The organism is Bacillus sp. NPDC093026, from assembly GCF_044754665.1.
GTDB lineage: Bacteria > Bacillota > Bacilli > Bacillales > Bacillaceae > Bacillus > Bacillus maqinnsis.
Genome location: NZ_JBIVPN010000001.1, coordinates 1 through 56,825, shown reverse-complemented (window position 1 = coordinate 56,825; position 56,825 = coordinate 1). Strand labels below are relative to the sequence as shown.

Sequence of the window (56,825 nt, the reverse complement as noted above, 5' to 3'; positions counted from 1 at the left end):
TCAGGTCAATTAAGAAATCCTTCTTGAAGCGTTTGCGATATTCAACGGCTAGTTGAACTGCTGCTAAACATGCTTCTGGATCATCCGCATTGACGTGAACAATCGGAATTTCAAAGCCCTTTGCTAAATCACTTGCGTATTTCGTAGAACGAGATTCATTGCTTTCAGTTGTGAATCCAATCATATTATTTGCAATGATATGGATCGTTCCACCTACTTGGTAGCCGACCAATTGGCTTAAATTTAATGTTTCTGCAACAATTCCTTCTCCAGGGAATGCAGCATCCCCGTGAATTAAGATGGCTAATGCTTTTTCTTCATCCTGCACTGGATAGCCTTTTTGAGTACGCAACTCCTGAGCTGCACGCGTACTGCCTTCAATAATTGGGTCAATAAACTCCAAGTGACTTGGATTATTGGCAAGAGTTACTCTTGCACTTTTTGTATCTTCATCTTTAATTTGACGATCAGCCCCGAGATGGTACTTTACATCTCCTGTCCATCCGTAACTAATGCCAATTGAGCCCTCTGATGGGACAAGCTCTTTATTTGGTGCATGCTGGAATTCCGAGAAAATGATTTCATATGGTTTTCCTAGAACATGTGCTAATACATTTAAACGGCCTCGATGAGCCATTCCAATGTTAATATTTGAAGTTCCTTGTGTCACAGATTCTGATATAATCTCATCAAGTACTGGAACAAGCATATCTAAGCCTTCAATAGAAAAGCGCTTTTGCCCAACAAATGTTTTATGAAGAAACTGCTCAAAATGCTCAACTTCTGTTAGCCTTTTAAACACAGAAACTAGCTTTTCAGCCGGTTTTTTCGTAAATAATTCACCAGATTCAACAGACTTTAAGAGCCAGTTCCGTTCTTCGAAGTCATGGACGTGATCAAATTCAAATGAAATGGTGCGCTTATACGTATTTCTTAAATGGTTAATGGCTTCTATGCCGTTTGAAATGTGTTTTGGTGCGTTTGCACTAATAATAGATGCTGGGATTTTCTTGACATCTTCTTCTGTTAAGGCATAATCCTTTAAAGGAAACAGCTCTTGTACTTCCTTTTCTTTGCGAAGAGGATTGACGGAAGCATTTAAATGGCCATACGTTCTGATGTCTTCTGCCAGTTTAACGACTGATGCTATCTTTTGGATTTGTTCAGAAGTAACTATGCTATTTTCTTTTTTCCCAATTTCCTCCTTCGTTTCACTCGGTGGTGCACCAAGCTCCGCAAATATTCCTCTTAAATCTTCATCAACACTATTAGGATCTTGGACATATTGATCATAGAGCTCGAGCACATAGCCGAGGTTCGGACCATGAAATTCTTCCCAACTCAACGGTTGTTTCACATCATTTTGAAACATTTTGAATACTACCCCCAACTTTGATCATCAAGTGATTGAACACTATCTCGATATAACTTTCAGGACACAATGACCAAATTTATGTAATAAAACGCTTCCAATAATATTTTACCACTGTTTCGGATTACTTTCTACATTCTTTGTTCAATTAAAGATAAAAAATTCAAAGAAAAACAAAAAATTTAAATCATTCCGAAAAATATTTTGAAAAAAGGGACAAAACTTTATGCCCCAATGCTTTTATGCAGTAATTTCTTCAATAACGGATACAAGACGTCTGGTAATGTATCGACATCTGGTACAAAAATGCTGAACTTGCCATACATATCTTGAATGGTTTTCATTTGTGCCTCTTCTATAGGGGAATTCGATAAAAAGACATTGATGACCTCAATTCCTTTTTTCCTCGCTTCTAGCACAGCTTCATGCGTATCGACAATCCCGTTTTGCTCATAGCTGAAGGCCGCTGGTTCTCCATCAGAGAACACAATAAGAAATTTTTGCTCTTCTCTTCTTTTTAATATCATTTTTGTCATTTGACGAATTGCATAGCCGTCACGGTTATCTTCTTCTGGTTCAAGTGCCATAATTGAAGGACCTGCATCAAATAAAGAGTCTTTAAACGACACCACTGTATTAAAATAGTTAGGCTGGCTTGTTTCCGTTGCGTCGTTTGTATCTTCCCAAAACCCGACAATTTGGTGCGGTACTTGAACGGATTTTAATGCTTCATGAAAAAGAACAATCCCTTTTTTTGTTTCATCCATTTTGTCAAACATACTCGCAGAACAGTCAACTAATAAAGTGAAAACGGCATCAATCTGGGATGATGGTGCTTGCTTCTGATAGAAAAGACGTGGATTTGATTCTGTAAAATACCGAATGAGCTTTTTACTAAGCCGCCCCGCATGAAGATCTGTTTTTGGCCATGTTTTTTTATGTTCAAGTGTTTTTTGGATCATGTGTTTTAAGCGTTTTTGGTAAGGCTCTATTGCTTTGGCATGCTGTTTGTATAGATCTATATGCTCTGGTGCGGGAGGCCCGGGTGTGATCATCACCGGAAAAGCATATTTATTCTCTTTTCCATTTTCCAGTGCATCCCCTTGGGCTTCTTGTCCTTGTGCCTCTTCTAATGCTTCAAGCTTTGAATAGTCTTTTCGCTCTGTTTGTTTCGCCGATCCCTGAACGGTGCCAAGCGCCTGATCACCATCATCTCCTTCTCTTGCCGCATCTTTGCCAAGGTCTCTTTTGCCGCCATGTTCTAGATCGAATTGAAGAAAACTTTTGGACGGTGCTTCGGTTTCTCTATGCCACACTTCCATATACTCTTGGTGGATGTCTTCATCTCCCTCTTTTTCCCGATCTACTTTTAGGTCATCACTTAATTTAGGCTTTCTTTTTAAGTCATGAAACAGCGGTTCTTTTGCCGCTTTTTCATAGTCCAATTCTGGGAAGAAGAAATACGTATTCAGCATGTCTTTTTCAAGAAGCTCATCAAAGCCCTCTGTCAATTGTTTCACGATTGAGGCGATGTCAGATGTTGAACTTGCTTCATACACACGTTCAAGACTTGACTCAATAAAAGGAATCATCGGATTAATGCGCTCATGAAGAGCTGGAATTTCTTCTAACGGGGAATGAGCTGTCAGCTTGACATAAATGGCACAAAACAATGCGTCCGTTATGATGCTCCGTTCTTGATTAATGGTTAATTGTGTCTTAAAGTGACGACGATAGAGCTCTCTTCTTCGTTTGAATACCTTTTTTGTTCCTGGGCGATCACGTTTAATCCGTTCTTCAATACGGATATCTTCAAACAGCATAAACAACTGTTTACATAAATCAGGAATAGATAATTTGTGAGCATACTGAACCATTTCCTTAAACACAGGCAGATCACTATAAACTGTACCAATTGCACGTAGGAAAACATCACTTTTTAATCCTGCTGTCATGTCTTCTTGATTACGATCATCCCAAAAATGGCTAATGAAAATTTTCTTTTCAAAAGGTTCATAATAGGACTGCACGCCGTATTCAAGCTCAACATCATTACTTTTGGCTAACGTTTTGGCTAGGTCGGTTAATTCCATAAATAGAAATGAATCGATTCTGCTGTCATTAAATTTGATAAATTTCAAAAGTCAGAACCTCACTCGAATAATGTTTGTGCGATATTTCTTACCGCTGCTTTTTCCCGGTCATCTTCTAGTTTTTCAACGATTCCACGTTCAACTGCGCGAAGCGGTGGAATGAACTGCGCGAGATCACAAGTATCTAACAGCGCTCGGATAGATGCCGCCTCTTCACTGACTTGACCATGATGAGCCTGTGTCATCAGATCGGATGATAGCTGAACAAATTGATCTATTAAACGCTCATCAGTTAAAACGGACTGTGATTGTAAAACGTCTTTTAATATGCCACCGCTAATGTAAGGAACATCTATGACGACAAAACGATTTTTCAACGCTTCATTGAGAGGCACAGTGCCAACATATCCTTCATTAATTGCCGCAATGACACCGAAGCCTTCTTCTGCTCTCACTACTTCACCTGTGAAAGGATTTGTCATCATTTTTCGGTAATCGAGTACACCATTTAAAATCGGTAATGTTTCTGGCTTTGCCATGTTGATTTCATCAATATATAGAAGGTGACCTTTTTTCATCGCCTTTGTGACGGGTCCTTCGATAAACTCGATAGAAGCGATATTACCATCATTGTGAATGGTTTTATATCCAACTAAGCTTTCTGCATCAAGATCAACTGAACAGTTTATACTATGCATCGGCTGTTTAAAGAAAGCGGATAAGGTTTCAGCTAGTTTTGTTTTACCTGATCCAGTCGGTCCTTTTAAAAGGACGTTTTTACCAAGTGCCAGGGCAATGATGGCATCATTAATAATAGAAGTATCCTGCGATTCATATCCGCTTGAGCCTATTAACGGACGAAATTCTTCTTCTAGATCTTTTGTTTTCTTTTCGATCATTGCTTGTATTTCTTCTGGGAGTGATTGTTGGTTGAACATATACGATTAATTCCTCTCTTCGATCAATTTCCTCAACAAGTATACTAAAAAAACCTTTATGCACTCAATACATAAAGGTTCGTCTGTTGTTATTTTACCATTTCTTTTGTGATTGCTCCGCAAGCGATACGTTTTCCTGAATTTCCAGAAGGGTTGCTTAAGTAATCATCTGCTTCTGCATGAATGATAAAGCTTCGCCCATTTTGACTGAATAATTGATGCGAACCTCCCTTTAATGTCACATCTGGCACATTGACAACGACATCAATTTTACCATCTGCCCCAACCTCTAAATTCGGCATATCTCCAGCATGATACCCCTTTGGATTATCAAAACCGTGCTCCCTGTGCGCTGGATTAAAATGAGCACCTGCCGTTTCAAAGTCCGGAGCTTCACATATCCCTGTCTCATGAATGTGGAAACCATGCGAACCTGGAGGAAGTCCTGTGGCTTTCACATGAAGATCCAGCCCGGATTTTGACGATTCCCTCACGTCAATGCTTCCTATTTTTTGACCATTTTCATTGATTAATGTCGTGATGATAGGCGGTGGTTTAGGTGCTGCGACTTCATGGCTCTCTTCTGTCGTTTCTTTTTTCGGCGGTGCATGACATGCTGATACCACAAAGGTTAAACAAATCATGATCGCCCATATTGATATTCTCATATGACTGCCCCCTTTTGTTACCAGTATGGACAATCTCCTCGAAAAGCAAACAAAAAAAGCCGAAAATCGGCTTTTTAGAAGAAACGTTTCGCACCTAAATAGGCTTTTTTCCAATAAGGATTACTCAAGTTAGAAATGCCTACCCCGTTGTCACTTGCATGAAGGAAGTTTCCTCCACCAAGGTATAATCCCATGTGAGAAGGACCCGCTTTGTATGTTGTGAAAAAGACAAAGTCTCCAACTTGCGGCGTGCTGACAGGCGTCATCATATTCCAGTAGCCTGCTGTGCTTAGTCTAGATACAGATGATACTTTATTAATCAGATAGTAAACAAAACCACTGCAGTCAAACCCCGCAGGTGTATTGCCGCCCCATCTGTAAGGAATTCCTGTTAATTTTTTGCCTTCTTGAATCATAGTTGTAATTTTCGCATTCATTGGTGCCTCGGTTTTGTGATTGTTTGACGGGCTTGTTGCACCCTTAGATGTTGAACCAGAAGCAGCACCCTTGATCTTTAAAACTTGTCCAATTCTAAGTACATCACTTTTCAGGCTGTTTGCTGTGCGAATGGACTGAACTTGAACTTTAAATTGATTGGCAATCTTCCATAATGAATCTCCTGATTTGACTGTATAAGATGTTGTTTGACCGCTTGACGAATGATTGTTGTTAGAAGATTGATGATTTGGCTTAGTAGGTGCCTTCGGCTTTGGTTTTGAAGGGGCAGCTCCTTTTACTTTCAGTACTTGGTTTGGATAAATCATATCAGACTTTAACTGATTCAATGTTTTGATTTCGGCAATCGACATATTTAACGAATTGGCAATTTTCCATAATGAGTCACCTAATTTGACTTTATATGTACTAGATGCTGAGGACGAACTATTGGAGCTGTTGGTCTTTTTGTTTGAGCTGGAATTTGAGTTTGATGATTGATTGCCGCTTGTCTTCGTACTTCCAGACACTTTCAGCTTTTGTCCAGGACGAATGAGATCACTGTTTAGGCTGTTTATACTTTTTAGGCGTGCTACTGACATTTGATGATTTTTCGCAATGAGCCATAATGAATCGCCAAGCTTCACGGTATAGCTAGATGTTGTTGAAGCACTTGATTTCGCTGCTTTTGAACTCGCTGATGAGTTTGATTTCTTACTTTTTGTTGCAGGAATTTTCAAACTTTGCCCTTTAAAGATCATTGTCGTTTTTAGTTGATTAAGCGATTGAAGTTCGGAAATACTCGTATTGTACTGCTCGGCAATCTTCCAAAGTGAGTCACCGCTTTTCACTTTAATCGTTTGTGCTTCTGCCGGTGCAGCAATCACAGCTGAGCCAGCAATCGCTGAAACTGCGAGGCCGGTTACTACCTTTTTCTTCATATAATAAATCTCCGCCTTTCTTCATTTCGTTCAGTAAAGACTTATGCACTATTTTAGAGTTGCATTTCATAGTCCTGCTTCTCTTACATTATTTATTCTTTATTTCTATTATCTTACTGGACACCAAGACATTGGGCAATATTCAATAGGCTAGAGTAGCAAACTCAACACGCTAAAATGAAGCCATATCGTTTCTATCGGCTTTTTGCTTGATTTATAAACACTTTTTTAAGGAGTTTTTAAGTTAATGTATACAAATTTGTCAAAACAAGCACTTTGCTAGTTTCATAGTTCTATTCTACATGACAAATTTTTCTGTATCAAATGACTTTTTACTTAATTAGCTGTTTTTTCTCCTCATTACAAAAAAGCATTCTCTCATTATGAAGAATGCTTTGGACTTTACTGTTTGTCGGCTCTTTCACTGTTAAAGGACATAATACCTCTCCCTATTTCCTCTGATACCGTTCATATCTGATTTAAAAATGGTTTCTTCGTTGGTCCAATTCATTATCTTATGATTTTCCTCCTTCTTTGGACCAATCGTCATAAAATAACAAAATTTGCACATTCTATTGGTATGGAGGTGAGCTGGAAATGACGATTCAGAAAGTGATTCAATATGCTTGTAGCATATTAGGTGTTGTCAGTCTTTCTTTTATTTATGCCCAAATGTTTAAAAAAACGAAGCAGCCAAAGAAACATAATCCATCAGAGAATTGATTTTTTTACATAGCGTGATATAATTCCTCTCGTTATTTCTGTTAAGAGAGGGATACTTGTTATGAGAGAAACGAACAGTATTCGTGCAAAGCTGGATGGCAGTCACCCCTTATATTAAGAGGGCTTGGACTTAAGCAGTCCGTACAAGGCGTTACGCAGCATTTTCTGAGTTTCCTTGCTTTTGGGATTATCCCTCTTTTCGAATATTCTGTCATGAGGTCGTTCATGGATGCATTAGGGAAAACACGGGTGACGATGCTCATCACGTTGACTGCACTTCCTATTAACTTTGTTTTAAATTATGTATTGATTTTTGGGAAATGTGGGTTTCCAAGGCTCTGACGGAGCTGGTGCTGTCGTACTCTATGTTCGGTCTCAGATTGATTGACAAATGTTTTGTTCATCTTGGGGAATCGGTGATATGACGCACCATAAAAGGCAACTGACATGAGCCAGTTGCCTTTTCATTTAATCATTCCATTGATATGTCCAGAAAATTTCTTCATCGAACCATTTTTGAACAACTGGTTCTTTATTTTTCAGCTTTTGCTCAAGCTCTCTCAGTATGCCTTCTGTTTGAGTTCGATGAGCTCTGAGTGCATTTAATTTAATATCTGCTACATCGGTAATATCAATCACTATATCTGGATCACCTAAGATTTCTTCTCTATTTCTCGTAATGGCCATGCAGTATGTCACAGGACGGTCTTCTTTTTTCTTTCGATAAAGTGCTCGAATGACAGCTTCCCCTGTTGCATCATGGTCTGGATGTACCCCGTGGCCAGGATAAAACGTGACAATGAGAGTTGGTTTGACTTCATCGATGATCTGTTCCATTACATCAGCCAAATATTCCTCATCTTCAAATTCGAGCGTCTTATCCCGTAGTCCAAGCATTCGTAAATCAGTGATATCCATCTCTTTGCAAGCATGAATCAGTTCTTGTTTTCTCAATTCAGGAAGTGTTTCACGATTGGCATACGTTGGACTGCCCATATTTCTTCCCATTTCACCGAGTGTTGCGCATGCATACGTGACAGGAATTCCGCGCTTTCTGCTTTGTGCAATGAGACCTGCGACCCCAAAGGATTCATCATCGGGATGAGGCAGTATCACTAGTACATGTTCTTTCAAGTCTTGTCACCCTTTCTCCTTCACCGTAAATGGTGTTTCACTAATTTGTAATGAAATCGCAAGTTTCCCATCTGGCAGATGTCCTGCCATAAGCAGACGGCCCTCTTCATCGACCACATAGTCAGTCAAACCTTCTGCGTAAACCCAGCCATCTTCTGTTTTCATACCGACACGATACGGTCCTTGTCCTTTTATTTTCGCCTGTGAGAAGACGATTTTTGCATTGCGAATATACGCCACAACGGTCATATTTTGTTCATTCACATGCGCTGAATAAGAACCCGTTGTCGTTTCAAGATGCACGAAAACTGGACGATTTAAAAACGATTGAAGATGTGCTGTGACATCTTCCGTTTGAATTGGTTTCATAAGTTGTTCCTTCCTTCTTTTTGTAATAATTCTCTTAGTTTTTCTGTATGTAAACTGATCAGCTTTAATTGATGATCCCGTTGAATGGAGGCTTGCAATATCCTCTCCACAGATATCACATACTTTTCATAGAATGACTTTCTTGCTCGCGGATGCGTGTGTGCATCCTCCAAATCCTCGCATATTGCCTTTTGTAAGGACGGCATATCTCTTACATTAAGCGGACGATTTTTCCATAAAGATAGATAAGCTGATACAAGCTCATTTGCTTGTGTCATGTGATCACCTCAAATGGATTAGTTAACAACTTATTATGACATGATCCGCCATCAAAAAAAAGTAAACTGCTTTTGATTTTAATGAGCATTTGATGTTTTTTTCATGCGAAGTTGTGATGCTGAAAACAATAAAATCGCAACCCAAATACATAGAAACGTCAGGACTTTTGCTGCTGATAAGTGTTCGTGATACATAAACAACCCTAAGAATAAAGTAATTGTCGGTGCAATATATTGGAGAATCCCGACCTGATAAAGAGGAATTCTTTTCGCACCTTCGGAAAACAAAAGAAGTGGAACTGCTGTAAAGACTCCAGCAAAGAACAATAACCCAAGAGAACCGATGCTGCTTGTCTGCATTGTGACCGCTGGTTCCTTTAAAAAGAAGATTAAATAAACAAGGGCGGCAGGAGCAAGGAGTAGCGTTTCAATGGTCAGCCCAATGGCACTCGTGAATGCCATCCTTTTTTTGATCAATCCATAAAAACCAAAGCTAAAAGCTAATAAGAAGGCAACCACAGGAAATGATCCGTACTGAACTGTGGAAATCATAACACCGCCTGCGGCTATGAAAATGGCAATGGTTTGGATTTTATTCAGTCGCTCTTTCAAAAAGATAATCCCAAGTAAAACTGATACAAGTGGATTAATATAATAACCCAAACTTGCTTCAAGCATTAAATGATGATTGACTGCCCAAATGTACACATACCAGTTGATCGAAATTAAAATAGCAGATAAAAGTAAAGAGTATAAAGCTTTGCCATCTAACATAAGCCTTTTTATTGTTTGCATGGCTCGGCGGACTTGCTTTAAATATAGAAGAATACCGCACATAAAGACAAACGACCATAAAATTCTGTGAGCTAAAATTTCGCCTGACGAAATATGATCCATAAGTTTCCAATATAATGGGAACAGCCCCCACAATGTAAAAGATGTTGCAGTATACAGCACACCTTTTGTTTGCTCTTGATGCTCCAAGTACACCATCCCTTTCTAAACTTAACGTCTATTATAGCACGCGTACATTCAATTGGGCATATACTAATTCAGGGCATTTAGAAAGGATGATGTGCATGTTTGACTGGAACCGATTATTCCCTTTTCAAAAGCAATTTTCGAAAGAAATATTAAAGAACTCGGACCCTAAAGATGTTGAGCAATATGTCAATCAAGTCATGGAAAGTGTATTCGGCTCCAATTATCCTGCTCAGTTCCCCTTTCAGGATCCACTTAGTCAAAACAAAAAAACGAGTCAAATAGAAAAAGAGCCGAATGTCGAAGTGTTTGAAACAACTGACCATGTGTTTGTCAAAATTGAACTTGATCGTCCAAACACAGAAAAAGTCAAAATCAAGCATACAGCCAACCTGCTATTTATCGATCATTTCCCTGAAGAAAATGCACAAAAGAAAATCGTCCTTCCTGCAACTGTGAAAAGAAAAGGAACGAAGGCGTCCTATCAGGATGGTATTTTGGAGATTATGTTTTTAAAGCATGATGATCCAGGCATTTCTGAAATAGATATTCCATTATAAAAAGCCTGCTTTTATCTTAAGCAGGCTTACTCTTTTCTTAATAATATGGTGGATATCCGCCGCCATAAGGTGGTGGAACAGGCGGTGGTGGTGGATAATAAGGACGGGGATAGTTAAAAATCGCACTTCCTAAAAAACCGCCAAGCAGTCCGCCGACTAAAGGAGCTCCAAAACCAAAAAACAAAGGGACTCTGGATTCATACGGCGGAATGCCAGGAGCGCCGCCTCGAAAATGCGGAGTATGAGGGTACATGCTTTTTCTCCTCCTTTGTCATGTGCCTAACATCAGCATATTCATTAGAAGACAAAACGATTGGGCAAACCTTAAACTAGGCTTGCTCTTTTATATCGTGAGACCCTGCATACTCTCCTGCCCAGCGTGATACTTCTCTAAAGACATCGCTTAATGAGTTCCCTTTTTCAGTTAAGCAATAGATGACTTTAACAGGTGTCTCAGGCAAAACAGTTCGCTCTATGATCCCCTCTTGTTCCAGCTCTTTTAAGCGTTCTGCGAGCATTTTGTGGCTGATGGATGGAATAATGTCAGTCATGTCTTTGAAGCGTTTTGGACCATCAAGCAATACATGGATGATGAGACCATTCCACCTTTTGCCGAGAAGAAAAAATGCTTGCCTGAATGTGAGGACATAATTCAAATGCCATATATTTCAGCCTTTCTTTTCACGATTGTTTGACAAACTATCGGTTAACAATTTAAAATGTCTCTAGTTACAATAAGTAAGTTTCTCACTTTTTTATTTATTGTACCATCCTATTAGCAGAAACGGGAGGAAATAACCAAATGGCGATCGATCACAAAACGATTGAAATTTTGAAAGAAAGAGCTTCAGTGAAAGAGTATGATACATCCCATGAAATGACAAAAGAAGAGTTAACAGAGCTTCTTGAAATAACAACGAAAGCACCATCTGCATGGAATCTTCAGCATTGGCATTTCACTGTATTCCATAGTGCTGAATCAAAAGCAAAGTTGTTGCCAATTGCTTATAACCAAAAGCAAGTGTCGCAAGCATCAGCCGTTATTGCTGTGTTAGGAGATTTTGAAGCTCACAAAAATGGTGAAAAAATCTATAGCGAACTAGCTGAACAAGGGGTTATTACAGAAGACATCAAAAACACATTGATGACCCAAATTAATGGAGCTTATCAAAGCGAGCAATATGCACGTGAAGCTGCCTATTCAAATGCTTCACTAGCTGCTATGCAATTAATGATTGCTGCCAAAGCAATGGGGTATGATACATGTGCAATGGGCGGTTTCAGTAAAGAAGCTTACATCAAAGAATTCAATGTAAGCGGGCGTTACGAACCAATTATGCTGATTTCAGTCGGTAAAGCAGCAAAAGAAGCTCACAAAAGCAATCGTTTTGACATCAATGAAGTCTCTGATTTCCTTTAAACGTGTCTCGGTCACTTACCGGGGCTTTTTTATTTACTTTAAATATTATTACTCCAAACTTTCCACTTATCCAACGCGAAAATCCCCTTTTAAACGCCGCTCATTGTTTAAATTCCATCTTTTAAGAATGAAAGCGTTATAGTAATATGCTCTGAAAGAAAATGATTGTTTTTTCTGAAAATGGTCTTGTGATCTAATCTGACAACTGCTATTATGATGAAATTACAAAATATTCAGGAGGAAATAATGAATAAAAAATTGATCATGATTCTACTCATAACCATTCCATTTATCGGACAGCTCGTATTGCTTCCCTTTGTCAATCGCATTCATCCATTTTTGATTGGGTTGCCATTTTTCCACTTTTGGCTCCTATTGTGGATTGTTCTCACACCGATTTGTACATTTATTATTTACAGGATGCAACATTCAAATGGAGGAACTGACTGATGCAAGGAAATTTAACAGCTTTATTGATTACTGCATGTATTATTTTTATCGTCGTGGTCATCGGATTTGTAGCTGGTCGTGACAAATCTTCAAGACAGACAGTCGAAGAATGGTCTGTCGGCGGGAGAAAATTCGGCGGTCTTCTCGTCTGGTTTCTCGTTGGGGCAGACTTATATACGGCCTATACATTTTTAGGCTTAACCAGTACAGCCTATACGGCAGGAAGTGTCGCTTTTTTCGCTATACCCTATTCTGTGCTTGCCTATTTCATTGCTTATTTCTTCTTACCAAAACTATGGACCGTCGCAAAAAGTCATAAGCTGACAACACTGGCTGATTATGCACGCGTACGATTTGACAGCAAGCTTCTGTCAAGTTTGATTGCTATTGTAGGTGTACTGATGCTCATTCCTTATATTTGTCTTCAGCTCAGCGGCATTCAAGATACATTAACTGTCGCAGGTACAAATTATATTAACGTCAATGCAGTTGTTATGATTTCATTTACCTTAGTAGCACTATATACTTTTTTCAGCGGGATTAAAGGTCCTACATATACTGCCATTATAAAAGATATTCTCGTTTGGGTGATCATGCTCTTTATGGTTGTTTCACTGCCGATCATTCATTTTAATGGCTGGTCACCTATGATGAATACGTTAGCCAAGGAAGCTCCTCAGCTTCTAACAATCCCTGAAAGCGGTCCTAAAGGCATTTTGTGGTTCATTACAGCTTCAGGCGTTTCAGCACTTGCTTTATTTATGTGGGCTCATGCGGCTACTGGTGTATTCACCGCAAAAAGTGCAGATGCCATTCGTAAAAACAGCATATTTTTACCCCTTTATAACATTGTATTGATTTTGGTCATCTTCCTTGGGTTGATTGCATTTTTAGTCTTACCAGAGGAGACAAATCCAAGATTTGCTCTTCTTCATTTAATTCAAACATCTTATGGAGGCGTGATGCAGGGGCTTGCTTACTCAACGATTGCACTGGCTTCTCTCATTCCATGTTCTATTATGGCCATTGGCGCGTCGAATTTATTTGCAAATAATTTATATCGGGACTTGATTCATCCAAATGTGTCACCGAAAAGATTAACGATCATTACACGTTCGATGGTGTTTATTGTCATTGGCCTTGCTCTTTTATTTGGTATGCTATTCCCTACGGCACTTGTGACGCTTCAATTGATCGGTGTATCAGGAATGGTTCAGATTTTCCCAGCGATTGCAATGAGCCTGTTTTGGAAGAAGCAATCAAGAGAAGCGACCATTGCAGGACTTGTGGTTGGGATCATTGTGACCTTTACCGCCAACATTTCACAAGTCACATTTGGCCTTTTTGAAGGTTTCCTCGGTTTATTAGCAAACGTTGTTGTCATCCTGATCCTTAATCCGTTTTTTCAAAAGAACAGCATATCAAATTCCGTCACGAACGAACTGTTTGAAGAAGGAAAAGCAGCAAATATCGCAAAAGACGCATAAACACAAGAAAAGCAGTCCTCAAAAAAGGGACTGCTTTCTTTATTTTATTTCTTGTTTCAATAATTCTATGGCTTTTTTCATTTGCGTATCATTCTTTTTAAGCTTTTCTTGTATTTTTGTCATGAGCACAGTCGTTGTATCCCCTGTTAAGATTCCATCTGCCTTCAAATCATGATCTGCTTGGAAGCTTTTCACAACAGTTTGGAACGCCTGATCATACTCTCCATTTGCCTTTGCCTTGTAGCCGAGTGCTTGGAACATTTTTTGAGCCGCTTTTACTTCGTCTCCATTATCATTCAGTTGATAAGTCTTTTTCGGATTTAAATATGGCAGCTTTGCATAACTTGGGAGAGATGCTTTCACCTGTGGTTCAATTCCTTTTTTGTGAATCCAAGATCCATTCGGTGTCAGCCACTTTGCAATGGTTAACTTGACACTAGAGCCGTCTTGGTAGCTTTGGGCATTTTGTACGGTTCCTTTACCAAATGTTTTCTCACCAACGATTTGAATTCCTGATGATTGATGCAGGGCCGCCGCCATAATTTCAGCAGCACTTGCCGATCCGCCATTTACAAGGACTACGGCTGGTTTATGGACCTTCCGTTCTTTTTCTGCCTTGTACACTTGTATCTTCCCTTTTTCCTCGACCTGCATAATGACTTTTCCTTTATCAATAAAGTCATTACTCATTTGTATGGCTTCTGTCATAATGCCCCCAGGGTTGTCTCTTAGGTCAATGACATATCCTTTGGCCCCTTGTTTCTCTAACTTATTAATAGCTTTATCCAATTCTTTAGATGTGGTTTCTGCAAATGATGTAATTTGGATTTCTCCTATTTTATCTTTCGTTAGCTTTGTATAAACTGTTTCAAGCGGAATCGTATCTCTTGTGATATTCACATCCACATTTCCAACACCTTGTCGATTCAGATGTAGCTTAACATCCGTTCCTTTTTTACCTCTAATAAGAGATACTGCTTTGTTCACCGACATCCCCTTTGTGCTTTTCCCATCCACCTCTAAAATTCGATCATGAGGTTTCAAACCAGCTTTTTCAGCAGGAGAGCCTTTAATTGGGGCGACAATTAATATTTGTCCATCCTTTTCTTCCACTTGTGCACCAATTCCTTCAAATGACGAAGATATGGTATTGTTAAAACCTTTTGCTTCCTCCTGATCCATATATGTAGAGTATGGATCATCTAGTGATGCAATCATTCCTTGAATCGCACCGTCTATTAGTTTTTGATCATCCGTTTTTTCGTAATACTCATCTTTCACCTTCGTATAAGCAGCCATGAGTTTACTGAACTTTTCATCTCCTGCGACACTGACAACACCTTGTTTTGTGATCACAAAAGTAATCGCTGAGGAAAGTGCTGCTGTCACGAGAATGGCTATTACGATTTTGATTTGTTTTTTCAAAAAAACACCACCTTATCTCCTTTCATTATTATCAAGGACGATTGTTCATCCGTCAACTAGATGATAAAACTTCTACTTGAAAAGATAAGCCATTTGACCTTGCATTGCATATATCTTTATAGAGAAACACGATATGGAAAGAAGGGGTTTTATGAGTGACTATGTAGAAATGCTCGCCTATTTTGGCGTATCAGGTGCACACCCTGGTGGAATTGAGTTAACAAAAACAATGATTGAGCATTCAAAGCTACTTTTTGATCAGCGCATACTTGATATTGGTTGCGGGACAGGGCAAACAGCAGCGTATTTAGGAAATCTAGGCTTTCATGTAGATGCCATTGATACACATCCATTGATGGTGGAAAAGGCCAACCTCAGATTTAAACGAGAAGAATTGCCGGTCAACGCCATACAGGCGTCAGTCGAAAATCTTCCATTTGCAGATGCGTCATTTTCTCTATTGATCAGTGAATCTGTCTTAAGCTTTACACACTTATCAGCAGCTCTTAATGAAATGAAACGTGTTCTTTTACCTGGGGGTAAATTGTTAGCCAATGAAGCTGTGTTAAAAGCACCACTATCAACAAAAGAACTTACAGCCATTCAAGAATTTTATGGCTTTCGCTCACTCTTTTCTACTTCTGAATGGGAGGAGCAGTTAAAAGAAGCAGGCTTCCATGATTTACGTATTCTCTCCTTCGACGAGCACATGGTACAGGAGGAGCCAACAGAAATGGAATTATCTCCTCATATACCGTCTAAGCTTTATGACACTTTACAAACACACTATGACCTCATCCAAGCACATCACCAGCATCTCAGTCATATTCTATTCGAATGTACTGTGTAAAATGAGCGAATCTCCTATATGTTTTGTCCAAACTCTATCATTTATCTTGCATAAGATAAGAGTGAAAAGAGTTTGTCAAAAGGAGGAAAAACATGGAGCGCTACTACAAACTTTGTCAACAGCACTTGGGGAAAGTAGCTAGAATCACCGATCGAAACGGCAGAGTGCATGTCGGACGTATTGAACGGGTGACAAATCGCAAAGTCTATATTCGTCCAGTCGGCGGTTTCCGCCAAGGCTTTGGGTTCGGCTATTATGGCGGTTATTATGGCTGGGGCGCCGCTTATGGAATTGGTCTTGGCTTCATTACTGGCTTCGCATTAGCAGGATTATTCTTTTTTTAAAAAAAGAAGGCCTCCCAATGGCTGGGAGGCCTTTTATTTGCTTATATTTTCTTGACTTTGTTCATATACTCTTCAAATGTTAAGTCGTGATCATGCATTGCTTTTGCTGCTTCTTTGCCAACATAGCGCAGGTGCCATGGCTCGTATTCGTATTTCGTAATGTCTTCTTTCCCTTTTGGATAACGGATGATAAAGCCATATTTATAAGCGTTTTTCGCCACCCACTTGCCATCAGGTGTTTCACCAAACTTTTCAGAGATCTCAAAGCCAGCACTTTTTGAGGAAATATCAATCGCAAGTCCTGTTTGATGTTCACTTTCACCTGGTAGAGCAACTGCTTCTTGAGCTTTTTCTTTCCCTTTTATTTTGACTTCACTGTCAAAAATGGTTTTTTGACGATCATAAGAACGATAGCCAGATACAGCAACAAGCTCGTAGTTTTCTTTTTTCGCTCTATTAAATAACTTGGCAAGGGCTTCTGCTGCTTCTTTCCGAATATATCGTTTTTCGATATCCTCCGAAAAGGAGAATTCAACTTTTGGTACAACGAGATCAGAAGGTTTATAGGTACCCGGCAATGCATATTCTTTGTTAACAAGTGCAAGAATATTTTCAGGGTTTTGTATGGTTTTCAGCCCACTGACAACCTTGATGTCATTGAAATATTCACTCTTTAACGTCAGCTCTTGATTAGATGGATCTGCCGTATCATTTGAGTTTTGCTGGGATGATTGATTTGCTGATTTTTGTTCGTTTGTTTTGTTTACATCTGATGTGTCGCTCTTTTGATCGAGCAACTGGCAGCCCGATAATGCGGCCGTCAAACCAAGAATCGATGCGATTGAGAGTAGTTTATAGCTTTTCTTCATGACATACCTTCCTTTTGCTCTACTAAAAAAATAAAGATGCGCTACATCGTAGCACACCCTTTATACTATTATAAAACAGAATCTAGTGCAATTAAGATCATTTCGTCAAAAGTCGTTTGACGCTCTTTTGCAGTTGTCTCTTCTCCTGTTAAAACATGATCACTTACTGTTAGAATCGATAACGCTTTTCTACCGAATTTTGCAGCGAGCGTGTAAAGAGCTGTTGTTTCCATCTCAATTGCGAGAATGCCGTATTGATCCATGAGCTCAAGTGGTTTTTCATTGTAAAATTGGTCTGCTGTAAATACATTTCCGACACGCACAGCTACGTTTTTTGCTACTGCTGTGTCATAGGCTTTCTTGAGTAGACCAAAATCAGCACAAGGCGCGTAATCAATCGGTCCAAATGCGACACGATTCATTTGGGAGTCGGTTGATGACGTCTGTGCTAAAATAACATCACGTACATTCACATCTTTTTTAATCGCTCCGCAAGAACCGACGCGGATTAAGTTTTGAACATCATAGCTTTGAATGAGTTCATTGACATAAATCGAAATAGACGGTACACCCATCCCAGTTCCTTGTACGGAAATACGTTTTCCTTTATATGTGCCTGTAAAGCCATACATGCCGCGCACTTCGTTATAGCACTCGACATCCTCTAAATATGTATCTGCAATATATTTCGCACGAAGCGGATCGCCAGGAAGCAATACCGTTTCTGCAATTTGTCCTTTATCTGCTCCAATATGTACACTCATTTTTTAGCCTCCACTTACGTTTAACGTGTGTTTTATCTTATTTATTATAAACGATTGAGGGAAAAAAAGAAAATAGCCAGCTGGCAAGAGAGCTGGCATCTGTGGTCCTTTGGTTAACTCATCAACTTTATTCTTTCACTACGTTTCCATCCTGTCGGAAAGAGCTGATAATAGCACTTACCCTTTTTCCTATCATCAATCTCAACAATATCACCTGTCGTGATAAACCGCGCATTGTAATCATTAGGGACTGTATCATGTACATTAAATGTTGAGAATGCTTTTTCCAGTACATCTTGATGTGTTTTGCCGCCAATCATTGTCCGGTACACAGGCTGATGCCCGTTAGTATCACCATAACTAGGTGTTTGGTAAATGGTTAAGCGATAGGCTGAAGGTTTCTTTTGAAAAAATCTCAACGTCAATTGCATCAAAATCCCTCCCTTTTTATATAAAATTGGCTAGGATTTGATAATCTCCTTCTTCTATTTTTGTCGAATGACGGACATTTTTTCGTCAATCTTTTTAAATAAGAGAAATAAAGCCAGTCCTATCGCAAAGCCTCCTACCACATCTGTCAAATAATGAACACCAATATACATTCGGCTGACACCGATGACGATAACAAATAATCCAGTGATGAAGTAGACTCTTTTTTGTCTTTCTTTTAGCCAAGGGATCAGTTCAATTAATAGATATGCAATGAAGGGATAGATGGTTGCTGCATTCATGGAGTGTCCGCTCGGAAAGCTATAATATGTTTCATTGACAAGGTGCTCAAAGGCTGGACGCTCCCTACCAAACAGACCCTTTAACTCATGATTCATCGTTTTTTCACTTATATACAAGAAAAAAAGCAATATGATCGAGTGATAGCGCCTATACATCAGCAGCACCACACTAAAGATGAGCATGATTGGGACAAGGGTGGCACTCATACCTAAATCCGTCACAATCAGCATCATATCGTTTAATAAAGGGAGTCTAATGTGTTCAAACCATAAAATAATATGGTTGTCCGTTTCTTGAAATACATTGGAAACCATAAGTACACTGATAGCTCCAAAAACAATGAAAAGAAAAATAACATTCACGTTGAAGGATTCGCCTCCCTTTCTCCTCAGGAATCTCTTCAAAGTATAGCGGCTACCACGCTTCTTCTTCAACTATCATTGCTTTCCTCAACATATATTCAAATGTAATGTCTGCAAGCTCAAAGGTTTCCAGTTCAGTTGGTATGTACCCTCTTTTGACCAGCTCCATATAGAAGAATTCTGCAATTTCCTCTGTATCGATCACCAAATCCGCTTCTTTCATTGCTTTCCGCCTCCTTTTTTATGATGTATGAACCTCGCCTGTTTTTTATTACAGTTTGTCATAATGGCTCATTCCATACATATAAATGCAGTAAACAAAAAGAAAAGGGGCATGCTCGCAAATGAAATGGTTAAGCATGTTAGATGGAGACGCATTTGATCAAGTGATGGGCCGTATCTTGAGGGGATGGTTTTATGTGATTGCTTTTTTCTGTGTACCTTACTTTTTATTCGTGTTAGGACAAGTCTTTCTTTAACCAAAATGCTCTGTTAAACTTTCCAAAATAAAATCCATCATATCCTTGTATTCTGGATCTTTAAAAAATTCATAGAGAATTTTATAATCATTATAAATATCCAGAAGCTCATCCACTATAGATACAGCAAGGAACTCTAGTGATGCTTCGCTTTCTTGTTTCTCTTCTAAATGTAAAAGAGCTGTCTGAACCATATCGTCTTCTTTTTCTTTGGCGGTTTCTCCTACGTAATGTACAAAAAGAAGCTGATGAACAAATTGGTCCATTTCGTATTTCCTTAGCACAAGAGTTAAATCTTCTTCCTCTGTCTCCAGCCATTCTCCGTCTTTTAGCCTCGTTAATTCGTAAATCACATCTTCCCAGCCATCATCAAGGTAACGCCAAATTTCAGTGCGGTGGCCAATGATTTTAAAGAGTTCTTTTCCGTAATCTTTCACGTATACAACATCGCCAATGAGGAACTCATATTCAATGTCCAGCTTCTCAGTATCCACAATCACCCCATCATATTCATCGTAAAGCTGAAGTGATGTTTCAAAATAAAGCACCTCATTATGATTGACCTCATACAAATAATGCTGGTCAATTTGATGGACTTTTGTAATCGTTCCAACTGTGCCATACATGACAACGACGACAATATCCCCTATTTTATATTTTGGTGCTTTCGCCTTCATTTTGTCTCCTCCTTGCCCGACTTTTGGTCTTAACGTATCGTATGCCGGCGCAAGGAATTCTGCATGGGCAACCATACCATACTAAACGCCATTTTATTTCTTCATAAAAAAACCGCTTCCCCATTTACGGAACAAGCGGTGAAAAATTTATTTTTTTTTGACTTCCACTTCGTATTGCTCAAAGGCTTCGTCGAATGTAGTCATTGAGGTTAAATAATCTCCATTTAATTCTAAATATGCACATAACTCATGATAATCTGTCGAAGTTTTAGGAAAACTGTGATCTTCATAAGCTGCATTAGCAAAATGACTGGTATCATCCTGCGGTTTTGGATGCCTGAACTTCATTAAATAATGGTAAAACGACTTCACCTGTTTATTCCCTCCGCGACACTCTATTTTGATGTTATATTATACAGGATTTTGATGACTTGTATAGGCGGAGGTATAAATTATGAAGAAAAATCAAAGTAGTTTCGTTTTAATAAACGCTTCATGCTCATTAATTCTTCATATGAGATTTTTTCTGGAAGTTTTGTTTGGTCCACCAATATTAACTGATCTTCTATCTCCTTCACCGTTTCATCCTTCTGATACGTCATCCCGCAATGTTCGCACGAAAACGAGGGTGTTTTTATAATTTCGATTGATTGTGTCCCAGTGATCAGCTCCCAATAAACTGTTGTTTGTTCTTTCTTAGCTTTCTTTTCCAAACACCAATCACATGTGAACAAGGTCAATTCTCCTCCTTGACAATTTGATCTTTCTTGAGTTGTGCTTGATATTTCTTCTCTTTTAGTTCATCCCGTTTTTCTCGTTTGTTTTTGAGCGTATCATGCGCCGGATTTGTCTCGTACGACTCTCTTCGTTTCATCCGTCTTAGATTTTCTGGTGTAAAGGACGTTGCTTCATCTTGGAATATTGCCGTCATCCCAACAGCTGGTTCCTTTATCTCTTCATAAATTTCGTGAAAATAAGCATCTGCTTGCCCTGCCACATATTGTTCTGGTTCAGGATAGGATGTAATGACGCCTTCAAAGTTACGAAGGACCACTTTATCAGGACTTTGAGAGAGTAAATAATTTGGCTGCAAAGCGATCTTTCCTCCACCTCCTGGCGCATCTACGACAAAGGTAGGCACTGCATAACCGCTCGTATGTCCTCTTAACCCTTCTATGATTTCAAGCCCTTTTGAGACAGGTGTTCTAAAGTGACCAATCCCCTCAGATAAATCACATTGGTAAATATAATAAGGTCTGACACGAATCTTCACAAGATCATGCATCAGTTTCTTCATAATTGGCACACTGTCGTTAATACCGGCAAGGATGACGGCCTGATTGCCTACCGGAACGCCAGCATTGACGAGACGCTCACAAGCTTCTTTTGATTCTTTGGTGATTTCGATACTTGTATTAAAATGAGTATTGAGCCAAACTGGATGATATTTCTTCAAAATCTCACATAATTCATCTGTGATTCTTTGCGGAAAGACAACTGGTGCACGGGTCCCAATCCGAATGATCTCGACATGCGGGATCTCTCGTAAATTTTTCAAAATGTATTCTAAGACTTGATCATTGATTAAAAGTCCGTCACCGCCTGAGATGAGCACATCACGAACCTCAGGTGTTTCTCTAATGTAGCCAATCGCCGCATCTAACTGTTTTTTAGGAACCCCCATTCCGATCTGACCAGAAAAACGTCTTCTCGTACAATATCGGCAATACATAGAGCATTGATTTGTGACAAGAAACAGTACTCGATCTGGATATCGATGCGTTAATCCTGGAACAGGTGAATCCTCATCTTCATGAAGCGGGTCTTCTAGGTCGTATTTTGTTTTGTGGAGCTCTTCTGCAATCGGAACAGATTGCATACGTATTGGACACCTTGGATCGTCTGGATTCATCAGTGAGGCATAATAGGGTGTGATGTTAAGCGGAATGGTTTTGGTTGAGATCTTCACCCCTTCTTTTTCTTCTTCTGTTAAATTGACAACTTTTTCTAAATCATCAAGCGTTTTGACCGTATGCGTCAGTTGCCAAATCCAGTCGTTCCATTTTTCCTCAGGTACATCCTTCCAAAGCTCAATGTCCTTCCAATGGCGCATTGGTTCATACAGTTTCTGATTCATATCCATTCCCCCTATCAGCATTCACTTTATACTACGCAAGTTATGTGCCAACATGGGAAAATACCCCTATTGTTTACAAAAGGTGCATTTTGCCTGCTTTCTCACTCTGTAAGATGCCTATTTTTCGGCATCTGCATATTTTTAAGTTTATACTGCAAGGTTTGTCGAGGAATGTTTAAGGCAGTGGCGGTTTGCTTAATATTGCCGCCATGCTTTGCTAAAGCCTCCTGAATCAATGTCTGTTCATACCATGCGACTTGGCTTTTTAACGAAGAAAGCTGTTGACATTGTTCCATTTTCTGCTGGCGTAAGTGAGAAGGAAGATACACAGGGGTCATCTCTTTTGCTTCGTTTGGCATCATGAGAACGGCATGCTCAATCGTATGCTTTAATTCTCTCACATTCCCAGGCCAATGATGGGCCATAAACAGTTGTTTTGTTTCGTCAGAAAGGCAGGTGACCTGTTTGGAAAACTGATGGTGATAAGTTTCAATAAAATGGCGGGATAGTAACTCTATATCTTGTTTTCTCTCTCTAAGTGGCGGGATATGAAAAGATGAAACATGCAGTCTATAGAATAAATCTTCTCTTAGGAGTTGCTTTTTCATAGCTTCAAACGGATTTACATTCAAAGCAGTAATGACTCTGACATCTACCTTTACTGCTTCCGCATCACCAATACGGCGAACAACTCCATCCTCTAAAACACGCAATAATTTCGCCTGAAGTGTTAGCGGCATCGCTTGCAGTTCGTCAAGAAAAAGGGTGCCACCATCAGCTAATTCAAAGAGACCTTTGCGATCAACTGCCCCTGTATAGCTTCCTTTGACAGACCCGAACAACAGGCTCTCAAGTAACGATTCCGGAAATGCTGCACAGTTTTGCGGGATAAACACTTGATCTTTACGGTCAGATTCATTGACTATCGCCTGAACCAGCACTTCTTTTCCTGTACCTGTTTCCCCGTACACGACAACAGACGATGAATAGATAGCTGCTTTTTTTGCTTCTTTGAGCATTTGCTTTAATGCTGGGTCATTTGTTAAAAAAGAAGAAAAATCGTGCATTCGATCTATCTCAGTCATCCTTCGTTTCTTTTGGTCGAAACGACTGGAGAGTGCCGACAGCTTGGATACATCTTTTGCCACTTCTACTGCTCCTATTAACTTTGTGTCTTCTATGATTGGCAATGTCGTGTTGACGGTTTCAATTTTTTCACCATTTTTATTCAAATACGTTTGTAAAGAATGATAAACCGGCTTCCCAGTCCTTAGCACATGCATAAACGTACTTGTTTTTTCAGTTAATGATGGATACACATCAAGAATGTATTTGCCGATTACCTCTTCCTTGTCTAAACAGTCAAACTTAGCTGCATTATGGTTGTAGAAAATCGTCACTCCGTGATCATCAACGACGTGAATCGCTTCATCGATGGCTTCTAAAATCAATTCAAACCAATCCGCTCTTTTGACATCTCTCCCCATCTCTCCCCCTCACTTTCATTGCCCAAAAATCAGCATCTATTGCCCAATTTTTTGCTGCTTGATCATGCTTATGCGGTTCATCTATGCTTTTCACGTTTCGCTTCTTCCTTTGAATCTCCTGCTTTTTTTCAAATCTTGATCTAAAAAAGCACCCCCCTCTTATAAGGAGTGCTTCCGCCCTGACAATTGATAAAGAGACATATTAAATTCGTGAAGCGATTCCATATATAACGGGACAATTGGTTTCCCTTCTTGGAATAAAGCAAATTGAGCAGGGTATAGCTTAATCGGCTGATGATAAAATGCAAATAATTTGACTACCTCTAGGACAATACGGCAAAAGGTATGATGCACAAATAAATAGATATCCTGTTTCCACTTAAAAAGACGGCGATTTGGTGGGCTGAATTCTGGGGATGCTTGAATGATTTTGCCATCATCAAACGCCTGCAATAGATCATCGGATATGCGATAAATTTCCTTTTGATGAAATTGAAAATATTGAACATCTCGTTTTGAATAAAATCGTCTTTTTTTCTGATCTTCAATATAATAAAATGTTCTTCCATTATCTGCAGTGACTACTGTATAATTTGGCACTGGTAGCGCGCCTTTTACCTCATATTTCATCACACATAACAAAGGAACACGAATCGCACGCCCATGCTTTTCATTGATCCATCGCCGATCAATCGAATGAAGCTTCCCACGAGCCAGTTGAAAATAAGCACCATCTTTTTCAATCACGGTCCCATCAATTACATCATACGGCATACTTGAAAACATGTGATGAAAGGAGCGAGGTGTTTTGTACGTTGTATCGAGAACATCTTTTAATGGATAAAATGCAACAAACTGATTTAACCGCATCCAAAAAACAGCATCTGCATGATGCCAATGCTTCGGCTCATCATCCCAATATTGCCCGAATTTCTCATATACGAAAGGAAGCAAACGCCTTCTGTGCATGACCGAACAGTGATCAACTTGAAATGACGCATGCTCTAGAATTTGTTCCGCTTCACGGACAAAAGTCATAGTTTCCACTAGATGCTTATCAACATGGACCACACGCTGTGAGGAATAGACGATATCTATATGAGGCTTTGAACGAAAAACATCCACCATTTTCTGCAAACGATCTTTGTGATATAGTGTGTCATCGGTTAAATAACAAATAAGCTCACCTGTTATACGTGTTAAAGCTTCATTAATAAGCGTCGCATAACGTACGGTGACAAGTCGCTTTGCAGGTGGAACGCTGTGAAGATACAGTTGAATGCGTTCATCGGCTAAAAATGGTTCGATCTTTTTCATTGTTTCTGGCTCGGAACCATCATCCATAATCAAAAGCTCCCACTGTTGATACGTTTGTTCCATCATACTTTTCAGCACACGATCAATGAAATCAGGTTTATTGTAGCTTGTTAAAATCACCGATACCTTCATAATCATTTCCCTTTAAATTAGATTAAAAAGCACCCCAGCTGACAATGTTCGCAAAAGGAACGCTCACTCTTTGCTGATTTGTTGCATTCTTAAAAACAGCCACTGTATCAAACAATTGCACAACTATCACATTTTGAAGCACATCTCCATTTACTAAATGTACACGCGGCAGCGGAATACCAAGCTCCAACCAAGGACGCAGCAATTCTTTGATCTCCGATGTGCTTTCTTCTCCATTTTCTTCTAAAAGACATAGAAGAAGCAAAATGAATAAAACTTCAAACACTCCTTCAGCTTCTAGTAATTCTTCGTTCCAGTTATTTAATAATTGTTCAAATTCCATTCAAAATCCCTCTCTCTTCTCATTTAATCTTTACTAGAGTATGAGGATTACATCATTTAGTCTCAGCATTTGAAAACATTTTTGAAAATGTGTGAAATGATTAAATAAAAAACAAGGAATAAGCATTCTGCTTATACCAAAAAAAAGTGAACAGCATATACATAGTGGTGTGTTTGAATTGATGAAAGAAGGAGGGGGAGGAATGAGCATGAATCGTGCCGAGTTAAAAAAAGAACTATTAAAAATAATCTTCAAACCACTTGGTCATGCTTTAACAGTCAATCTCGAAGAAGGAGGAGTAATTGTGGAAAATAAATTAAACGATTTATTAAGCGAAGTAGCATCTGAAGCATTATTTTCAAATGATGCTTCAACACGCGATGTCTCTCGACCAGCAAGATGGATTTTCGCAAGACTTGCACCAGGCACAGTCATTAGTATTGTGACAGACTCTGGAGACTTAATTGGACCAGTTCAATTTGTATCATTCAATGCTTCAGTTGGGATCGTTTTTGTCACACAGGAAAGTTCTGTTACGCCTACAGGCTCTGCAACAACTCTTATAGATGTTGATAAAGTTGAAAGTGTAACATTCACATCTTAACGTGAGAGGGCTATTATGAAGCTTCTATATATCAGTTCTGGCTATGGCGGGATTTATCAAACATTTGATCGTTGGATAGAAGAAAGCTTCATTGATTCACCTTTTTCATTTTTACAGATTGAAAGAGAATCTCTACTGGCGCAAATTCACAAAGTCCGGACATTTTCTCCGGATTTTGTTTTCATGATGATCGGTGATTATGTTCCAAAAGAAGCGCTCCATCAATTCAAACAAGAAAAGATACCTGTCGTACTGTGGATGACAGAAGACCCTTTTTATACAGATGTGTCAGCCATATGTGCACATGATGCACAAATGATTTTAACGATTGACGAAGGCGCATTACCTTTTTACAAACAAATAGGTGCTAAATCTACGCATTACTTTCCCATTCCGACAAATACACGAGTATTTCAGAAGAAAGTGGCGCAAGCTGAGACGTTTACCTATGACATTGCACTCGTTGGTTATCCTTATCCAAATCGCATAAAGGCAGTAGATGCGTTGTTAAGTCAACGCAAATGGCGTATTCTAGTTGCAGGAAATAAATGGCACATCCATTTAAATAAATCACGGAGAATATATCGTGACCTGACACTTGAGACCAATTGGTTGAGTCCTCATCAAATGGCCGAACTTTATCATAGGTCAGCCATTGTTCTTAATCCGCACAGACCCGCTCAATTTGCCTATAACCGAAACAAAGCAATGATTCAAAACAAGAGTCTGAACAACAGAGCTTTTGATATTGCTGCTAGTGGAAGTTTTCAGTTGACAGATTTAGAGCCCCCAGATGCTTTTTCAAGCTTCGTATTTTACAAACAAGAAGATGACTTGATCGAACAAGTCGAATATTATGTATCAAATGATGAGATAAGAAGGTCTATATCCTCGAAAAATTATGAGCAAGTGGTCAGTTGGAATACATTTGATACACTACCTTACAGATTATATGAAATGGTAAAAAGCGCCCTATGATCAGGCGCTTTTCTTGTACATTTGGATTTTAAACCATATCTTCTAAATTGCGTCTTGCCAATAACACTTTTTCCGCTTGATTCAAGTCTGTCTCATTATTTACGACTAACGAATTTGTTTGATCCATCATATATGCTCCAACAAATCCTTCTAACAAGGAGTGAACACATTCCTTTGCATAATGAGCATGAAAAGCATACACAGCACCATTTAAGCGACCATACGTGTAAGGATGCTCATGATTTGGAAGGAAAAAGTAATGATTGTCCTTATACAAAGTCGCTTCATTGTTGTCATGCAGTATCCATGTTTCATTCGGATTTTCTAGCGCCTCTGTAAAAGATGCCGTACAATCATACCCTCCCTCTACAAGAAGCTTCAAGCATCTCTCAATATCTGATGGCTGCCTGAGAGGAGTCTTTGGGTGTAGATACAATACAATGTCAAATGTCTTCCCCTCTCTTTCTAAGTAAGCAAGTGCATGCTTGACTGCCAGTAACGAAGGTGTTTGTTCAGTCAAATGCGAATCTGGCAGTTCTATAACGTTTGCTCCATAGTAGGACGAAATGATTTGAATATTCATATCCTCTGAGGAAACGATGATCTCATCTAACTCGACCATTTGGAGTAATGGCTGAATCGTCCAATAGATGAGCGGCCGACGCACCAATAAACGGATATGTTCATAATGTTGATCTTGCTTCTCTCTAAAAGCTGGTATCAAGGCTAAAATACGCTTTCCCCTATACATGTATTCTCTTCTCCCCTCGCTCATAACTCAATGTTTCACAAAAAAACTCCCTCAACTTTTTCAATTGTCACCGAGCTGATAAAGCTTTGCTGACTCCCGTTCTTTCTACTTTTTCTTCTGTCTCTCCATATTCTATTAAGAATACAAACGGAAAGTTATAATCTGTTTACCTAATTTATGTATAAAGTGGTTCTTTTCCTCAAACGTCAGACATTGTTTCACATATGATGCAAAGTAGAGAAATGAGAGTTGGGGGATTAGATATGTCCAAACAGATAAAAACGAGTATGAAGACCTTTTTTCGTGACAAAACCATTTTAGTCACAGGAGGCACGGGATCAATCGGCCGGCAAATCGTCAAAAAACTAACGACATGTTCTCCAAAAAAAATGATTGTATTCAGCAAAGATGACAGCAAACAGTACATGATGAAAAATGAATATGCAGAGCATCCAGAGGTCGTATTTGCTCTTGGGGATATTCGAGATGCCAGCCGCGTCAGACAGCTAGTGAAAGGTGTTGACATCATCTTTCATGCAGCCGCCTTAAAACAAGTCCCAACATGTGAAGATAACCCGTTTGAAGCGGTCCAAACCAATATTATCGGTGGGCAGCATGTCATAGAAGCAGCGATTGAACATGAAGTAAGTCATGTTGTCAACATTTCAACAGACAAAGCAGTGGCTCCAACTAATGCAATGGGTGCAACAAAATTGATTTCAGAGAAACTTTTTTTCCAAGCAAACGAAAGTATTCCAAATCAAAAAACAAAGTTTTGCTCCGTGCGCTTTGGCAACGTACTTGGATCAAGAGGTTCTGTCATTCCCATCATGCTCGAGCAACTGTTAAAAGGAAAACCTCTAACCGTGACAGATCCAGTCATGACACGTTTTTTCATGTCGATTGAAGAAGCTGTCTCTCTCACGATCGAAGCAGCGATGATGATGAAAGGCGGAGAAACATTTATTCTCAAAATGGAGTCATTACAGCTTGCAGATTTATTGAAAGCTTTTCACAAGTATGCTGAACAAATCAAGGTCGCAGTCCCAGACATTCTTGTCGTCGGGAAAAGGCCAGGAGAAAAACTTCACGAGGAGCTAACATTTCCACACGAGGCAGAGACACTATACGAATATGAACAGTTTTATGCCATATTACCAAAACCAGACTTGCATCCAACTTTCCAAAAAGTGGAACTGACCAATTACACGTCAAAAGAAGCGCCACTCATCACAAAAGCAAAGCTATTTCATATTATTGAGCAATTACATCACACCCATCATAAAAAATAAAAAATCGTCACACGAAAGCATCTGCTTTCCATGTGACGATTCTTTGTTTATAGATCATTCAAACATATGTTTCAAATGGCCATAGCCCTCTTTTTCAAGATCTTCCTTTCGTATAAATCTAAGAGCGGCAGAATTAATACAGTACCGAAGACCGTTTGGTCCTGGGCCATCAGGGAATACATGACCAAGATGAGAATCAGCCGTTTTACTACGAACCTCCGTCCGAACCATGCCATGACTCGTATCTACTTTCTCTTCTATTTCTTGCTCTTCAATCGGCTTAGTAAAACTTGGCCAACCACAATGTGCATCAAACTTATCTAAAGAAGAAAATAACGGCTTTCCTGAAATGATATCTACATAAATGCCTTCTTCTTTGTGATCCCAATATTCATTTTGAAACGGCGGTTCTGTGCCATTATTTTGTGTCACCTCGTATTGCATACGATTTAATTCTTGGATACGCTGCTTTTTTTCATTTTCCATTATTTATCACTCCAATGTGATTGAATAAAACCTGCTCTTCCTGAACCGACATGATATCGTTCGTAGTGAAGTTTGTTCTTTTTATAATAATGCTGATGATATTCCTCAGCAGGATAAAAAGGTCCAGCGTCTAAAATTTCTGTCACGATTGGTTTTTGAAAAATTCCGCTTTGACTCAGCTTTTCTTTAGACTTCTCTGCAAGCTCTCGTTGTTTCTCATTATGAACATAAATCGCTGTACGGTAAGATTCCCCTCTATCACCGAATTGACCTCCATCATCCGTTGGATCAATTTGCTGCCAATACAGTTCTAATAGCTTCTCATATGGAAAAACTCCAGGGTCAAATGTAATTTGAACCGCTTCTCTATGACCAGTTGTATTTGTACATACTTCCTCGTAGGTCGGATTCACTGTATGTCCGCCAGTATACCCTGATTCCACTTTGATAATGCCTGGCTGCTCATCAAAAGGCTTCACCATACACCAGAAACAGCCTCCGGCAAATGTGGCTAATTCTTGTTTTTCAGACATATTAGTGCCCCCTTCATTTAAAAAATGGTATCATCATATTATAACATGATAAAAAATAATGAAAATGATACGACTTGTTTGACTAAAATCAGAAGAACACAGTTAAAGTTCGTATCTTACTATATAATGGGGGTTTAATGAGTTGGAACAAAGAAAACAAATGATGTATGAAATGGATAATTTACTGAGAACCGTATTTAAGCAGATTCGTTATGAAATTAACAGCCTGCTCGAAAACGAATTATCTCGGAATGAATTTCTCATATTAAATCTTCTTCGTGAACAAGGTGCGAAAAAAGTGACGGAATTCGCTTCGATTCTTGGGGTGTCAGCAAGCCATATTACAGCAGTGACCGACACACTTGTTGAAAAAGGCTGGATCACGCGAATTCGTTCTAAAGAGGATCGCCGCATCATCAAAATCCATTTAACTGATAAGGGAAAGGAAATTACTGAGCATTTTGAGAAAAAGAAAACTGAATACTTTATGGAGCGCTTTGAATCATTTGATGATGAAGAACTCAAAACAATGATCAAATTATTCAAAAAGCTTGATAAAAGTCAAAAGGATAAAGCATAAATTCTAGTGCTTAGGACAAGCTAGGGGAAAAAAAGAGGTGTTTAAGACATGACAAGCCCATACCTTTGTCCAAACTGTAAAACAAACAGAACGCGCTTTAATCTCATTCAACAGCTTTCGGAACCTGTGAAGCTTGATCCTGCAACTGGAGCAGTAGTAGAAACGTATGAAAATGATCAGCTCTCCCCTTTTCATATGAGCTATCAAGGTCCTCACATGAAAGTACAATGTGGTGTGTGCGGTTTAATCGAGGATGAAAAAACGTTCATTAAGCTTGCTGAATATCATCAATATTCCTCTCCTTCTTAACATGCTGGTCTGACGGAAAACGTCAGGCTTTTTGTTTGTTTTTATTGCCTATACAGATCGTCCTTTTGATGCATATGCTACAAAAACACGTTTGAGAAAGAAGGGGATTTGATATGCAGCAGCTCTTTTATACGAACGATTTTCAGTACAATCAATCTTCCTCGATTCCTGGTGAGAAGACCAAGCTGCATGAGACTTCTCAGAAAGCCATCATCCGAATTTTTCACGCTGCACCTGATCTAAGTGAGCTCGCTGTATATGTTAACGCTCAGCCTGTAGCTAAAAAAATCCTTTATGGGAAGCTGACAACTTATATGGAGTGGGAAGAAGGACTATATGAAATAGAAGTTTTCCATCTTGTCACCAAAAAAAGAATTCTTTTTTCTCGCATGGCTTTAATGGGAAGCGAGGTTTACACATTATGTATAACAGGGGTTCATACAGGTCTTGCACTACTGACAGAGTCCAAAAGCAGTCTCATCAAACAGAATGAACTGGCAGCACTAACATTTGTCCAGCTTTCTCCAGACCTCCCTTACATTGATATATATGAGCGAGATCAAGGCTTATTATCAAAGGATCTTGGTTATGTGATCAGCAGTCAAGTTCATCATTTCTCACCGAATAAATATCATTTTGAACTAAAAGCATCCGGTACAAACAGTGTGTTGCTTGATATCCCTAAAGTCCATCTTCAAAAAAACCGGGCATACCTCATTTTTCTTCACGGCTTTGCTAATGGAGACCCAGAGCTAATGGCGAAGGTTGTCTTAGCTGGTCAAACGTAAAAAGAGCCTTTTCCTATTGGAAAAAGCTCTTTTTATGATGCGTCTTCTGCTTTTTCATGTTTCTGAAAATCAAAAGCAAGGATCATGAAACCTAAAAATAGTGCACAATAGGCAATATTTAAGTAGAACTGATCGATATTTCCCGCTTTTAATTCAATGGCAGCAGTGATGCCAAAGTATGCAGCAAATAAAAGCGACAGCAAACTAAAATATTGATAGACTCGCTTCATGATTTCACCCCTATCTAGCACGTTCTATTGTTGTGGATGATAATATGAGAATTCAATTTTATCATTCTCAAGATCAATTTTGTTCGCTTTGACATACATATCATTTGTAAGAGGCATCTCTGAAAGGCGAACCTCAATGGTTTTTTGATCTGGTTTCACATGAACAAATTCAGGCAGTTCATAAAACTGACCCATATAACTTAAAACAAAACTGATCGGAATGCTCAAATGACCAATTGAAAAGTCATCCACTTTCAGTAAGACGTCTCCATTATCTTCAACAGTTGGTGTAAATGACACGTTAGCATTAATAGTTGAAGAGAAGGCTTTAATCGCTCCTGTCACTTTCACATCTTGATCAATCTCCACATGAAAGTCAGGGGTATCACTTGATCCTTGATTTTTCAAGTAATCATTGACAAAGCTGGTCAGTGACTCCTTTGAGCTGGAAATGTTAAAAGAATACTCACTTTTTGCTGCTTGCTTTGAAGCTGATTGATCACCCGGCAGCAACACTAGAATACCACAGGCGAGAACAATGATTAAATTGATTGTTAGTAAAATAAAAAATAAGCTTTTCCATTTTTTCATATTTTCACCCTATTCCTTCGGCAGTCCTTCTTTTTTCACTTCTGAGAATAAACGATTTGCCATAAGAGAATATCCCTTTTGGTTTGGGTGGAAATCATCATCTGCCAGTAATTTATCACCAGATTTCTCTTCAAATAGATCAGCTACATTGATCATATCTGCATTGCCGTCTTTTTTTAATTCTTTCTTTGCAACTGCATTCCAATCTTTAACGACTTCATCAATATCTCTTAGCTCAGACAGACTGAACTTAAAAGGATTATACATGCTTACGTACATGATCTTGGCATGATCATTATACTCTCTCAATTGAGCAAGAATCGTTTTAAACCGTTCTTCAAAAGGACCTTGCTCTTTTTGAAAAGGAGCAAAAGTCAAATTAAGCACATTTTGACGAACAACGTGCATTAAGTCATTGCCACCTATTGTGAAGAAAATATAATCGGCGTCTTTCAGCCCATCTTGAACCTTTTTTTCTTTTAATCTTTTTAATAAATCTACGGTTCTACTACCTTTAATGGCATAGTTTTTTAATGTAACAGACTGCACGCCATCCACAGCTTCCATCTTATCTGCCGTGATGCCTGCATATCCTTTTTTATTCTGATCTCCAATCCCTTCTGTTAAGGAATCTCCGACCGCTGCAATAGTAATATGTTCTTTTACTTTTGGTGTGTCTTCTAGTTTATCCTTTATGCCAGCCTCTTTGGCAGAGCATGCAGAAAGAACAAAAGCTAGAGACATCACAATGAAAATCAAACGAGCCTTCAAACGATGATGTCCCTCCTTTTTCTGATTAAAAAAGTGTATCATGTTTTCGCTCATTTGAACATCAATATGCTAGCTGCGGCTTAATGTTTTTATGTCCTTGATGATCTCATCATAAGGGGGATTTTGCACACCATCATAATTTTTCATGACCTTGCCTTCTTGATTCACGAGGAAAAACAAAGATTGATGAATGACTTGGTCTTCATCTTCTGGTTTCTTCACGATGGTTTTAAAACTTTTCATGGCGAATTTTTCGATAGCTGACTGAGAATATCCGGTAAGGAAATCCCAATTTTCAAAGGTTAATGGATATGCTTTAGCAAATGTCTTTAACTTCTTCGGTGAGTCAACCTCAGGATCTACACTGAAAGATATGATATGTGCATCCAAACTTTCTGCTTTCAATCGCTTTTGCAGTTCTGTCATATGAGCGGTCATCGGCGGGCAGATGGTTTTACAGCTTGTGAAAATAAAATCTGCAACCCATACTTTTCCCTTTAAATCAGCGAGTGAAACCTTTTGACCATCCTGGTTTTGGTACTCAAACGGCTCTATTTGGTAATTTAACGCATCTTTGATTTGTCCATTCGAACATGAGACTAAAAGAAGCACGCTTATCATCATCAGCGTACTAAGGAAAGCCCTCCTTTTCCAATACATGACATGCACATCCCCTTTTTCAATCAATCGGTATAAAAAGTAAAGCCTATTGCTCCCTTCCCTGTATGGCAGGAAATAATTGGTGTTGTGTAGGCAATATCAATGAGTACATCAGGTGTATGATCAAGAATTGCTGTTTTGAGCTTTTCAGCTAGTTCTAATGCATCAGCATGAGCGATTCCAACTGCCTGAACAGTCTTTCCTTTCACTGCTTGGATATACTGTTTGGTTAAATAGCGGACGAGCGCTGAATAACTTCTGACATTCGCTTCAGGAGTGTACACCCCATCTGTCAGGCTTGCGATTGGTTTAATATGAAGAAGTGAACCAATAAGCGCCTTCCCCCTCCCAATTCTTCCTCCCTTTACTAGATTTTCTAATGTATCAATTGTGACATAAAGCTTTGTTTCATGACGAATTCTTTCTACTTCTCTTAGGATGTCCTCTCGGCTTGCCCCTCTTTTTGCAAGTTCCGCTGCCTTGGTCACTTGAAACCCTAGTCCCTGTGAAATAAAAGCAGAATCAATGACAGTGATGTTTCCATCCACCATTCTAGAAGCGCTTTCAGCAGTTTGAACGGTTCCACTCATCCCACCAGTCAAATGAATACTAATCACTTCGCTGCCATCTGCCGTCAGTTGTTCATATAATTCGACAAATTGACCGATTGCAGGTTGAGATGTTTTAGGTAATTCGTCAGCCGCCTCCATTTTTTTCAAAAATTCATCAGGCTGTAAATTCACTCTGTCGATATAATCTACTCCTGAAATTGATATATTAAGCGGAATCACGTGAATAGAAAGCTCATTTATTTTCTCTTTCTGAAGGTCCGCAGTTGAGTCTGTTACAATTTTTATTTGTTTCACTATCGTCTCATCCTTGTTGTCTTAGTCTTTACCTTTGATAATACCTTATTTCATGTATTCTTGAAAACAACTCTCAGAACGTTTTTGAAATTGTCACATTTTCCGCTCTTCATATAAAAAATCCTTGCCAAAATGTATAGCAGTCCTTTTACAAAGACTGTTAACTCTTTTTGACAAAGATTCCATCTTACGCATTGTGTTTTAATGTAGGCTGCTGGTAAATCTGTTCATAAGTGCTCCACTTGACGTTACGTTTCAAATCCTCTCTGAAAGAGTACACATTCGTCTTTCCTTTAGATATATAGATTTTTTTCAAGAAAGATTCAAGCCGAAAGGTGAGCATGAAACAATATGTCTCATCTCCCCTAAGAACAGGTACTTCTATTACCTTGATTTGAGCACCATCCATCCGTCTAAAACATATTGTTTTAAGCAGCACAAACGATCAATCCTCTTTTCCAATATATCTTTTAAGCCTAAATCAATAGGTGGAATAAATCTTGATCTTTATTTACTTCAACATAGTGGAAACCCTTTTTGTTCATTCTTTCAATCAGCGCCGCATAGTCATCTCTTTCTTTTAATTCGATGCCAACAAGCGCAGGACCTTTGCTTCGATTATTCTTTTTTGTATATTCAAAGCGTGAAATATCGTCATTTGGCCCTAACACTTCATCTAAAAATTCCCTGAGAGCTCCTGCTCTTTGCGGGAAATTGACAATGAAATAATGTTGAAGACCTTCATAAATCATTGAACGTTCTTTTATTTCTTGCATTCTGCCAATGTCATTATTTCCCCCACTGACAATACAGATAACATTTTTGCCTTTAATGTCCTCACGATGCGCATCTAAAGCCGCTATCGGCAGGGCTCCTGCTGGCTCAGCTACAATTGCACATTGATTATACAGCTCTAAAATGGTTGTACAAACTTTCCCTTCTGGTACAAGACTAATTTTATCTACAACGGACTCAAGTGTCGTAAACGTCTTCTCGCCAATCCGCTGAACCGCTGCTCCATCAACAAACTTATCAATTGAATCAAGTGTCACAACCTTACCCTTTTCATGGGAAGCATTGAGTGAAGCAGCACCAAGAGGTTCGACAGCGATGATCTCGGTTTCTGGTGCAATATTTTTGATATATGTACCGACACCTGATAAAAGACCTCCGCCCCCGACACTTGCAAATAAAAAGTGAGGCTCTACTTCAATATCATTTAATATTTCTACAGCCGTCGTTCCTTGTCCTGCCATGACGTCTAGATCATCAAAAGGATGAATAAATTCACGCTCCTCTTCATCCCCGCATTTCACTGCTTTATGATACGAATCATCAAAGGTATCTCCGGTTAAAATAATCTCAACATATTCTTTTCCGAAAAGCTCTACTTGAGATACTTTTTGTCTTGGTGTGGTGGCTGGCATGAAGATTTTCCCATGAATGCCTAAATACTTACAAGAATACGCAACTCCTTGTGCGTGGTTTCCCGCACTCGCACAAACAATGCCGTTTTCGAGTTTTTCTTTTGGGAGCTGGCTCATTTTATTAAAAGCGCCTCTTAATTTAAAGGAACGAACTACTTGAAGATCCTCTCTTTTTAAGTAGACATTACATTCATATCGTTCAGAAAGTCGCTCATTTTTTTGAAGCGGTGTATGAATGACGACATCCTTCAAATTTTGATGGGCTTTTAAAATGTCTTTCACTTGGATTAGTGTGTTTTCTTTGAGCAACGGTTTCATGTACAAGATCCTTTCTCTTTAACCTTATTTAATTTGTCATTATAACATGAATATTCAAAAAATAAACCGATAGATCACGGTTCTATCATCTATTTCATGAACTTTATCGTTTTTTTATGCAATCGTTCCATTTGGGTGTTATAATTATACCAATAAGAACCAAAAAGAAAGGAAACACCACATGGCAAATCGCCCGTTTACCCACATATATGGAGAACATCAAGATATAAAGCATGCAATCCATTTGGCAAAACAATTTACCAATAGCCGATTGCCCGTTTTGATTACAGGAGAAATCGGAACAGGAAAAACACTGTTTGCTCAAGAAATGGCGAAAGCCTCTCAAATTATACTTGAACACATTTATTGCCCAAACATCAATGAAGAAATTTTACAGAAAACATTACATGAAAAAGCGATCCAAGTCCTCTATTTAGATGAAATCAGCGCATTAAGTATCCCGATGCAACATCATGTCATTCGTTTTCTAGAGACTTCAAATGAAACAAAAATCATTGCTTCATCGTCTTTACCCTTAGAGGCACTTAGAGCCTCATCTACTTTTTTACCCAAACTGTTTTATCGACTCAATGTCCTTCACCTATCCATTCCATCTTTAGCAGATAGAAAAACCGATATTCCCGTTTTAACAACTGCTTTCTTCCAAGAGCTTGAATTACATCCTGACATTGATCCAAGTGTTTGGGATGCTTTTGAGCAATATCCATTCGAAGGCAATGTACAAGAACTTAAAAATATCATTCATTATACTGGAGCGATTCTCGAAGGAGATACTGTTTTCTTACATCACTTGCCTCCTTTTGTATTATTGCCTCATCACACCACTGTAAATAAGAAAACAGAAGAACATCAGCTAACACTTATGGAAAAACAAGAGTTTGTTTTTTTACTTGAAACCACTAGAGCGCTGAATGAAAAAGGGGAAGCAGCAAGTAGGCGAATTTTATCTGAATTAAGCAAGCAAGGTGATATCCCGCTGACTCCTCAGCAGGTCAGAAGCCGATTGGATGATCTTGAAAGAAAAACTTATGTGACAAAAGGGAAAGGCAGGGCTGGAACAAAAATCACACTTGAAGGTCTCTCATTCCTCAAGTCGCTCGATAGTTGTATACCGGTTTATTAAAGGAGGAAATTCATTGTTTACTGTAAAAGAAGAAATTGCAAACGCCATTACACATGGCATCGGGGTTATTTTATCTATCCCGGCCATATTCTTTCTCGTTTTATTCGCTGTTCAATACGGAACAGTCACGGATGTTATTAGCTTTTCAATTTTTGGGGGATCTATGCTTCTCCTTTATTTGAGCTCCACCCTTCTTCATAGCATTCAGCACAAAAAAACAAAAGATGTTTTTGAAATACTAGATCACTCTGCCATTTATGTATTGATTGCCGGTACATATACACCCTTTTTACTCGGTCCGTTAAAAGGTGCGCTTGGCTATACACTTCTTGTGATTGTGTGGGCTCTTGCTGCAGGTGGGATTGTCTTTAAGATCTTTTTTGTCAAACGTTTTATCATTGTGTCGACCATCGTTTATTTATTAATGGGCTGGATGATTATCATTGCTATCAAACCTCTCTATATTCAATTAACGGGAGCTGGGTTTGGTCTGTTACTGTTAGGCGGTATTTTATATTCTGTTGGCACCATCTTTTACGTTTGGCGTAAAATTCCGTATCATCATGCAATTTGGCATGGCTTTGTTCTTTGCGGAAGTGTCGCCATGTTTTTCTGTGTATTATTCTATTGTATCAACATCCCCGCTACTTAAAAATTAGCATCTATTGGGAACTTCCCCCATTTTTGATACAGGGGGTAAAACACCTTATGAAACAGCCAGTTGTCGGAACTCTTTCGATGACTGGTTTGTTTCATGTCAATTTTGATTACTATAGTCGGAATGACAGCTTATTTCATTCGAACGGCCTCTTTTTTACATTGATTGGTAGCTTATCTTCATAAAAAAACACCTCTAAATTGTTTTCAGGTATGCTATACCCGATTCTCAACTTAAAGGTGTTTTTTTGTGGGGTCAAACACGTTTTTTATGCTCGCTTTTGGATGTAATCACTGACCATAACAGGCGCTTTGATAAGAAGATCAACATTGACTGGACGCAGTCTTTTTATAATCTTACCCGTTAACAGACGTTCTGTGCCACTTGTTTCAATGGGGACAAGCGGACACGCTAGTTCCTCGGCAAGCGTAGCTGCAAAGGCTGAATATGTCTCTGAAAGCAATAGGCTTTGACCGGCCATGAGTCGTTCTTTTGCCTCTTCTAATATTTGCTCATCCGTCTGATGCTGATTGATAACCGCCATCTTCTGTAGCCATTGTTTTAAAATAGGATAACGAAAAAGATGCGGCTTAGCGAAAAAAGCGACCGGCTTCTCAAGATGTCCAATTAACAGTGTTGTCGTCACCAAATTAAGCTCACGATGCACATAAATGACTGGTCCGTCTGGCAACTTCTTTTGCTGGTGAATGGAAATGACTGATCCTGATTGATCGATACATCCCCGTGTGAATTTTTTGGCATGCTCATGAATGAGCTGCATTCGTTTCATATAGGAGATACGGGGATCTGTTAATTCATGATCGTACAAATACTTCATACTTTTCAAAAAGGATACAACAATATAAACCGTTAAAAACCAATAACGAAACAACCGTACTCCTCCTACTCATTTATCCTTCTTTTCTGTCATAAATGACAAATTCGTAATTGTAGGGGTTCTTTTCGTCACTGTGACCTTTTTCGCGTGACACAATCGTCCATTCGTCTTCATCGTAATGAGGGAAGTAGCGGTCACCTTCAAAAAAATGATGAATGTGCGTAATATAAAGACGATCCGCATATGGCATCATTTCTTCATATAGTTTTGACCCGCCAATGATAAATAATTCTTGTTCATTTTTCCCTATCGTTAAAATGTCCGCAATTGAATGGATAACTTCACATCCTTTGGCTTGAAAAGAAGGACTTTTGGTTAATACTATGTTTCGGCGGTTAGGCAGTGCTCGTCCAATGGATTCAAATGTTTTCCTGCCCATGACAATGGTATGCCCGTCTGTCACTTTTTTAAAATAGGCTAGATCAGCAGGTAAATGCCACGGCATTTGGTTATCTTGACCAATGACTCTATCTTTTCCTGTCGCCACAATCATGGAAATCATACACTGACTTCTCCTTTGATATGCGGATGTGGATCATAGTTCTCAAGCACAAAATCATCAAACGTAAAATCAAAAATGCTCTTTACATCCCTTGTGATGCGAAGCTTAGGAAGCGTGCGTTCCTTGCGCTCTAGCTGCATTTTCACCTGTGGAAGATGATTTTGATAAATATGAGCATCGCCAAGTGTATGGATGAACTCTCCCGGCTCAAGGTTGGTCACTTTGGCAATCATCATCGTTAGCAGTGCATATGAAGCGATATTAAATGGCACTCCTAAAAAGATGTCGGCCGATCTTTGATAAAGCTGACAAGATAATTTTCCGTCTGACACATAGAATTGAAACAGGCAATGACATGGTGGTAGAGCCATTTGATCAATTTCTCCCGGATTCCAAGCACTGACGATCAGTCTTCTTGAATTCGGGTTATGCTCAATATCATGGATAAGCTGACTGATCTGATCCACTGTCTTCCCGTCCGCACTGCGCCATGATCTCCACTGAGCACCATACACGCGCCCTAGTTCTCCATTTTCATCTGCCCATTCGTTCCAAATGCGAACGCCATTCTCTTGAAGATATTTGACATTTGTATCACCTTTTAAAAACCACAGCAACTCATGAATGATTGATTTCAGATGCAATTTCTTCGTTGTCAATAGAGGAAACCCTTCCTGTAAATCAAATCTCATTTGGTAACCGAACGTACTTATTGTACCTGTACCTGTTCTATCACCTTTTTTTTCCCCATGTTGTAATACATGACGACACAACTCTTTGTATTGTTTCATTTTTTTTCATCCTTTATTTATGTTCTTGTTGTAGTTTACCTTATTTCCGCTTTTCTTGAAACAAAAAAAACATGCCTGCTTCATGTGAAAAGCAGACATGTTTTTCGTTTACATTTGATTCACTCGATCCTGCTCTTCATCCTTAATATCTTGGTGAGAGTGAGCAATGCGGCTTGCTGCTGCTGCTGCAAGAGCAGCAACAAGGTCATCTAGGAAAGTATGCACTTCCCCAGGACGTCCTTCATCTAATTCTCGAATGATGCCGAATTTTTCTTTATCTAAATAGCCGAAGTTGGTCAAACCGATTGATCCATATACGTTCACAATGGAAAGTGGGATAATCTCGTCAATTCCATATAGCGGCTCATCTGTTTCAACTAAGTGCTGTAAAGGCTCTGGCAAAAGTTTTTTTTCTGCCAGTTGATCAAGAGCAAGCCCTGTCAAAACTGCGTGGACAATTTCTCGCTTGTTCAGCACTTTTTCAACATTTTCTATGCAGACACTAAGTGGAAGATTCGGATTATATTTTTCTTGAAGCTTTAGCACAATGTGTGCGATATCTTCAATCTTTACTCCTCGTTCGTTTAACATTTGTTTTGTAATGCGAACCATTTCGTTCATTGTATACTTTTTCAATTGGCATGACATCTCCTTCTAGTGGCTCATCCAGCTCGGCGGGGTGTTTTTGTCCCAGTAAATATTACCGAGTTCATGATGCGTCTGGAATCCATCTTCTGCTGTATGGTAATGAAAGTTAAACCAATATCCGCTATGAGGCGGCTGATCTCTTCTGACATGGAAGCGAAGCAAATCCTCTCCGGTCTTCTTGTTATAGATGTGAAAAATTTTTTCGCCTTTTCCGCTGGAAGGTTGATCTGTTAAAACAACATCTTGAAATTGTTCATCATCTTTGAAATTCGTTAAAAAGTCGGTTAACACTTGTTCAATCTTTGGTTGAATCTCTTCTCTATACTCGTCCTCAATGACAGGTGTAATTTTATGGCCGAATTTGAGAAAAGACTGGTTTTCTGCATTTGATAGAACCTCTTGCTTATATTGCTCAAAGGGATCTACCGGTTCAGTGTTGTCTTTTTGCTTCAGTTCCCAAGTACGTACCTCATCTGATTTTTCATAAACAGCCGTGTAGGGTGACTTTTCACCTGAAGAAAGTGCAGATGGCTTGTCTGTCATTAAAGCCGCTGGAGGAGAGACTAACCCAAATGTTGCAATCGTAAAGAGAGCAACAAGCGTTTTTCTCATCCACATTTTCATGATATCTAATTCCTTCCATAGGTTATCATACTGTTATTCTAGCATATATTAAATTTTCAGTCATTCAATTTGAGACTTTCTTTTTCAGAATAAAACGTTTACAATGACAGTAATGATGACTAAAATTGGGAGGAATGGATATGATTGAAATCTTTTTCATCACGGCTTCCTTGCTGACTTTATTTTATTTTGTCTATATGGAGATCACAGATTAAAAGCCCTTACTCTCAGGGCTATCAGCGTGTAGACAAACCCTCGCATTCGTTGTCAGGCCTGCGCGCTGGTGCTCACGAATCATTACATTCGCTCCGCACAAGGAGCTCATCCTTCCTAGACTTCAAGGGTTTTTCAAGATGACAAAGGGCTATTCTTTATCTTCGATCGTTATATATCCGTAATGAAATTGAGCTGTTTTTCTTTTGATCACTTGGAATTGATAGGATTTCGCTTTAAATCGCGTGCTTTTCCAGTGGTCTTTTAATACGACTCTTTTTCTCGCAACTCTCATCGCTTCTTTGATAGCTATTTCATGATGAAATCTGTGCTCTGCCACATGGCGAAGCCGTGCAATACTCGAAGATTCTTGAATCGTTTCCTCGAACATTGGATCAAAGTACACGACATCAAATGAACGATCAGGGAGCTTCTTTAATTGCTCTATGCTATCTCCGCTTATGACAGATATTCGTTTCAACGCTTCATCAGCTTCTATTACACCCGTCTCCCATGTTTTTAACCCTTCATGCACAAGTAATGCAGTGATTGGGTTTTTTTCAATTCCAACGACATTTCCATTAGGGCCTGTGGCACAGCTTGCAGTAATGGCGTCAGCCCCTAATCCTAACGTGCAATCTAAAAAAGAATCTCCAAGCTGTAAATCCGCCGCTTCTATTAATGGATCTTTTTCGCCACGCAAGATGCGTTTCACCCTAAACATAGCTGAACTAGGATGAAAGAAAAATTTTTCTCCATTTGGCTGATACCATTCAAATCTTTCTTTTCCTACAACCAATACTTCTCCGCGGATTTTTGCAAGCTGACGTACCGATTGTTTACGCCGTTCTACATACTCACCATGTAATTTGTCTGCCAATTTTTTTGCTGTTTTGATCGTTTCTTCATTTGCTCTAAAGCTTGTTGTAATGAGCATGCCGTTCCTCCATTATTTTCAAGAAAAACACCCTGATGACAGGGCATTTCAGCGACTAGACTAACCCTCGCATTCCTTGTCAGACCTGTGCGTCGGTGCTCACGAATCATACATTCGCTCCGCATAAATAGCTCGATCTTCCAAGACTTCAAGGTTTTTCAATTCACGCTGAAAAAATGACAAAGGGCAAAAATAAAAACCATTTTCGCCCTTCGTCAACAATCTGAAGCGCCCTGATGACAGGGCATTTCAAACTCAGATTAACAATGCTTTTCAAATGCAGATAATACATTCTTCATGATATCTTCCATTTCATGACCTTCAATTTCGTCACGCGGGATAAAGTGAACAAGTTCATTCCCTTTCAGAAGGGCCATAGACGGAGATGATGGCTCCTCACCTGTGAAGTATTCTCTCATTTTCGCCGTTGCTTCTCGGTCTTGACCGGCAAAAACGGTCACGATGCGATCTGGCTTTTTTTCCGCTTGCATCACAGCCTGAGTTGCGGCAGGTCGTGCTAAACCGGCCGCACATCCGCATACAGAATTAACAACTACAAATGTCGTCCCTTCCGCACCTTGCATTGCTTGTTCTACCTCTTCTTCTGTCGTTAATTCTTGAAACCCTGCATGTGTGAGCTCTTGACGCATTGGTACGACGAGCTGACGCATGTATTCTTCATATGCCATTGACATAAAAAAAGCCCCCTCTATCAACCTTATCTTGTGAATAAGGATACTATAGAGAGAACCATTTTTCAAATGTTCGGTTTTGTGTTAGATTTTCATAATTCCGCCTGTATTAGCTGATGTCACAAGTTTTGAGTATCTTGCAAGGTAACCAGTCTTCACTTTTGGCTCAAAGCCTTTCCAGTTCGCTTTTCGTCTTTCCCATTCTTCTTTTGGAACATCGACGCTTAAAATACGCTGTTCGATATCAACAACAACATGATCACCATTTTCAACAAAAGCTAGTGGACCACCCTCTGCCGCCTCTGGTGAAACATGTCCAATGGATAATCCTCTGGAAGCTCCAGAAAAACGACCGTCTGTAATTAAGGCAACCTTCGGACCAAGTCCCATCCCAACAATTTGGGAAGTAGGTGCAAGCATTTCAGGCATGCCTGGTCCGCCTTTAGGCCCTTCATAACGAATAATCACAACATGTCCTGCTTCTACTTTTCGGTTAATGATTCCCTCAAGGGCTTCTTCTTGAGATTCAAACACAATGGCAGGTCCTTCATGACGTGTGATTCCGTCCTGTACCCCGCCTGTTTTAATAATCGCGCCATCAGGCGCAAGATTTCCAAATAAAACGGCTAAACCCCCTTTTTCAGTAAAGGGCTTATCAATTGGATAAATGACGTTATAGTCCTTCACTTCATGGCCCGCAATGTTCTCACCTAACGTCTTCCCTGTGACTGTCATTGTATCTAAATGAAGCGCTCCCTCTTTTTTGGACAATTCATTTAATGCAGCGCTGACGCCTCCTGCTTCATGCAAGTCTTCAATATAAACATCTGATGCTGGTGCCAGTTTAGATAAATGCGGTACACGCTCCGCTACTTCATTAATACGCTCTAATGAGTATTCAACGCCCGCTTCATTTGCGATCGCCAGTGTATGAAGAACTGTGTTTGTGGAACCTCCTAATGCCATATCTAATGCAAATGCGTTATCAATGGCTTTTTCGGTGACAATATCACGTGGTTTAATATCTTTTTTAATCAGCTCCATTAGTTGTTTCGCTGACTTCTTAGCAAATTCTCTACGTTCTGGTGATGTAGCCAAAATCGTTCCATTACCAGGAAGGGCGATGCCAAGAGCTTCTGCTAAACAGTTCATTGAGTTTGCTGTAAACATACCAGAACAAGATCCACATGTCGGACAGCCAAATTGCTCTAATTCGTTTAATTCAGCTTCATTGATTTTACCCGATTGGTAAGCGCCAACTCCTTCAAATACGGAAGAAAGTGAAATTTTTCTTCCATCACTTGTTCTTCCCGCTTCCATCGGTCCACCGCTAACAAATATAGTCGGAATGTTGACGCGCATGGCAGCCATCATCATTCCCGGTGTGATTTTGTCACAGTTAGGGATACAAACCATTCCATCAAACCAGTGAGCAGATACAACGGTCTCTACAGAGTCAGCAATGATTTCACGACTTGGCAAAGAATATCTCATACCAATATGTCCCATTGCAATTCCATCATCAACACCAATCGTATTGAATTCAAATGGTACCCCGCCAGCTTCACGAATGGCTTCTTTTACAATTTTCCCAAATTCCTGAAGATGGACATGTCCTGGGACAATATCAATATAGGAATTACATACCGCAATAAACGGCTTACCGAAATCCTCATCCTTTACCCCAGCTGCTCTTAGTAAGCTTCGGTGAGGTGCTCTGTCAATCCCCTTTTTAATCATATTGCTGCGTAGTTCTGCCATCTGTTTAAAAAGCCTCCTATACTACAAGTCTCTCGTTGACCGTATTATTTTGAGTTGATTATATTTTATAAATTTTCTGTTTATTTGACCATCTGTTTATTACAGATGACCATGATTATTGCTGAAGCGACGATTCAGCAAGTATCGTGTCATAAAAACTGACCTCCAATATTCTATATTGGTACTACTATATAGAGTTTTTTTATATATTTCAACAATATTCAAAATATTTTTCTAAAAGAATGATCCTCTCAATTAAAAAACAAGCTGCCTCTCTCTGGCAGCCGGTCTTCATTTGATACTATTCTGTAGTATGTCTTCTACTTTCCGTCATTTGCTTCCAAACAGAGCCTTTTGCTTCTTCACCAAGCTCAATTCGTTCAATGGCCATTTTTACTTGAAGGCTGACTTCAAACTCAGGGTCCTGCTCTGCTTCTTTTAGCGCTTCAAGCGCTGTTTCGTCACCTTCTTCATAAAGAAACATCGCTGCACGCCAGCGAACAAGCTTACTTGGGTCCTTTAAGGCTGCCACCATAGCTTCAATTGCACTAGGATCGCCAAGATCAGAAATGCAATCTCCTGCTGTTCTGCGGACAGTCACCGTTTTGTCTTGCAATCCTTTATATAAAATGGGAAGGATTGCAGGATCTTCAATCATTCCTGCATTGACAACTGCTTGTCTGCGAATGGATGTTTTCGGATCGTCCATTGCTTTCATTAAAATAGGTAAATCCTCTTTTTTTGGCTGCATTTGTTCTAAATGGGCAAAACGCTTTTTCCAGTCTTCCTCATGAAGCATCTCTTCTGTTACTTCATATGCTTGACGCTTCATTTGTCTGTCGACAGCCGCTTTCCCTTCCTTGACCGCCTCTGTTAGACGAGCTAGACGTTCGTCATCATAAGCTGCTTGAAGCTCATCTGTGACTTCCTGTCCTATATCAGCAAATTCTCCAAAACGGACACCGTGTTCTTTCCACACACGTTCAAATACGACATTATCTGAACTGCTTCTCAATTTTAAGATAGCCGTTTGAAAGCGTTCAGGCATCCCGAACCGTTCTTCTTTATCACCGTCTGTTAGTTTGACTTGCATGGGGATACCGTTGAACATTTGGACAAAGACTTTGACTTCACCAAAAGTGTCATCCTCTGTGTGCTTACCTTCTTGAAGGCCTTCCGCTTCTTGACCAAAGGCTTCTCTTACCTGCTGTAAAATCCCCTTCCAGTCGTACTTTGCATTTCGTTCGACTGCTAAGAAGTCAGCAACGTGATAGACCCCCTTTACACCCTCAATGTCTAAAATGCGTTTGATCATCTCTGGCGCTGCGTCTTTTTGATCTTTTTTATAATTATTGCTTTTTCCGCCGGCAAGTGCTTCTGTCAAGATGACCTTCATTGTATTAGGACTTGGCGTCGGTTCTATTGCTGAGATTTTCATATCTACATCCTCCTTACACACATAAAGACCCTACTCATCTGTAAGGTCGCATTCTTTTTTCCACGTATGAATGACATGAATTCATGCCGCTCATCAGCAAGCTGCCTGCCCGTTTTTGTGTTTATCATGTCTTTTCATTTGAGCAGTTTATCTTCCATCTTGCAAGGCCCGCACGCTCCAATGGCATCCAGCCTATCCACATCTTGAACAATTGCGCCTTCTAATGTCCTCAGCAATGTATATAAGTACGCAAAAAGACATGATTGAAACAATGTCCTCTATATCAAGTATGTCTCGTTGGTCCACTTCCCACAAAAGCAACTGATCTAAAAGCTGTTTTTTTTTGAAAGCTTCAATACGTTTGAAAGCTTTTCATCAATCATGTCATGAACAATGGCTACCATTTCATTGATAAAAAGAGAGCTGCCTTGCTGTCTTGATATGTTGACATCAGCCTGCGCACCCGTTCTATACGAGCCGGCATCGTGTCCAGTCCGAACAAACATCAGCCTGTCTGAAACAAAGGAGGCAGCCGCCTCCAATTGTTCTTGTTACATGTTATTTGGCCAATAGTGCCATGATGGAGCTTTCCAATTCTTTTGGCGGTGTTTTTGGAGAGAAACGTTCGGTTACTTTTCCATTTTGGTCGACGATAAATTTTGTAAAATTCCATTTGACTGCTTTTGTGCCGAGTACACCTTTTGCATGACTGGTTAAGTACTTGAAAAGTGGATGGGCGTCATCCCCGTTTACATCAACTTTAGCAAACATTGGAAAGGTTACGCCGTAATGAAGTGAACAAAATTCTTGAATGGCTTCTTCACCTTCAGGCTCTTGGTTCATGAATTGGTTGCATGGAAATCCTAAAATTTCAAGGCCTCTTTCATGATATTGATCATATAACTCTTGTAATTGTTTAAATTGTGGCGTTAATCCACATTTACTAGCAGTATTGACAATGATGAGCACTTTTCCTTTGTAATCTGCCATTGATTTTTCCTGACCATTAATGGTCTTGACCTGAATATCATAAATTGACATCTCATAGCCTCCTAGGATTCACTTTTTATTATCGTATCATGCTTTATTTAGAAAATCGCTTATTATGCTTCCTAAAAGAGTCCTGTGACACTGCCGTCTTCCAATAAATCCATCTCAAGCGCCGCAGGTTTTTTAGGTAGACCAGGCATTGTTAGAATACTACCTGTTAGAGCCACAATAAATCCTGCACCTACAGATGGTTTTAATTCACGAATTGTAATTGTAAATCCTTTTGGTCTGCCAATTAAAGCGGGGTCATCTGAAAGAGAATATTGCGTTTTTGCCATACAAACAGGCAAATGAGACCAGCCGTTTTTCTCAATTTCTACAAGCTGTTTTCTCGCTTTTGCTGTAAGTTTGATACCATCTGCTCCATAGACCACCTCAGCCACTTTAGATAGTTTTTCTTCAATTGAATCTTTCTCTTTATACAAATAGGTAAAGTTATTCTTATCGTTTTCAATGAGTTTGGTGAGCTCCTCTGCAAGTGCTGTCCCGCCGGAACCGCCTTCTTCCCACACATTGACTGCTTTTACTGGATGACCATGCACCTTGCACCAATTCTCTATCGTTTGAATCTCTTCTTTTGAATCTGTGATAAAACGATTCACTGCAACGATATAGGGGAGACCAAATGCTTGGACCGTTTCAATGTGTTTCTCTAAATTATGTATACCATCTAATACTGCATTTGCATTCTTTTCTTGAAGTTGATTTTTTTGTATTCCCCCGTGCATTTTCAATGCTCTTACAGTCGCAACGATAACTACTGCACTCGGTTTGAAATCTGCTGCCCTTGTTTTAATGTGCAGAAATTTTTCCGCACCAAGGTCAGCACCAAACCCAGCTTCTGTCACAACATAATCTGCTAGTTTCGCCGCCATTTTTGTCGCAATTAAACTATTGCAGCCATGTGCAATATTGGCAAACGGACCGCCATGGACTAAAGCAGGAGTTCCTTCAATGGTTTGAACAAGGTTTGGTTTGAGTGCATCTTTTAATAGTAATGTCAGAACTCCTTCATAGCCAAGTGCGCCAACTGTTACTGGATCTCCCTTTTGATTATAGGCTACAACGATAGAGGCAAGACGTTTTTTTAGATCCTTTAAATTTTCAGCCAAGCAGAGGATCGCCATCATTTCAGAAGCAACGGTGATATCAAATCCATCTTCTCTAGGGTATCCATTTAGTTGTCCGCCAAGTCCTACAACAACCTGCCTTAAAGCACGGTCATTTAAATCGAGCACTCGTTTCCACACTATTCGGCGCGTGTCGATGCCAAGTTCATTTCCGTGATGGATATGGTTATCAATAAAAGCGGATAAGGCATTATGAGCTGATGAAATCGCATGAAAGTCACCAGTGAAATGCAAATTAATTTCTTCCATCGGTAGTACTTGAGAATATCCGCCCCCTGCAGCGCCGCCTTTAATGCCCATCGTAGGACCTAGTGACGGCTCTCTCATCGCAATGATGGCTTTTTTCCCAATTTTTTCGAAAGCCTGACCTAAACCGACAGTCACGGTTGATTTCCCTTCACCTGCTGGGGTAGGGTTAATAGAGGTGACAAGAATCACATTTCCTTCTTTTTGTTCTTTTAAACGATCAAAAATAGTCAAAGATATTTTCGCTTTGGTGAAACCATAGCATTCTAATTCTTCGTCATGTATTTGTAACTTTGCTGCGATGTCTTGAATGGGTTTTAGCTTTGCTTTTTGGGCAATGTCAATATCCGATAAATGCTTAGTGATCATTAATACAAGACCTCCTTTTTTACAGAAACAGGTGGGTTTTTGCTCTATTTTTCATTGTAACATAATTGAAACATTGAAATATCGCCAGAAAGTTCCTATAATGAAATGAAATTAGCTTTGGTTCAGGGGGTGGCGAGTTGCCTATTAATATTCCAATTCATCTGCCGGCAAAACAGATACTAGAGAGCGAAAATATTTTCGTCATGGATGAGACAAGGGCATTCAAGCAAGATATCCGTCCTTTGAATATCGTGATCTTAAATTTAATGCCAAAAAAAATACAAACTGAAACGCAACTGCTGAGAATGCTTGGTAATTCTCCGCTACAAGTGTACTTTACGTTTTTGATTCCAAATACACATACACCGAAGAACACATCAAGAGAGCATCTAGATGAATTTTATACGTCCTTTGAATCGATTCGCCATAAAAAGTTTGATGGAATGATTATCACCGGTGCACCAATTGAACATTTGCCTTTTGAAGAAGTCTCCTATTGGAAAGAGCTGCAGAACATATTAGACTGGAGTAAAACCAATGTGACATCTACCCTTCATATATGCTGGGGTGCACAGGCAGGTTTATATCACCATTATGGTATAGAAAAAATCAAGCTTCCCGAGAAAAAATTTGGCGTTTTTGAACATATTGTCAAAGAGAAAAAAGAAAGATTAGTCAGAGGTTTCGATGAAATATACTATGTCCCACATTCTAGGCATACAGATATTAATACAGAACAATTAAAAAATACACCGAACCTAAAAATATTGAGCATGTCCGAAGAGGCCGGTGTTTGTTTAATTGTTTCAGATGATGATAAACAAGTATTTTTAACTGGACACCCTGAATACGATACAGACACATTGAAGCAGGAATATGAAAGAGACTTGTTGAAACATGATAAAGTCAAGAAACCACTCCACTATTTTAGAGAAGATGGTGACAAGCTAGTACCAGTGAATCGATGGAAAGCCCATGCGACTTTACTCTTTATGAATTGGCTTAATTATTATGTTTATCAGGAAACACCATACGTTTGGGAATAAAGTAGACTGTAGTCTGATGATAAATGTTCAAAATGTGTTAAAATACAAATGGCTCTGTCTTCCATATCAATTAGCCTGTTTGTGTTTTTTAAAATTAGTTTAATTCTTTCGTAACGAATGATCTGCTCTGTCTGTTTATATGTTATCTTTATGTATATATAGACCGAAATTGCTAGTTTTTCGTACGAAGTTTTGTTGTTGTTGATTACATTTGAGGTGAATATTCTTGAATACCAATAAAAAAATATTAATCTTGACCGCAAATTATGGAAATGGACATATGCAAGTAGCCAAAACGCTGTATGATGAATGCAAATCACAAGGATTTGAACATGTAACAGTTTCTAATTTGTATCAAGAATCAAATCCCATTGTGTCAGAAGTGACTCAATATTTGTACTTGAAGAGCTTCTCCATTGGGAAACAATTTTATCGCTTGTTTTATTACGGTGTAGATAAAATTTATAATAAACGCAAATTTAACATTTACTTAAAGATGGGAAATAAGCGTCTCGACGAATTAATTCAATTACACAACCCTGACATCATCATTATTACATTCCCGATGATTGTTGTACCAGAATACCGAAACAAAACAGGCAAAGTCATTCCGACATTTAATGTCATGACAGACTTCTGTCTTCACAAGATTTGGGTACACGAAAACATTGACAGGTACTATGTTGCAACCGATTATGTGAAGCAAAAACTAGTGGAAATCGGCACACATCCAAGCGATGTCAAGGTGACAGGCATTCCTATTAGACCACAATTTGAAGAAGACGTGCCAAAATCGATGATTTATAAAAAATATGGATTATCATCAAGTAAAAAAGTCCTTCTGATTATGGCTGGTGCTCACGGTGTACTGAAAAATGTCAAGGAACTATGTGAAGCGTTACTTCTTAATAGTGAAGTGCAAATTGTTGTTGTATGCGGAAAAAATGCAGCGCTAAAACACTCGCTTAGCGATCTGGAACAAGCACACCCTGATCAGTTAAAGGCGTTTGGATATGTGGAACAAATTGATGAATTGTTCAGAGTAACAGACTGTATGATTACAAAACCAGGTGGTATAACACTAACAGAAGCGACAGCAATTGGTGTCCCAGTGATTCTTTATAAACCTGTTCCTGGACAAGAAAAAGAAAATGCCCTTTTCTTTGAAGATCATGGCGCTGCTATTGTCATTAACAGACATGAAGACATTTTAGAATCCGTATCACACTTGCTACAAGATGAAGAAACATTAGAAACAATGAAACAAAACATGAAAAAACTGCATTTAAAAAAATCTTCTCAAACCATTTTAAAAGATATCGTTGAACAATCAGATCTGATCACCAGCAATCAATCGTATGCTCGTGCATTATCTTAAAAAAGACGTCCGTATCATGCTATTATCCCCTCTAAATAGACAGTGTAAAAAGCCCAAGAACACATCTTGGCTGTTACACTATACTTGGAGGGGATTTTTTATGGCGAGAAAAGGACAACATTTTCAACACTATACGAAAGAATTTAAGATGAAAGCTGTCAAAATGTATGAAGAAGGAAATGGAAGCTATCGCTCATTATCTGAAGAATTAGGTCTCCGAAGTTCCACTCAGTTAAAAAGTTGGGTCAGAAAATATCGTGAGGAGCAATCTTTTGAAGATCAAAGAGGAAAACATACAAAGTCAGAAAATCCTTTTAGTGGACGTCCTAAGTTAATGTTTAAATTGTGGAAGAAGAAAGAGATTATTTAAAGGCACAGGTAGAGTACTTAAAAAAGCGTTATCCAAATCTACACGGAGAGGACGGATTTTAAAGAATGTGCGGTTTGAGGCTGTTCACGAATTAAAGAGCTTTTTTCCGTTAACATGGCTCGTCTGTATCGCCAAAGTATCAAGATCTGGGTACTATAAATGGCGGAAGAATCAAAGGATTCGAATGGAACGGCAACTGAAAGAACAAATCTTAAAAGAACACATCATGACCATTCATCATTCACGTCCCTTCTATGGCTATCCTCGGGTGACAATCGCTTTAAAGAAAGAAGGATTTCACATCAACCATAAGCGTGTCTACAGGTTGATGAAAGAGATGAACATCCAATCTATCATTCGAAAAAAACGGCGGTATTTCGCAAGACAAGCTTCAGTTGTCCATCCAAACAGATGAAACCGAAAATTTAAAACCAATCAATACAATCAGCTATATGTGACTGATATTATCTATATTGCTTGCCAGCCTCGCTTCTATTATCTTTCAGCTATACAAGACCTATATAACAATGAAATCGTCGCATGGAAACTGTCAAAACGAAATGATCTTGAACTGGTCATGAAGACATTATGACATCCCAGCGGGATGTCAAAGGAGCTGTCCTTCATTCAGATCAAGGATTCCAATACACAAAAAAAGCATATCAAAGGCGACTTGAAAACGTTGGTCTGAAAGGCAGTCATTCCCGAAGGGGAAACTGCCTGGATAATGCCTGTATCGAATCATTTTTCTCTCATCTCAAAACAGAGAACACTTACTTTTCTTCGTGTCAAACGGAAGAAGAGCTTCATAACAGCATAGAAGATTATATTCAATTCTATAATCACGATCGATTCAAGAAAAAATTAAACCAGTGTGCTCCAGTAGAATACCGTCACACACTGGCAGCTTATGATTCGGTTGAATAGCGTCTTGATAATATTGAGCAGCGTCTAGAGATGCTGACAACGAGGATGTAATCGTTCTCCTTAAGAAAATTGATCAACAAACAAGTGATAATTACAAAAGACATTGATTACCTTTCCAAGCAAGTTGGAAAATACGATATGCTTTTAAACAGATTCAAAAATTAATAGAACCCTCTGCGGTTCTTTTTCTTTATATAGATTGGAGGAATATATACATAAATGATAGTGAATTGCTTAAATTTGAGGGAAATGATTCTTTTTATCGTTTTTTTCTCGGCTTAAAGCCAAATAAACAAAAAACCTTGAAAGGCATATAGCCAGTCAAGGTATGATAAAAATAACATTATATTTAGAAGTATCAACTACTTCACCTACTGATTTATCTGAGAGAATGTCATAATTGTTTTATATTTCTTTCTAATACAATAAGGCTATTTTAAAGTAACTCCACTCCAACTTGTTTATAAAATTTAACTTTTAGCCTCTCTTCTTCGCCCACATTCATTACCATAGCTTTGTCATCTTTTTTTATACTTGTTACATTATTAAAATCACCTGTAAATATTATAGAATCATTAAATGTAATACTTAGACTACTCGTTTGCTTATATACATCTAAAGTTAAAATCACCTTGAAATTTTGGTCATCTTTGTAAGTATAAATTAATTCTCCATCATCTATATTGCCTGTTATACTCACCGGCTCACTTTGAAAAAGTTCTAATAGATCATATTCATCATACTTTATAAACATTCGTATTCATCCTTTTATTAATTATTTCGGTATAACTGTGATAACATCGCCTGCTTCATTTATAATTACTTTGACATCCAGTGTTTCATGAACAAACGTTCCGCTTCTATTACCAGGTATCTTTTTCATATTCATTATAGCGTCTTCAATAACTGAAGGTGGAATATTTCTTGGATCAACATATTTTTTGATGAAATCACTAAATTCTTTTGTTTGTGGCTTAAATCCTAATTCTTCAGCTTTTTTAATTACTCTACTTGTTAAAGTAGCTTTTACTTCAGGAATATCAGGTGCCATTCTTTCCAAAGCATGCTGAGAATACTTTCTTCCATTTATTTCTCCCCCGCCTTTTGACATATTCCAACCAATTTCATCCTTACCCTTAATCCCCATTTTACCATGAAACCCTCTCACCCCAAACGGCAAAAGCATCCCCAGCGCCGCATTCATACTCGCTTCCTGCTGTTCTTTCGAGATTTTATTCCCAAACATATCTCTACCCGTAATGGCTTCGCTGAAGCCGTTGGCGGCGGTGAGACCATATAAGCCTTTTTGAGATGTTTTCAGCGCATTAAAAGACTTCTGTGACGTTTTGTAAATGTCGACTGCTCGTACTGCGGCTGATGTGGCTTTGGTGGTTTTATAGACAGCCTTTCCGCCTTTGAAAATGCGCCCTGCCCAGCCGACGATTGGGATGTAGCCTGCCGCTGCCATTCCCCCTGCGGCGACTCGCTGTCCTGCGGTGAGCTTTTCGCCTGTTATTGGATCAATACCCGTTGCGGCACGTTTTGCATCATTCACACCTGTTAGTTCATTGACGATATTTCCCCCATAATTGAGGGCTTTTTCATACCAAGGACGGTTAGCGAGCGCTTCTTGTTCTTTCGCAATCTTGCGGGCTTCTTCTTGTTCTTTTTTGATTTTGAGATATTCATCAGTTTGCTTCTCAATATCGCTTTTTGCCTTGTAGATTTCACTATTTTGATATGCTTTCTTATCAAAATTGATCGGTGAAATGGTTTTTCCGTCATTTGTCGCATTCATCATTTCGGCGTACAATGCCATTGTAGCCTGCTCTTCAGTCTCTGACAAAGCATATTCATCTTTTAGATGTTGGTCTAATTCGTTTAAATCGTTTACGGTCTTTTTCCGTTCGTCTTCGGCATCCGTTATCTTTTCATGAAAGATGTGATCATCAAACACATCAAGGGAGATGAGATCATCTATGTCCTGAAAAATGGTTTCTAGTGCCTTCTTTTGATCAGATACAATACTTTTGGCGTTTTTTAACCCCATCTCCACCTGATTTTCTAGAAAGTGTTCATCAATAAAAGTATCACCGCCAAGATTGGCATCCTCAAGTGTACCCGCAACACCTTCGTGAAAGGCTTTTTGTTTATCTATAAAGCTAGTAAGCATATCCACATTTCCTGCTAGTTCTTGATAAAAACTTTTAATATTGTCGGCACCTTTTCCCGTGAAATCATCACCGAGATTGGCTACACCTTGTAATGCCTTTTTTAAATCTATCATTTGTTCTCGGAGTTCCTGATAGTGATTCGCTCTTTCTTCCATAGCGCTTGTTAGTGCTTTGGCATCAAGTATTTTCCCCAGAAGAAGTCACTCCCTCCTATTCATTGATAAGGACAATTTTACCAATACAAAACTTGTCATTAAATAGGGAGAAAGATACAAAAACAGCACTCGGAATCATACGAGTGCTGTGAAAGATTAAATGTAGATATATATATTTATGTCCTGTTTTCTTGTGAATTTGTTTGTTCACAAGCTGTAATTTTCCTGTGTTTTCATGGTGATTCCTTACATAGCCTCTGGGGGTTTAAAACCAATTTTTAAGGATACCTCAAATACCAATTAGTGGACGTCCTAAGTTAATGTTTAAAAGTGTGGAAGAAGAAAGAGATTATTTAAAGGCACAGGTTGAATACTTAAAAAAGCGTTATTCAAATCTACACGGAGAGGACGGATTTTAAAGAATGTGCGGTTTGAGGCTGTTCACGAATTAAAGAGCTTTTTTCCGTTAACATGGCTCGTCTGTATCGCCAAAGTATCAAGATCTGGGTACTATAAATGGTGTAAGAATCAAAGGATTCGAATGGAACGGCAACTGAAAGAACAAATCTCAAAAGAACACATCATGGCCATTCATCATTCACGTCCCTTCTATGGCTATCCTCGGGTGACAATCGCTTTAAAGAAAGAAGGATTTCACATCAACCATAAGCGTGTCTACAGGTTGATGAAAGAGATGAACATCCAATCTATCATTCGAAAAAA

The 56,825-nt window shown here is 39.1% G+C and carries 63 protein-coding genes and 6 pseudogenes (1 of these 69 running past the window's edge); 21 read left to right on the top strand and 48 right to left on the bottom strand.

Annotation, left to right across the window (positions count from 1 at the left end):
• The 5 genes from sucA to ACIQCE_RS00325 all read right to left on the bottom strand — a co-directional run.
• Positions 1-1,372 carry the 5' end (the start) of a 2-oxoglutarate dehydrogenase E1 component gene (gene sucA / locus ACIQCE_RS00345; protein WP_400493130.1) on the bottom strand. 1,463 nt of this gene lie to the left of the window's left edge, so the window shows 1,372 of its 2,835 coding nt (coding positions 1-1,372); its start codon is at positions 1,370-1,372; its stop codon lies off the left edge, out of view.
• A gap of 224 nt (positions 1,373-1,596) precedes the next feature.
• Entirely contained in the window at positions 1,597-3,513 is a 1,917-nt protein-coding gene (locus ACIQCE_RS00340) for a nitric oxide reductase activation protein NorD (protein WP_400493129.1), read from the bottom strand.
• A gap of 11 nt (positions 3,514-3,524) precedes the next feature.
• Positions 3,525-4,403, bottom strand: a complete 879-nt coding sequence (locus ACIQCE_RS00335) for an AAA family ATPase (RefSeq protein WP_400493128.1) — start codon at positions 4,401-4,403, stop codon at positions 3,525-3,527.
• Between the two features lie 89 nt (positions 4,404-4,492).
• A complete protein-coding gene (locus tag ACIQCE_RS00330) occupies positions 4,493-5,071 on the bottom strand; it encodes a superoxide dismutase family protein (RefSeq protein WP_400493127.1) in 579 nt (192 codons plus the stop codon).
• A gap of 74 nt (positions 5,072-5,145) precedes the next feature.
• Positions 5,146-6,447, bottom strand: coding sequence for a C40 family peptidase (locus tag ACIQCE_RS00325; protein ID WP_400493126.1), 1,302 nt, complete (start codon positions 6,445-6,447; stop codon positions 5,146-5,148).
• A 597-nt stretch (positions 6,448-7,044) separates the two neighbouring features.
• On the opposite strand from ACIQCE_RS00325, the gene ACIQCE_RS00320 reads away from it, so the two are divergent.
• Entirely contained in the window at positions 7,045-7,170 is a 126-nt protein-coding gene (locus tag ACIQCE_RS00320; RefSeq protein WP_353855531.1) for a hypothetical protein, read from the top strand.
• 108 nt (positions 7,171-7,278) lie between these two features.
• Positions 7,279-7,509: pseudogene (locus ACIQCE_RS00315) on the top strand (MATE family efflux transporter); the annotation flags it as partial.
• Positions 7,510-7,638: 129 nt separating this feature from the next.
• On the opposite strand, the gene bshB2 reads toward ACIQCE_RS00315, so the two are convergent.
• The 4 genes from bshB2 to rarD all read right to left on the bottom strand — a co-directional run bounded on the left by bshB2 (position 7,639) and on the right by rarD (position 9,944).
• The gene (gene bshB2, locus ACIQCE_RS00310) at positions 7,639-8,304 is read right to left on the bottom strand and encodes a bacillithiol biosynthesis deacetylase BshB2 (RefSeq protein WP_400493125.1); all 666 of its coding nucleotides are present in this window, start codon (positions 8,302-8,304) and stop codon (positions 7,639-7,641) included.
• 6 nt (positions 8,305-8,310) lie between these two features.
• On the bottom strand, positions 8,311-8,673 hold the full coding sequence (locus ACIQCE_RS00305) for a YojF family protein (protein WP_400493124.1): 363 nt from the start codon (positions 8,671-8,673) through the stop codon (positions 8,311-8,313).
• Positions 8,670-8,951 carry a hypothetical protein gene (locus tag ACIQCE_RS00300; RefSeq protein ID WP_353855528.1) on the bottom strand — a complete coding sequence of 94 codons (282 nt, stop codon included), beginning with the start codon at positions 8,949-8,951 and terminating at the stop codon, positions 8,670-8,672. The genes ACIQCE_RS00305 and ACIQCE_RS00300 overlap by 4 nt, the downstream gene beginning before the upstream one ends.
• Before the next feature lie 78 nt (positions 8,952-9,029).
• On the bottom strand, positions 9,030-9,944 hold the full coding sequence (gene rarD, locus ACIQCE_RS00295) for an EamA family transporter RarD (protein WP_400493123.1): 915 nt from the start codon (positions 9,942-9,944) through the stop codon (positions 9,030-9,032).
• Between the two features lie 86 nt (positions 9,945-10,030).
• Between rarD and ACIQCE_RS00290 the strand changes: the two genes are divergently transcribed.
• A complete protein-coding gene (locus ACIQCE_RS00290; RefSeq protein WP_400493122.1) occupies positions 10,031-10,492 on the top strand; it encodes an Hsp20/alpha crystallin family protein in 462 nt (153 codons plus the stop codon).
• 37 nt (positions 10,493-10,529) lie between these two features.
• Here the strand turns inward: ACIQCE_RS00290 and ACIQCE_RS00285 are convergent, their stop codons facing one another.
• Together ACIQCE_RS00285 and ACIQCE_RS00280 are read right to left on the bottom strand one after the other, a co-directional pair.
• Positions 10,530-10,745, bottom strand: coding sequence for a hypothetical protein (locus ACIQCE_RS00285; RefSeq protein WP_353855525.1), 216 nt, complete (start codon positions 10,743-10,745; stop codon positions 10,530-10,532).
• A 76-nt stretch (positions 10,746-10,821) separates the two neighbouring features.
• A pseudogene (locus tag ACIQCE_RS00280) lies at positions 10,822-11,155 on the bottom strand (winged helix-turn-helix transcriptional regulator).
• 139 nt (positions 11,156-11,294) lie between these two features.
• On the opposite strand from ACIQCE_RS00280, the gene ACIQCE_RS00275 reads away from it, so the two are divergent.
• The 3 genes from ACIQCE_RS00275 (at position 11,295) to ACIQCE_RS00265 (ending at position 13,849) form a co-directional block, all read left to right on the top strand.
• Entirely contained in the window at positions 11,295-11,912 is a 618-nt protein-coding gene (locus ACIQCE_RS00275) for a nitroreductase family protein (RefSeq protein ID WP_353855524.1), read from the top strand.
• A 246-nt stretch (positions 11,913-12,158) separates the two neighbouring features.
• Positions 12,159-12,362: a DUF3311 domain-containing protein gene (locus ACIQCE_RS00270; protein ID WP_400493121.1), complete on the top strand. Its 204-nt coding sequence runs from the start codon at positions 12,159-12,161 to the stop codon at positions 12,360-12,362.
• Entirely contained in the window at positions 12,362-13,849 is a 1,488-nt protein-coding gene (locus ACIQCE_RS00265) for a sodium:solute symporter family protein (RefSeq protein WP_400493120.1), read from the top strand. The genes ACIQCE_RS00270 and ACIQCE_RS00265 overlap by 1 nt, the downstream gene beginning before the upstream one ends.
• Positions 13,850-13,888: 39 nt before the next feature.
• Here the strand turns inward: ACIQCE_RS00265 and ACIQCE_RS00260 are convergent, their stop codons facing one another.
• Positions 13,889-15,274: a S41 family peptidase gene (locus tag ACIQCE_RS00260; RefSeq protein ID WP_400493119.1), complete on the bottom strand. Its 1,386-nt coding sequence runs from the start codon at positions 15,272-15,274 to the stop codon at positions 13,889-13,891.
• 151 nt (positions 15,275-15,425) lie between these two features.
• Here ACIQCE_RS00260 and ACIQCE_RS00255 point away from each other — a divergent pair, with 151 nt between their 5' ends.
• Together ACIQCE_RS00255 and ACIQCE_RS00250 are read left to right on the top strand one after the other, a co-directional pair.
• Entirely contained in the window at positions 15,426-16,124 is a 699-nt protein-coding gene (locus ACIQCE_RS00255) for a class I SAM-dependent methyltransferase (protein ID WP_400493118.1), read from the top strand.
• A 92-nt stretch (positions 16,125-16,216) separates the two neighbouring features.
• On the top strand, positions 16,217-16,468 hold the full coding sequence (locus ACIQCE_RS00250; protein ID WP_353855519.1) for a hypothetical protein: 252 nt from the start codon (positions 16,217-16,219) through the stop codon (positions 16,466-16,468).
• A gap of 41 nt (positions 16,469-16,509) precedes the next feature.
• Here the strand turns inward: ACIQCE_RS00250 and ACIQCE_RS00245 are convergent, their stop codons facing one another.
• From ACIQCE_RS00245 to ACIQCE_RS00225, 5 genes are all read right to left on the bottom strand, one after another.
• On the bottom strand, positions 16,510-17,337 hold the full coding sequence (locus ACIQCE_RS00245; protein ID WP_400493117.1) for a M15 family metallopeptidase: 828 nt from the start codon (positions 17,335-17,337) through the stop codon (positions 16,510-16,512).
• Positions 17,338-17,405: 68 nt separating this feature from the next.
• Positions 17,406-18,101 carry a purine-nucleoside phosphorylase gene (deoD, locus tag ACIQCE_RS00240; protein ID WP_400493116.1) on the bottom strand — a complete coding sequence of 232 codons (696 nt, stop codon included), beginning with the start codon at positions 18,099-18,101 and terminating at the stop codon, positions 17,406-17,408.
• A gap of 113 nt (positions 18,102-18,214) precedes the next feature.
• Entirely contained in the window at positions 18,215-18,532 is a 318-nt protein-coding gene (locus tag ACIQCE_RS00235) for a YodL domain-containing protein (protein WP_400493115.1), read from the bottom strand.
• Between the two features lie 54 nt (positions 18,533-18,586).
• Entirely contained in the window at positions 18,587-19,195 is a 609-nt protein-coding gene (locus ACIQCE_RS00230) for a phosphatase PAP2 family protein (protein WP_400493114.1), read from the bottom strand.
• Positions 19,196-19,247: 52 nt separating this feature from the next.
• Entirely contained in the window at positions 19,248-19,418 is a 171-nt protein-coding gene (locus ACIQCE_RS00225; RefSeq protein WP_099728725.1) for a YozD family protein, read from the bottom strand.
• A gap of 121 nt (positions 19,419-19,539) precedes the next feature.
• Here ACIQCE_RS00225 and ACIQCE_RS00220 point away from each other — a divergent pair, with 121 nt between their 5' ends.
• On the top strand, positions 19,540-19,674 hold the full coding sequence (locus ACIQCE_RS00220; RefSeq protein ID WP_353855513.1) for a hypothetical protein: 135 nt from the start codon (positions 19,540-19,542) through the stop codon (positions 19,672-19,674).
• On the opposite strand, the gene ACIQCE_RS00215 is transcribed toward ACIQCE_RS00220, so the two are convergent.
• From ACIQCE_RS00215 to cgeC, 7 genes and pseudogenes are all read right to left on the bottom strand, one after another.
• A complete protein-coding gene (locus ACIQCE_RS00215; protein ID WP_400493113.1) occupies positions 19,671-20,351 on the bottom strand; it encodes a hypothetical protein in 681 nt (226 codons plus the stop codon). The two genes, ACIQCE_RS00220 and ACIQCE_RS00215, sit on opposite strands and share 4 nt — an antisense overlap.
• A gap of 147 nt (positions 20,352-20,498) precedes the next feature.
• Complete coding sequence (locus ACIQCE_RS00210) at positions 20,499-20,723, bottom strand: YozE family protein (protein WP_400493112.1); 225 nt, start codon at positions 20,721-20,723, stop codon at positions 20,499-20,501.
• An 80-nt stretch (positions 20,724-20,803) separates the two neighbouring features.
• Positions 20,804-21,085, bottom strand: coding sequence for a YokU family protein (locus tag ACIQCE_RS00205; protein WP_353855510.1), 282 nt, complete (start codon positions 21,083-21,085; stop codon positions 20,804-20,806).
• A 2-nt stretch (positions 21,086-21,087) separates the two neighbouring features.
• Positions 21,088-22,488: a lysine 2,3-aminomutase gene (kamA, locus tag ACIQCE_RS00200; RefSeq protein WP_400493111.1), complete on the bottom strand. Its 1,401-nt coding sequence runs from the start codon at positions 22,486-22,488 to the stop codon at positions 21,088-21,090.
• 117 nt (positions 22,489-22,605) lie between these two features.
• Positions 22,606-23,975: pseudogene (locus ACIQCE_RS00195) on the bottom strand (sigma-54 interaction domain-containing protein).
• Positions 23,976-24,134: 159 nt separating this feature from the next.
• A complete protein-coding gene (locus tag ACIQCE_RS00190; protein ID WP_400493110.1) occupies positions 24,135-25,430 on the bottom strand; it encodes a glycosyltransferase family A protein in 1,296 nt (431 codons plus the stop codon).
• A 16-nt stretch (positions 25,431-25,446) separates the two neighbouring features.
• Complete coding sequence (gene cgeC / locus ACIQCE_RS00185) at positions 25,447-25,767, bottom strand: spore maturation protein CgeC (RefSeq protein WP_400493109.1); 321 nt, start codon at positions 25,765-25,767, stop codon at positions 25,447-25,449.
• 202 nt (positions 25,768-25,969) lie between these two features.
• On the opposite strand from cgeC, the gene ACIQCE_RS00180 reads away from it, so the two are divergent.
• Both ACIQCE_RS00180 and ACIQCE_RS00175 read left to right on the top strand, forming a co-directional pair.
• Complete coding sequence (locus ACIQCE_RS00180) at positions 25,970-26,371, top strand: hypothetical protein (protein ID WP_400493108.1); 402 nt, start codon at positions 25,970-25,972, stop codon at positions 26,369-26,371.
• 15 nt (positions 26,372-26,386) lie between these two features.
• Positions 26,387-27,349, top strand: coding sequence for a CgeB family protein (locus ACIQCE_RS00175; protein ID WP_400493107.1), 963 nt, complete (start codon positions 26,387-26,389; stop codon positions 27,347-27,349).
• Between the two features lie 28 nt (positions 27,350-27,377).
• On the opposite strand, the gene ACIQCE_RS00170 is transcribed toward ACIQCE_RS00175, so the two are convergent.
• Entirely contained in the window at positions 27,378-28,100 is a 723-nt protein-coding gene (locus ACIQCE_RS00170) for an acylneuraminate cytidylyltransferase family protein (protein WP_400493106.1), read from the bottom strand.
• Between the two features lie 263 nt (positions 28,101-28,363).
• On the opposite strand from ACIQCE_RS00170, the gene ACIQCE_RS00165 reads away from it, so the two are divergent.
• Positions 28,364-29,392 (top strand): SDR family NAD(P)-dependent oxidoreductase, encoded by a 1,029-nt coding sequence (locus ACIQCE_RS00165; RefSeq protein ID WP_400493105.1) that lies wholly within the window; start codon positions 28,364-28,366, stop codon positions 29,390-29,392.
• A gap of 54 nt (positions 29,393-29,446) precedes the next feature.
• Here the strand turns inward: ACIQCE_RS00165 and msrB are convergent, their stop codons facing one another.
• Both msrB and msrA read right to left on the bottom strand, forming a co-directional pair.
• Positions 29,447-29,878, bottom strand: coding sequence for a peptide-methionine (R)-S-oxide reductase MsrB (gene msrB / locus ACIQCE_RS00160; protein WP_400493104.1), 432 nt, complete (start codon positions 29,876-29,878; stop codon positions 29,447-29,449).
• Positions 29,878-30,411, bottom strand: coding sequence for a peptide-methionine (S)-S-oxide reductase MsrA (gene msrA, locus ACIQCE_RS00155; protein WP_353855500.1), 534 nt, complete (start codon positions 30,409-30,411; stop codon positions 29,878-29,880). The genes msrB and msrA overlap by 1 nt, the downstream gene beginning before the upstream one ends.
• 142 nt (positions 30,412-30,553) lie before the next feature.
• On the opposite strand from msrA, the gene ACIQCE_RS00150 reads away from it, so the two are divergent.
• The 3 genes from ACIQCE_RS00150 (at position 30,554) to ACIQCE_RS00140 (ending at position 32,088) form a co-directional block, all read left to right on the top strand.
• Positions 30,554-30,991: a MarR family transcriptional regulator gene (locus ACIQCE_RS00150; RefSeq protein ID WP_400493103.1), complete on the top strand. Its 438-nt coding sequence runs from the start codon at positions 30,554-30,556 to the stop codon at positions 30,989-30,991.
• 48 nt (positions 30,992-31,039) lie between these two features.
• The gene (locus tag ACIQCE_RS00145; RefSeq protein WP_400493102.1) at positions 31,040-31,300 is read left to right on the top strand and encodes a DNA alkylation repair protein; all 261 of its coding nucleotides are present in this window, start codon (positions 31,040-31,042) and stop codon (positions 31,298-31,300) included.
• Positions 31,301-31,413: 113 nt separating this feature from the next.
• Positions 31,414-32,088, top strand: a complete 675-nt coding sequence (locus tag ACIQCE_RS00140) for a DUF4397 domain-containing protein (RefSeq protein WP_400493101.1) — start codon at positions 31,414-31,416, stop codon at positions 32,086-32,088.
• Between the two features lie 32 nt (positions 32,089-32,120).
• On the opposite strand, the gene ypmT is transcribed toward ACIQCE_RS00140, so the two are convergent.
• The 7 genes from ypmT to ilvA all read right to left on the bottom strand — a co-directional run bounded on the left by ypmT (position 32,121) and on the right by ilvA (position 36,951).
• Positions 32,121-32,318, bottom strand: a complete 198-nt coding sequence (gene ypmT / locus ACIQCE_RS00135; RefSeq protein ID WP_400493100.1) for a protein YpmT — start codon at positions 32,316-32,318, stop codon at positions 32,121-32,123.
• A gap of 24 nt (positions 32,319-32,342) precedes the next feature.
• Positions 32,343-32,909: a YpmS family protein gene (locus ACIQCE_RS00130; RefSeq protein ID WP_400493099.1), complete on the bottom strand. Its 567-nt coding sequence runs from the start codon at positions 32,907-32,909 to the stop codon at positions 32,343-32,345.
• A gap of 9 nt (positions 32,910-32,918) precedes the next feature.
• A complete protein-coding gene (locus ACIQCE_RS00125; RefSeq protein ID WP_400493098.1) occupies positions 32,919-33,680 on the bottom strand; it encodes an SGNH/GDSL hydrolase family protein in 762 nt (253 codons plus the stop codon).
• Between the two features lie 69 nt (positions 33,681-33,749).
• On the bottom strand, positions 33,750-34,304 hold the full coding sequence (locus tag ACIQCE_RS00120) for an SCO family protein (protein WP_400493809.1): 555 nt from the start codon (positions 34,302-34,304) through the stop codon (positions 33,750-33,752).
• 59 nt (positions 34,305-34,363) lie between these two features.
• A complete protein-coding gene (locus ACIQCE_RS00115; protein ID WP_400493097.1) occupies positions 34,364-35,206 on the bottom strand; it encodes a DegV family protein in 843 nt (280 codons plus the stop codon).
• 187 nt (positions 35,207-35,393) lie between these two features.
• The gene (locus ACIQCE_RS00110; RefSeq protein WP_400493096.1) at positions 35,394-35,645 is read right to left on the bottom strand and encodes a YpmP family protein; all 252 of its coding nucleotides are present in this window, start codon (positions 35,643-35,645) and stop codon (positions 35,394-35,396) included.
• Between the two features lie 37 nt (positions 35,646-35,682).
• The gene (gene ilvA / locus ACIQCE_RS00105) at positions 35,683-36,951 is read right to left on the bottom strand and encodes a threonine ammonia-lyase IlvA (RefSeq protein ID WP_400493095.1); all 1,269 of its coding nucleotides are present in this window, start codon (positions 36,949-36,951) and stop codon (positions 35,683-35,685) included.
• A 181-nt stretch (positions 36,952-37,132) separates the two neighbouring features.
• Here ilvA and ACIQCE_RS00100 point away from each other — a divergent pair, with 181 nt between their 5' ends.
• Both ACIQCE_RS00100 and trhA read left to right on the top strand, forming a co-directional pair.
• Positions 37,133-38,095, top strand: coding sequence for a sigma 54-interacting transcriptional regulator (locus ACIQCE_RS00100; protein WP_400493094.1), 963 nt, complete (start codon positions 37,133-37,135; stop codon positions 38,093-38,095).
• Between the two features lie 13 nt (positions 38,096-38,108).
• Positions 38,109-38,747: a PAQR family membrane homeostasis protein TrhA gene (gene trhA, locus ACIQCE_RS00095; RefSeq protein ID WP_400493093.1), complete on the top strand. Its 639-nt coding sequence runs from the start codon at positions 38,109-38,111 to the stop codon at positions 38,745-38,747.
• Positions 38,748-39,021: 274 nt separating this feature from the next.
• On the opposite strand, the gene ACIQCE_RS00090 is transcribed toward trhA, so the two are convergent.
• From ACIQCE_RS00090 to ACIQCE_RS00040, 11 genes are all read right to left on the bottom strand, one after another.
• Positions 39,022-39,645, bottom strand: a complete 624-nt coding sequence (locus ACIQCE_RS00090) for a lysophospholipid acyltransferase family protein (RefSeq protein WP_400493092.1) — start codon at positions 39,643-39,645, stop codon at positions 39,022-39,024.
• A 19-nt stretch (positions 39,646-39,664) separates the two neighbouring features.
• The gene (gene folA, locus ACIQCE_RS00085) at positions 39,665-40,153 is read right to left on the bottom strand and encodes a type 3 dihydrofolate reductase (RefSeq protein WP_353855486.1); all 489 of its coding nucleotides are present in this window, start codon (positions 40,151-40,153) and stop codon (positions 39,665-39,667) included.
• A complete protein-coding gene (locus ACIQCE_RS00080; protein WP_400493091.1) occupies positions 40,150-40,944 on the bottom strand; it encodes a thymidylate synthase in 795 nt (264 codons plus the stop codon). The genes folA and ACIQCE_RS00080 overlap by 4 nt, the downstream gene beginning before the upstream one ends.
• Before the next feature lie 108 nt (positions 40,945-41,052).
• The gene (locus ACIQCE_RS00075) at positions 41,053-41,580 is read right to left on the bottom strand and encodes a phosphatidylglycerophosphatase A family protein (RefSeq protein ID WP_400493090.1); all 528 of its coding nucleotides are present in this window, start codon (positions 41,578-41,580) and stop codon (positions 41,053-41,055) included.
• A gap of 18 nt (positions 41,581-41,598) precedes the next feature.
• Positions 41,599-42,216 carry a YpjP family protein gene (locus ACIQCE_RS00070; protein ID WP_400493089.1) on the bottom strand — a complete coding sequence of 206 codons (618 nt, stop codon included), beginning with the start codon at positions 42,214-42,216 and terminating at the stop codon, positions 41,599-41,601.
• Positions 42,217-42,580: 364 nt separating this feature from the next.
• Positions 42,581-43,366 carry a class I SAM-dependent methyltransferase gene (locus tag ACIQCE_RS00065; protein WP_400493088.1) on the bottom strand — a complete coding sequence of 262 codons (786 nt, stop codon included), beginning with the start codon at positions 43,364-43,366 and terminating at the stop codon, positions 42,581-42,583.
• Between the two features lie 260 nt (positions 43,367-43,626).
• On the bottom strand, positions 43,627-44,061 hold the full coding sequence (locus ACIQCE_RS00060; RefSeq protein WP_400493087.1) for a BrxA/BrxB family bacilliredoxin: 435 nt from the start codon (positions 44,059-44,061) through the stop codon (positions 43,627-43,629).
• A gap of 81 nt (positions 44,062-44,142) precedes the next feature.
• On the bottom strand, positions 44,143-45,819 hold the full coding sequence (gene ilvD, locus ACIQCE_RS00055) for a dihydroxy-acid dehydratase (protein WP_400493086.1): 1,677 nt from the start codon (positions 45,817-45,819) through the stop codon (positions 44,143-44,145).
• A gap of 301 nt (positions 45,820-46,120) precedes the next feature.
• Entirely contained in the window at positions 46,121-47,257 is a 1,137-nt protein-coding gene (locus ACIQCE_RS00050; protein WP_400493085.1) for a conserved virulence factor C family protein, read from the bottom strand.
• Between the two features lie 558 nt (positions 47,258-47,815).
• Positions 47,816-48,298 carry a glutathione peroxidase gene (locus tag ACIQCE_RS00045; RefSeq protein WP_400493084.1) on the bottom strand — a complete coding sequence of 161 codons (483 nt, stop codon included), beginning with the start codon at positions 48,296-48,298 and terminating at the stop codon, positions 47,816-47,818.
• A 71-nt stretch (positions 48,299-48,369) separates the two neighbouring features.
• Positions 48,370-50,052 carry a formate--tetrahydrofolate ligase gene (locus ACIQCE_RS00040; protein ID WP_400493083.1) on the bottom strand — a complete coding sequence of 561 codons (1,683 nt, stop codon included), beginning with the start codon at positions 50,050-50,052 and terminating at the stop codon, positions 48,370-48,372.
• A gap of 137 nt (positions 50,053-50,189) precedes the next feature.
• On the opposite strand from ACIQCE_RS00040, the gene metA reads away from it, so the two are divergent.
• The 3 genes and pseudogenes from metA (at position 50,190) to ACIQCE_RS00025 (ending at position 53,773) form a co-directional block, all read left to right on the top strand.
• A complete protein-coding gene (gene metA / locus ACIQCE_RS00035) occupies positions 50,190-51,098 on the top strand; it encodes a homoserine O-acetyltransferase MetA (RefSeq protein ID WP_400493082.1) in 909 nt (302 codons plus the stop codon).
• A gap of 226 nt (positions 51,099-51,324) precedes the next feature.
• Positions 51,325-52,476 (top strand): diglucosyl diacylglycerol synthase, encoded by a 1,152-nt coding sequence (locus ACIQCE_RS00030; protein ID WP_400493081.1) that lies wholly within the window; start codon positions 51,325-51,327, stop codon positions 52,474-52,476.
• A 100-nt stretch (positions 52,477-52,576) separates the two neighbouring features.
• Positions 52,577-53,773, top strand: a pseudogene (locus tag ACIQCE_RS00025) (IS3 family transposase).
• Between the two features lie 436 nt (positions 53,774-54,209).
• Here ACIQCE_RS00025 and ACIQCE_RS00020 read toward each other — a convergent pair.
• The 3 genes and pseudogenes from ACIQCE_RS00020 to ACIQCE_RS00010 all read right to left on the bottom strand — a co-directional run.
• Positions 54,210-54,527, bottom strand: a complete 318-nt coding sequence (locus ACIQCE_RS00020; protein WP_400493080.1) for a hypothetical protein — start codon at positions 54,525-54,527, stop codon at positions 54,210-54,212.
• A 21-nt stretch (positions 54,528-54,548) separates the two neighbouring features.
• Positions 54,549-56,141: a ribonuclease YeeF family protein gene (locus tag ACIQCE_RS00015; RefSeq protein ID WP_400493808.1), complete on the bottom strand. Its 1,593-nt coding sequence runs from the start codon at positions 56,139-56,141 to the stop codon at positions 54,549-54,551.
• Positions 56,142-56,157: 16 nt separating this feature from the next.
• Positions 56,158-56,355 (bottom strand): annotated as a pseudogene (locus tag ACIQCE_RS00010) (hypothetical protein); the annotation flags it as partial.
• A 357-nt stretch (positions 56,356-56,712) separates the two neighbouring features.
• Here ACIQCE_RS00010 and ACIQCE_RS00005 point away from each other — a divergent pair.
• Positions 56,713-56,825, top strand: a pseudogene (locus tag ACIQCE_RS00005) (IS3 family transposase); the annotation flags it as partial.

Coding starts and splice junctions, on each gene's coding strand:
- ACIQCE_RS00335 (WP_400493128.1), bottom strand. CDS start 4,403: ATGTTCAACCAACAATCACTCCCAGAAGAAATACAAGCAATGATCGAA.
- ACIQCE_RS00330 (WP_400493127.1), bottom strand. CDS start 5,071: ATGAGAATATCAATATGGGCGATCATGATTTGTTTAACCTTTGTGGTA.
- ACIQCE_RS00325 (WP_400493126.1), bottom strand. CDS start 6,447: ATGAAGAAAAAGGTAGTAACCGGCCTCGCAGTTTCAGCGATTGCTGGC.
- ACIQCE_RS00320 (WP_353855531.1), top strand. CDS start 7,045: ATGACGATTCAGAAAGTGATTCAATATGCTTGTAGCATATTAGGTGTT.
- ACIQCE_RS00305 (WP_400493124.1), bottom strand. CDS start 8,673: ATGAAACCAATTCAAACGGAAGATGTCACAGCACATCTTCAATCGTTT.
- ACIQCE_RS00300 (WP_353855528.1), bottom strand. CDS start 8,951: ATGACACAAGCAAATGAGCTTGTATCAGCTTATCTATCTTTATGGAAA.
- rarD (WP_400493123.1), bottom strand. CDS start 9,944: ATGGTGTACTTGGAGCATCAAGAGCAAACAAAAGGTGTGCTGTATACT.
- ACIQCE_RS00290 (WP_400493122.1), top strand. CDS start 10,031: ATGTTTGACTGGAACCGATTATTCCCTTTTCAAAAGCAATTTTCGAAA.
- ACIQCE_RS00285 (WP_353855525.1), bottom strand. CDS start 10,745: ATGTACCCTCATACTCCGCATTTTCGAGGCGGCGCTCCTGGCATTCCG.
- ACIQCE_RS00275 (WP_353855524.1), top strand. CDS start 11,295: ATGGCGATCGATCACAAAACGATTGAAATTTTGAAAGAAAGAGCTTCA.
- ACIQCE_RS00270 (WP_400493121.1), top strand. CDS start 12,159: ATGAATAAAAAATTGATCATGATTCTACTCATAACCATTCCATTTATC.
- ACIQCE_RS00265 (WP_400493120.1), top strand. CDS start 12,362: ATGCAAGGAAATTTAACAGCTTTATTGATTACTGCATGTATTATTTTT.
- ACIQCE_RS00255 (WP_400493118.1), top strand. CDS start 15,426: ATGAGTGACTATGTAGAAATGCTCGCCTATTTTGGCGTATCAGGTGCA.
- ACIQCE_RS00250 (WP_353855519.1), top strand. CDS start 16,217: ATGGAGCGCTACTACAAACTTTGTCAACAGCACTTGGGGAAAGTAGCT.
- ACIQCE_RS00245 (WP_400493117.1), bottom strand. CDS start 17,337: ATGAAGAAAAGCTATAAACTACTCTCAATCGCATCGATTCTTGGTTTG.
- deoD (WP_400493116.1), bottom strand. CDS start 18,101: ATGAGTGTACATATTGGAGCAGATAAAGGACAAATTGCAGAAACGGTA.
- ACIQCE_RS00235 (WP_400493115.1), bottom strand. CDS start 18,532: ATGCAATTGACGTTGAGATTTTTTCAAAAGAAACCTTCAGCCTATCGC.
- ACIQCE_RS00225 (WP_099728725.1), bottom strand. CDS start 19,418: ATGAAAGAAGCGGATTTGGTGATCGATACAGAGGAAATTGCAGAATTC.
- ACIQCE_RS00220 (WP_353855513.1), top strand. CDS start 19,540: ATGAAATGGTTAAGCATGTTAGATGGAGACGCATTTGATCAAGTGATG.
- ACIQCE_RS00215 (WP_400493113.1), bottom strand. CDS start 20,351: ATGAAGGCGAAAGCACCAAAATATAAAATAGGGGATATTGTCGTCGTT.
- kamA (WP_400493111.1), bottom strand. CDS start 22,488: ATGAATCAGAAACTGTATGAACCAATGCGCCATTGGAAGGACATTGAG.
- ACIQCE_RS00190 (WP_400493110.1), bottom strand. CDS start 25,430: ATGATTATGAAGGTATCGGTGATTTTAACAAGCTACAATAAACCTGAT.
- cgeC (WP_400493109.1), bottom strand. CDS start 25,767: ATGGAATTTGAACAATTATTAAATAACTGGAACGAAGAATTACTAGAA.
- ACIQCE_RS00180 (WP_400493108.1), top strand. CDS start 25,970: ATGAGCATGAATCGTGCCGAGTTAAAAAAAGAACTATTAAAAATAATC.
- ACIQCE_RS00175 (WP_400493107.1), top strand. CDS start 26,387: ATGAAGCTTCTATATATCAGTTCTGGCTATGGCGGGATTTATCAAACA.
- ACIQCE_RS00170 (WP_400493106.1), bottom strand. CDS start 28,100: ATGTATAGGGGAAAGCGTATTTTAGCCTTGATACCAGCTTTTAGAGAG.
- ACIQCE_RS00165 (WP_400493105.1), top strand. CDS start 28,364: ATGTCCAAACAGATAAAAACGAGTATGAAGACCTTTTTTCGTGACAAA.
- msrB (WP_400493104.1), bottom strand. CDS start 29,878: ATGGAAAATGAAAAAAAGCAGCGTATCCAAGAATTAAATCGTATGCAA.
- msrA (WP_353855500.1), bottom strand. CDS start 30,411: ATGTCTGAAAAACAAGAATTAGCCACATTTGCCGGAGGCTGTTTCTGG.
- ACIQCE_RS00145 (WP_400493102.1), top strand. CDS start 31,040: ATGACAAGCCCATACCTTTGTCCAAACTGTAAAACAAACAGAACGCGC.
- ACIQCE_RS00140 (WP_400493101.1), top strand. CDS start 31,414: ATGCAGCAGCTCTTTTATACGAACGATTTTCAGTACAATCAATCTTCC.
- ypmT (WP_400493100.1), bottom strand. CDS start 32,318: ATGAAGCGAGTCTATCAATATTTTAGTTTGCTGTCGCTTTTATTTGCT.
- ACIQCE_RS00130 (WP_400493099.1), bottom strand. CDS start 32,909: ATGAAAAAATGGAAAAGCTTATTTTTTATTTTACTAACAATCAATTTA.
- ACIQCE_RS00120 (WP_400493809.1), bottom strand. CDS start 34,304: ATGATGATAAGCGTGCTTCTTTTAGTCTCATGTTCGAATGGACAAATC.
- ilvA (WP_400493095.1), bottom strand. CDS start 36,951: ATGAAACCGTTGCTCAAAGAAAACACACTAATCCAAGTGAAAGACATT.
- ACIQCE_RS00100 (WP_400493094.1), top strand. CDS start 37,133: ATGGCAAATCGCCCGTTTACCCACATATATGGAGAACATCAAGATATA.
- folA (WP_353855486.1), bottom strand. CDS start 40,153: ATGATTTCCATGATTGTGGCGACAGGAAAAGATAGAGTCATTGGTCAA.
- ACIQCE_RS00080 (WP_400493091.1), bottom strand. CDS start 40,944: ATGAAACAATACAAAGAGTTGTGTCGTCATGTATTACAACATGGGGAA.
- ACIQCE_RS00070 (WP_400493089.1), bottom strand. CDS start 42,216: ATGAAAATGTGGATGAGAAAAACGCTTGTTGCTCTCTTTACGATTGCA.
- ACIQCE_RS00065 (WP_400493088.1), bottom strand. CDS start 43,366: ATGCTCATTACAACAAGCTTTAGAGCAAATGAAGAAACGATCAAAACA.
- ACIQCE_RS00060 (WP_400493087.1), bottom strand. CDS start 44,061: ATGTCAATGGCATATGAAGAATACATGCGTCAGCTCGTCGTACCAATG.
- ilvD (WP_400493086.1), bottom strand. CDS start 45,819: ATGGCAGAACTACGCAGCAATATGATTAAAAAGGGGATTGACAGAGCA.
- ACIQCE_RS00050 (WP_400493085.1), bottom strand. CDS start 47,257: ATGAAAATCTCAGCAATAGAACCGACGCCAAGTCCTAATACAATGAAG.
- ACIQCE_RS00045 (WP_400493084.1), bottom strand. CDS start 48,298: ATGTCAATTTATGATATTCAGGTCAAGACCATTAATGGTCAGGAAAAA.
- ACIQCE_RS00040 (WP_400493083.1), bottom strand. CDS start 50,052: ATGATCACTAAGCATTTATCGGATATTGACATTGCCCAAAAAGCAAAG.
- ACIQCE_RS00020 (WP_400493080.1), bottom strand. CDS start 54,527: ATGTTTATAAAGTATGATGAATATGATCTATTAGAACTTTTTCAAAGT.